Source organism: Agrobacterium sp. SUL3 (genome assembly GCF_001263295.1).
Lineage (GTDB): Bacteria > Pseudomonadota > Alphaproteobacteria > Rhizobiales > Rhizobiaceae > Agrobacterium > Agrobacterium tomkonis.
Genome location: NZ_KQ414510.1, coordinates 1 through 57,671 on the forward strand (window position 1 = coordinate 1; position 57,671 = coordinate 57,671).

Genomic DNA, 57,671 nt, shown 5'->3' on the forward strand with positions numbered 1-57,671 from the left:
GAAGGCAGGGTGCGTCTGGCGCAGGGTTCGTCGGATCGCAACCACATTAGCGACTGGGCGCGGCGTTTTTCCTATGTGTCGGGCCAGCGCGCGGGTGCGGACTGGAATTTCGAGACACCGGGCATGGTGCCGGGCACCATGACGCCCTCACTGGTGCAGATGCCGGATGCGACGAAACGCGAGCTTTATGAATATCCGGCCCGGATCAGCACGGTTGAAGAGGCCGAGCGGGCGCAGAAACTGCGCACCCAGTCGATCGAGGCCGATCATGACCGGGTATTCGGGTCTTCGACCACGCGCATCCTGGAAGCCGGCCGCCGCTTTACGCCTTACGAGGTTGCGCATCCGGAACATGCCTATGAAGAACATGTGATCATCAGGGCAAGCCACAGTATTGTGGATCTCTCCTATGAGACAAACAGCAACGAGCCGGAATATCGCAATCACTTCGAGGCGATCCCGGCGCGGGTACCGCTGACGCCGCACCGTGCGACGAAGCGGCCGCGCATCGAGGGTACGCAGGTGGCGATCGTCGCCGGTCCTGAAGGCGAGGAAATCCACCCGGATCAATATGGCCGCATCAAGCTGTGGTTCCCGTGGGACCGCAAGGCGAAGAAGGATGGTACCGATACGTGCTGGGTGCGGGTCAGCCAGGCATGGGGCGGCGGGACGTGGGGCGCGCAGGTCATCCCGCGCATCGGCATGGAAGTGATGGTCGCCTTTGTCGATGGCGATCCGGACAAGCCGCTGGTCATCGGCGTGGTCAACAATCCTGCCAATTCCGTTCCTTACGACCTGCCCGCCAACAAGACGCGCATGGTACTGCGTTCCAACAGCCACAAGGGTGACGGCTTCAACGAAATCACCTTCGAGGATGAGGCCGGCAAGGAGAACCAGTTCTTCCACGCCCAGAAGGACCAGACGACGCGGGTTCTCAACGATCGCACCAAGCGTATTGACCGGCACGAGGTTGCCTCGGTCGGCGGCAACCGCGCGGTGGAGGTTTCCGGCAACCAGAAACACGAGATCGGCGGCTCGGTGAACACCGTCGTTGGCGGCACGGGGCCGATGGCGATGATGGCCATGGCGGGCGTGCAGGCGCTCTCCGGACAGACGGCGGGGTTGCTCAGTCAGGCAGCACAGATCGCCGGTGGAGGTGGCCCGGGTGTCGCTGCCTTTGCTACGACACTTGCCTCATCGGCGCTTGGCTTTCTCGGTGCTGGCGGCATGTCGTCGCGGGATGGCGTGGTCTCCGGCCCAAGTCCGCGGGCAGATGCAGGCACGGCGCTTGCCGGCTCCGGCTCGGGCGTCGGTTCCGATGCCTCGGGGCTCTTTCCGCTGCCCGGCATCATGAACACGATCATCGGGGCGTTTCAGTCCACATCCGTAGGTGTGGCAAAAGCCGAGCAGGTCGGGGTCAGCAAGGTTACCAATATTGGCCAGACGGAAGTCCGACAGGTCGGAAAACAGCAGAACCTGACCATCGGCAAAGAGCAATTCGTCGAGATCGGTACGGGCCAATACACGCGTGTCGGTGAGAAGATCACCGTCAATGTCGGCAAGCTCTACAATCTCGTCTCCGAAGAGAAATACCACGGCGAGGCGAAGGTCTGGGAGATATTCGGTGACGATGAAATTCGCCTTTCGACACCCGGCGGATACATTTCCCTGACAAAAAGCGGCATCAAGCTCTTTGCCCTGAAGATCGATATCGAAGGTAACCAGATTAACTTCAAAAAGGGCGGACCTGGCGAAGCTCCGTCTTGCTTGCGAAACATGACGGCAAATTCAACGCCGTTCGTTGGATAGTTACGATGGCTGATCTAGCTAAACTCCGAGAAATCCTCCTGCGGTCGCAAAGGCCGTTGTTTGCAGTCCTTGACGGCGCGCAATTTCCCGATCTTCCGACAACACTGTCTGACGGAGAGTTCTTTCATCGATCTCTCTACCGTGCGTCTCCGAAAGGGGGCCAGGATCAGGACCGGTGCGCGCCGCAACTGGTATGGCTTGACCGCGGGCGCCGTGCAAATTCTGGAGCAAACGCCAGGCCGGTGGATCAAGCTTCACTGGATAGGCTGATCGACTTGATCAATGGCAAACACGCCTGTGTGTTTTGGGAGTGTGAAGCCGGTGGAGAGAAACTTTATCATCACTTGCGCAAAATCAATATGGTGCTCTTTCCGAGGGATGCACAAGTAGATCAAGGCAAAAGCTATGAGGCCGATCCACGCCCCGACGAGGATCGACCCACTGCACAGCTTGCTCAAATGAAGCGGGTCATTCTGCGCCACAGCGACCCTAACGTCATGGCTCAGATCATACCCACACTCAGCCAAGGTCAGTATCTTCGACTGCTCGGACCAGCAAACGCCATCATCTTCCAACCGGAGGATGAGTGGGGCGACAATATAATGCGGGCCAGCCGCAAGGATGGGACAGCGCGTGCGCCAAGGGGCCCTCTGACTTTCACTACGAGAAATATCGATGAAATTGAGGATCGGCGTCGAGAAACAGTCGTCGGCAAGCGCGTGGCCTATCTGCAAAAGGTCGCACCGGACTTCACCGCCGCAAGGAGTGACATGGAATTGCGCGATCTTGTGCGACGGCAGGATGCTGAGGCGGAGGAACTTGGATTGAAGCTCGAATACTCTCGAAAATTATGGGCGTTCCTGATGTTAATTTCTGGTGAGAAAAGCGGCCAGGCGCCGGAGGTTCGCGCATATATCCGGTCTGGTCCGAGTGATCCTGACCGGAATTTTGCTGTCCTTTTCAGTAAGACGAAAAGTGTTGTTCGCGTCCACAGGAGGGCTGGCTGATGCCTCCTTTACTGGCAGTAGGAGGCGGACTTGCGCTCGCTGGCGGGGGAACGGCCGCGGCAGGCGGGGCCACCATTTCTGCAGGTACTGCGGCGTGGCTACTCGGAGGCGCTGTCGTTACCACGGGAGCAATCGTCTATGGCGACGACATCGTTAACGGCGTCAGCGGCGCGATGTCAAACGCCCAAACTGAAGCACAGACACAGGATCAGGCACTGCCTGCAACCCGAACCGTAACCTGCGCTCGCTGCGCTCAGAATCCCTGCGCATACCTCGCCTGTGGAGTGCCTGGCAGCACCTACCGAGGCGGCGCCCACGGCTGCATGACTGATACACCGGAGACGCTGGGGGACGGACTTGACAGCCACCATATGCCTGCGGATTCCAAATCACCCTTGCCCAGACCTGTTGGGCCAGCGATACAAATGGATCCGGTTGATCATCGCCTTACGGCTTCTTATGGTAGCCGCGTCCATGGACCAAGTTATGCCTTCCAGAGGGGACTTCTTGCACGCGGTCAGACGTACTCCGCCTTTATGGCTGATGTCCTAGATGCCCGCAGGGTGGCTACATTGCAGGGAGACCCAACAAAATACGATGCGGCCATAGCGCAGGCGACGGCCTATGCCGAGTGCCTAAGACGAAACGGATTGATGAAATAGGAATGGAAACATGATGACCGCAGGGGATGACTGGAAGATTTTTCCACGCAAAGGACTTGGTAGGCTCGAATTTGGCATGTCTCCAGCGGAGGTCGATGCCTGGTCCGAAACTTATGGCGCAATAATGGGTCGAGGGAGCGACCGGGCTTCTGACGGGCTTTTGCGCGACACGTTGGAGAAATTTGGTGGAGCAATGAGCGAAGAGGAGAAGCAGGCTTTCATAGCGGCATATGCGCAGAGCGGCCCCTCTCCAGATAGTGTCACAGAAACGCGGGGCAAGCCTGGCCTCGTTCTGAGGTATGAAGCTGAGCGACTTGTCGAGATCATGCCAGCAGTCGGACAGCGGCCTCTGTTTCTGGATGGGGTCGACTTATTATCATTGAGCGCGCTTGAGGCTTTGGCGCTGCTGGAACGTCTGAACAGTAGACCAGGTCGGTATGCCAGCACAGAAGCAGCATTTGACCAGCTCGCCATTTCGACTGACGGTTTCTGCGTCACAGACAAAGCCGCAGGTGTGCAAACACTTAGCAGCGCTGATGAGCGCTTTCAGGGCCGAACTGTAATTCTGCGCGAAAAGCCATATCTCCCAGAGGAAGAGATGGAGCGATTTATCGTCCACTCTGTTTTGGAGTAGTAAGACATGTCTGAGCAGTCGGCCCCGCAGCAAGCACCGGATAAAATCACGACCGCTAGACTCGTGCTCCGGCGACCGGTCCTGAGCGACGCTGGCAGATTATATGCTATGTTCACGGATCCGGATCTCTTCCGCTACAGCCCGGTGCCATTTACCGGCACACTAACTGAGGTCAAGCACATAATCGTCGAGTGGGACGAGGGCTGGGACAAGGGTCTGAACACTTACGTCGTTGTGCGGAAGGAACTAGTGGATGAGCCTATCGGGTTTGTGAATATCGGACCGGACGAAGAGCTTGGTGGCGCTTTGATGCATGAATTTTCAGGTCAAGGGCTCTCGGAAGAGATCATGCGCGTGCTGATTTCTGAGCTTAGGCTAACAAAAGCCTGGACGCTGATCGACGCGAAGGTTGCGCCACTGATACGTCTGCTTGAAAAGGTCGATTTTCACATCGAGAAAATACTGCCGCGTCACAGAGTACATCCGCAAGTTTCATCAGAAAAGCGGGATTGTGTTCTTATGCGACAGAACCTCCTTGAGAGAGCTTGATACTAAATCCGTGTAGGCAGCCAGCAATTTGGGCTTATGCAAGGATCAATATTTCCGCAAAAGTGAGGTTTCACAATGGTTGGTCGCGCCGTTACTCTTAAAGGCCATATGCACGTCTGCCCCATGATTGATCCAGGGCCCAAGCCGCATGTCGGCGGACCGGTTGCCTCGACACAGCAAAGTTTCGTTACAGTCGAGGGCGTGCCGATTGCCACAGTAGGAGACAGTTTACTTTGTACTGGCGTGCCGACGACATCGGATCGAATTACAGGCGGTTCTGCCATCGCGAAGATTGATGGCAAGGCGGTAGCGCGCCAGGGGGACCCTTGTGCGCATGGTGGCTCGTTGGTTCAAGGCGTTTCGTGGATTTCATTTGAGTAGTTTTCTCTTTTACAGGCTCGAGCGCTGTAAGCGTCCGGCTAACTGATTTTCCAGACGCGAATGGCGTTGCCCGTGTCTGCGATACTAGAGTAACAACTCCGGCATGAAGGGGTAGGGCTTTTGATGCGTGCAATAGTTTTGTTTCTGGTCCGAGCTTTTACCGTGATTTTTACCAACAAAATTACTGGATGTCACTGCATACCGTTGCACGACCTTACGCGCGTGTGAGGCAAAAACGCTGAAAATTCAGCGTTTCATGGACGTCATCGGTCTTGTTGGAAAGGTCGCTGGAGCGGGTGAAGGGAATCGAACCCTCGTATTCAGCTTGGGAAGCTGCTGCTCTACCATTGAGCTACACCCGCACCGTGAAACAAGACATCGGACAGTTCGCAGCGGGTGTCAAGCGCCCGACGGGTTCATTATTCCACGCGGAAATGCTTGGAGAGTTTCAGGCCCTGAGCCTGATAATTGGATCCAAGACCCGTGCCGTAGAGGCCTTCCGGTTTCTGCAGCATGTGTTCATATACCAAGCGGCCAACGATCTGGCCGTGTTCAAGGATGAAGGGCACCTCGTGGCTGCGCACTTCCAGCACCGCGCGGCTGCCGGTTCCGCCGGCCTGCGCATGGCCGAAGCCTGGGTCGAAGAAGCCGGCATAGTGGACCCGGAATTCGCCCACCAGCGGGTCGAAAGGCGTCATTTCGGCGGCGTAAAGCGGCGGTACGTGCACGGCTTCGCGTGAGACGAGAATATAGAACTCATCGGGATCAAGGATCAGCTCGGCGCGGCCGCGCGCATGAAGGGGCTCCCAGAAATCGAGAACGTCGTGCTGGGCCTTCTTGTCGACATCCACCACAGCCGTGTGGTGTTTGCCGCGATAACCGATCAGGCCATTATCGCCGAAACCTTTGAGGTCGATCGAAAGCGCGATGCCGCCGCCCGTCACGTTGGGGGTTTCGCTGGCAACCAGCGTTTCCGTTTCGTGCAGCTTCAAAAGCTCGCTTTCGTTGAGCAGCGAATGGCCGATGCGGAAGCGGATCTGCGACAGGCGCGAGCCGCGGCGAACCACCACCGGGAAGGTGCGCGGGCTGATTTCCAGATAAAGCGGGCCGGTATATCCCGCCGGGATCTTGTCGAATTCCTGCGCGTTGTCGGTCATCACGCGGGTGAAAATATCAAGGCGACCGGTCGAGCTTTTGGGATTGGCCGAAGCCGACATCTCCGCCGGCAGTTCCAAGCTTTCCATCAGCGGAACGATATAAACGCAACCGGTTTCCAGCACGGCGCCCTCAGAGAGGTCAACCTCGTGCAGGCTGAAGCGATTGAGCTTGTCGATGACGCGGGTTCCGGGGCCGGGCATGAAGCTGGCACGAACGCGATAGGCTTTTGAGCCCAGCCGCAAATCGAGGCTGGCGGGCTGCACCTGGTCAGCATCGAGCTCGGCCTCGCTCTTCAGCTTGCCGCCTGCAAATAGCGCCCGGATAGCGCCATCCGCCAAAATGCCCGTGGTTCTCGTCATGGTCATCATTCCTTTTTACGGCGACAAAACCAAAAGGAAAGCATTGACGCAAGCCGATAACGGCAGTATGGCAAGCTTATCCCGTGGTGATTTGGCCGGTCGGCTTGCAGCCACGTTAAACAAGTGGCTAAAAAGACCGGGTGCTTGGAACCGGTCTGCTTTTGCGACCGGTTTTTTTGTTTTGAAGGTGATCACATGAGCAATAAATGGCGCCCGGCAACCCAGCTCGTTCACGGCGGCACGCTACGCTCCCCCTATGGTGAGACGTCTGAAGCGATCTATCTGACCCAGGGTTTCGTCTACGAAAACTCCGAAGCCGCCGAAGCGCGCTTCAAGGGCGAAACGGATGGATTCATCTACGCCCGTTATGCAAGCCCGACCAATGACATGTTCGAAAAGCGCATGTGCCTGCTGGAAGGTGCCGAAGACGCCCGGGCGCTTGCCTCCGGCATGGCGGCCGTCACCGCCGCCATCATGTGCCAGCTGCGTGCAGGCGACCATATCGTTGCTGCCCGCGCCCTTTTCGGCTCCTGCCGCTGGGTGGTTGAGACGCTTGCTCCGAAATACGGCATCGAATGCACGCTGATCGACGGACGCGATCTCGGTAACTGGGAAAAGGCGATCCAGCCGAATACCAAGCTGTTCTTCCTTGAAAGCCCGACCAATCCGACACTCGAAGTGGTGGATATTGCCGGCGTGGCAAAGCTTGCCAACCAGATCGGCGCGAAGGTCGTGGTCGACAATGTATTTGCGACGCCACTCTTCCAGAAGCCGCTCGAACTCGGCGCCCATATCGTAGTTTATTCGGCGACCAAACATATTGATGGCCAGGGCCGTTGCCTCGGCGGCGTGATCCTTTCCGACAAGAAATGGATCGAGGAAGAGCTGCAGGATTATTTCCGCCACACCGGTCCGGCCATGTCGCCGTTCAATGCGTGGACGCTGCTGAAGGGCATCGAGACCCTGCCGCTGCGCGTCAAGCAGCAGACGGAAAATGCCGGCAAGATCGCCGATTTCCTCGCCGATAGCGGCAAGGTCGCCAAGGTCATCTATCCCGGTCGCGCCGATCACCCGCAGGCCGATATTATCGCGCGGCAGATGTCAGGCGGTTCGACGCTGGTGGCTTTCGAACTGAAGGGCGGCAAGGACGCAGCTTTCGCGTTGCAGAACGCGCTGGAGATCGTGAAGATTTCCAACAATCTGGGCGATGCCAAGAGCCTTATCACCCACCCCGGAACCACGACGCATAAGAACCTTTCCGATGAGGCGCGCGCCGAACTCGGCATTTCCGGCGGAACTCTGCGTCTTTCCTGCGGTATCGAGGATACGGACGACCTGCTGGAAGATCTGGCGAAGGGGCTGGCAGCCGTTTCCGCCTGAGAATTCAATCCATAAGCGCCATGGCCCTACCCTGCGTTGGGCCGTGGCGCCGCAGCCGGCTCCGCAAGGGGCAAAATCCTGTGGCGGGCAACCAATATTTACCTTTATCGTTATCCCTAACGGTGGAAAACGGCGCGACAACAGGTGGCGCCCGCCCGTCAAGCCGTTCATTTTCTTGACGATAGCCAGAGCCTATAGTGTAGGATGATGGCAACAGGCATAATATCGAGGTGTGGCGCGTATGTATCGTGCTCTGACAAGGGATATCGAGGTAACGGTCGATCCGTATTATCTCGAAGAACAATCCGACCCGGATGACGACCGTTACGTCTGGGGTTATAAAGTCGTGATCTCGAACAACTCTGATATGACGGTGACACTCGTCAACCGGTATTGGCATATCACCGATCAGAACGGCCAGGTGGATGAGGTTTACGGGCCAGGCGTCGTTGGTGAGCAACCGCACCTGAACCCCGGAGACAGCTATGAGTACTCTTCCGGCTGCCCGCTGGACACACCTTCAGGCCTGATGTTCGGCCATTATGAAATGGAAACCGAAAAGGGCGAGGTGTTCAATGTCACCATACCCGCCTTCTCGCTGGATTCACCCGGGCTTTTGCGGGTGCTGAACTGAGGTTCACAAGGCAGTTGAGAAGCCGCGCCTTTTAAAAGCGCGGCTTTCTACTCAGACGTTTTCAAACTCGCTGATGTCGTAGCGATAGGTGGTGGAGCAGAATTCGCACGTCACCGCAATCGCGCCGTCTTCCTCACTCGCCTTGATCTCTTCAGCGGTGAAACCGGACAGAACGCCCTTGATCTTGTCACGCGAACAGCTGCAACGATCGAAAATGGCCTGCGGATCATAAATGCGCACACCACTCTCGTGGAAAAGCCGATACAGAAGACGTTCGACCGGCACCTGCGGGTCGGTCAATTCATCGGTATCGACCGTATTCAGCAGCGTTACAGCCTCGGTCCAGGCATCGTCTTCCACCGTTTCGTAACCGCCTTCATCGCCATCACCACCGTGGAGATCGCGCATGCGCAGACGCTCCGGCGCCTGCGGCAGGAACTGGGCGATCACGCCGCCGGCACGCCAGCCATGGCGTGGCTTGCCTTCGCCGTCACGGTCGAAGAACTCGGCAACGCCGAGGCGCACGCGGGTGGGAAGCTGTTCCGACTGGCGGAAATAAACCCCGGCGATTTCTTCCAGCGACGAGCCATCCAGCGGAACGATGCCCTGATAGGGCTGCATACCCATACCCTGATCGATCGTAAAAGCGAGAATACCGGTGCCCAGCAACTGTTCTGGCGAGGTGGCGCCGGCTGCGATTGCCTCGGCCAGTCGTTCTTCGTCAAAACGGGCATAGGCGCGCATGCTCTCGGGTGCGGTGAAATCCGCGACCAGAAGGTCCACCGGGCCGTCACCCTTGGTCTGCACCGTAAGCTTGCCGGAGAACTTCAGGGATGTGCCGATCAGCGCCGTCAGAACCGTCGCTTCCGCCAGCAGGCGGGCAACAACCGTGGGATAGTCGTGCCGTTCGAGGATGGCGTTCAGCAGCGGCCCAACCTGTACGGCGCGACCGCGCACATCCAGACCTTCGACCTGAAAGGGCACGACCTTGTCGTCGCCAGCAAGAACGAGATCGTCCAGTTCAACCGTTACATCTGCCATATCATAACTCCCTGGCGCAGCCGTTGCGCCGCTACCGTCCAAAAGTCCGGCTTTTTGAATGTGCTTTTTCCGCTTGTCGCACAGAGATCCGGGAAGCGAAACCGCCTCCGGGGAAAATCGTGCAAATCTTGATGATGGCCCGCCAGCAAAAAACCGACGAGCCTCTTCGAAGTCCCACAGATGGTAATGTATGCGGCCAAGTTCAAGCACCTGGCAGGCATCAGTCGGAACCGACGATGTTCGTCAGATGACGCCCATGCACCAGGCAATGACGGACTTCTGTGCGTGGAGCCGGTTTTCCGCCTCATCGAAGACCACCGATTGCGGCCCGTCGATAACGCCGTCCGTTACTTCCTCGCCGCGATGCGCCGGCAGGCAGTGCATGAACAGTGCGTCCTTATCGGCCTTGGCCATCAGTGCTTCATTCACCTGATAGGGCTGGAAGATGTTGTGGCCGCGCGCCTTGTGTTCCTGGTTCATCGATACCCAGGTGTCGGTAACGATACAATCTGCCCCGGCAACCGCCTTGTCGGCATCATGATATAGCGCGATCTCGCCGCCATTATTGCGCGCCCAGTTCAGGAACTTGTCATGCGGTTCAGAGCCCATGGGCACCGCCATATTCATGCGATAACCAAAGCGGGCCGAGCCCTCAACGAAAGAGTGCAACACGTTATTACCGTCACCCGTCCAGGCAATGGTCTTGCCTTTCACCGGACCGCGGTGTTCCTCGAACGTCAATATATCCGCCATGATCTGGCAGGGATGGGTGTCGTCCGTCAGGCCGTTGATAACAGGCACGGTTGCATGTTCGGCAAGCTCAAGCAGGCGCGAATGATCCGTGGTGCGGATCATGATGGCGTCAACATAACGCGACAGAACCTTGGCCGTATCACCGATCGTTTCCGCACGACCGAGCTGCATTTCCGTACCCGACAGGAACAGGGTCTCACCGCCGAGTTGACGCATGCCGACATCGAAGGAAACGCGGGTTCGGGTGGACGGCTTTTCAAAGATCATCGCCAGCATCTTGCCGGCAAGCGGCTTTTCCGCGGTGCCGGCCTTGGTGGCAATCTTGCGCGCCCGCGCATCATCAAGAATCGTCCGCAAATCCTCCGACCCAACGGCCGAAAGGTCTAGAAAATGTTTTGGTGAAGCCATTTCAAACTGTCCCATGCTCGCGAGCCTCCGGGAAGAGGCCCGCCCTTGATTGGTTTCAGGCGATTTTCGCCTGTTTCGCTGTCAGGGAGGCGGCAGCCGCTTCCACTCGCGCCAGCCCTTCACGGGCTTCTTCCGCCGTGGTGACGAGCGGCGGCAGGAGACGGATGACGTTGTCACCTGCCGGAACGCCGAGCAGGTGCTCCGCGCGCATGGCCTGCAGCAGATCGCCCGAAGGAACCTTCGCCTTGATGCCCATCAACAGGCCTTCGCCACGAATTTCCTCGATTACATCAGGATAGCGGTCCTTCAGCGATGCCAGCCCCTGGCGGAACACCAGCGCGACATCACGAACCTTTTCCAGAAAACCGTCGGCCAGAACGACATCCAGCACCGCATTGCCGACCGCCATTGCCAGGGGGTTGCCGCCATAGGTGGTGCCATGCACACCGGCCGTCATGCCGGAGGCGGCATCCGCTGTTGCAAGGCATGCGCCAAGCGGGAAACCGCCGCCGATACCCTTGGCAACCGCCATGATATCAGGCGCAACGCCGGTCTGCTCATAGGCAAACAGCTTACCCGTGCGGCCGACACCCGTCTGGACTTCATCAAAAATCAGGAGAAGGCCGTGCTCGTCGCACAATCCACGCAGGATTTGCAGGAATTCCTTGCTCGGCGCGCGAATACCGCCCTCGCCCTGGATCGGCTCGATCAAAAGCGCGGCCGTCTCAGACGTGATGGCAGCCTTCAAGGCATCGACATCAGCGAAAGGAACCTGATCGAAACCTTCGACCTTGGGACCGAAACCCTCGAGATATTTCTGCTGGCCGCCGGCAGCGATCGTTGCCAGCGTGCGGCCATGGAACGCGCCCTCGAAGGTGACGATGCGGAATTTTTCCGGGTGGCCCTTTGAATAGTGATAACGGCGCGCGGTCTTGATGGCGCATTCCAGCGCTTCAGCACCGGAATTGGTGAAGAACACCTTGTCCGCGAAAGTTGCTTCCGTCAGCCGCTTGGCGAGCTTTTCCTGTCCGGGCACTTCATAAAGGTTCGAGACGTGCCAGACCTTCTCGGCCTGCGCCTTGATTGCTTCCACGAGGTGCGGATGGGCGTGACCCAGCGAGTTAACCGCCACACCGGCTGCAAAATCCAGATATCGTTCGCCGCTCTCCGTGAACAGCCAGACGCCTTCACCGCGCTCGAAGCGCAGCGGGGCTCTTGCAAACGTATCGAACAATGGCGCGGCGGCTTCGGCCATGGCTGTATCACTCCTTGCGCGGATGCGCTGTCATAAGGTTGTCAATAGGCTCGCGAGGTTATCCCTCGCCTGAAAATCAAAAATGCCGCCTCGCGGCGGCAGGGGCACTATTGTCACTTCGTTTGCCGATGTCAACAAAAGTCCGCGTTTCCCGGGCTTCTCAAGCACTAGTAGGAGCCACCGAAAGAGGCCCAAGGTGTTGCCTTTCAGACTCAACGCACCAGCAAGTTGGGGAAAACCGGAAAATCGATTCCAGATGATTCCCGCGACTCTTGCCACGGAGTCGGGCTGGCACTAGGTTAATCGCTAATTACTAGACTGCATTGCGGCGGAACTAGTCACCTAAAATCCGGCAGAAACCACGCTCGCGGCGCGCCCGCGAGACGGAGAGGGATTCTGCCGAAAGATACGCGACAAGCGGAGAAGCGGCATGAACTGGACAGACGAGCGGGTCGAGAAACTCAAGAAATTGTGGGCCGAAGGACTGAGCGCCAGCCAGATAGCAGCGCAGCTGGGCGGTGTAAGCCGTAATGCCGTGATCGGCAAGGTCCACCGCCTCAATCTGCCGGGACGCGTCAAGGCCGGCGGACCGGTGACTTCTGCACGCTCCGCGCCCAAGCGCACCGCGGCCCCTGCCCCGCGCGCGACAAATTTCACGGCACGCGTCAGCGCGGCACCGGCCCGAACCATGAGCCGTTCGAACGCAGCAACGGCTCTTCATGAAGAGATCGATATCGAAACCGCGCAGGTTCTCGATTACGTTCCTTCCAGAAATGTAGTGACGCCGATTTCCCGTCGCTTGACGCTGACGGAACTGACCGAGCGCACCTGCAAGTGGCCGGTCGGTGATCCCTTGAAAGACGATTTCCACTTCTGCGGTTGCGAAGCGCTGGAATCCTCACCCTATTGCAAGTTCCATGCGAAGCTCGCCTACCAGCCGGTCAGTGAGCGCCGCAAGGCTTGAGTGTTGCGGCACGCATTCAGCACTCAAAAACTACGGGCCTTCGGGCCCGTTTTTTTATGACAAATTCAGGCCGGTTCCGGAAAACAATCGCCGGTGGAATGTTCGGCCTTTCCTCCACGCCGCCCGGTCCAGGCACGTCCGGTTTAAACGGCAACTTTGGACGTGCCCTATCTCTTTGTTTTACGCATTTTCCGGACGTAGAACCGCTTTACTGGAAATACTCTAGCCCACAATCCGCATGCGAACAGGCCGCCGATTGTCCATTCAAAAGGTCAAGGTGCCGTGTTTGGGAAAGGTTCAAAACCGAAAGGCCCGAAACCGGAATGGTGTCGGGCCTTTTGATTTTGGTCGGATGTTGTGCTGATTGAAGCTGCTGTTCGGCTTAGCTCAGGCTTCCATCGAATATCCAGCACCGCGAACGGTGCGGATGACATCCTGCATGTGCGAAAAATTGAGCGCCTTGCGCAGGCGTCCTACGTGAACGTCAACGGTGCGCTCATCCACGTAGATATCGTGACCCCAGACGCCGTCCAGCAATTGCGAGCGGGAGAACACCCGGCCCGGAGATGTCATCAGGAATTCCAGAAGGCGAAATTCCGTCGGTCCGAGGCGCACTTCGCGGCTCTTGCGGTGAACGCGGTGGGTTTCGCGATCGAGTTCGATATCGCCACATTTCAGCACCGATGAAAGAACCTCCGGGCGGGCCCGGCGTAGCATGGCCTTGACGCGGGCCATGAGTTCCGGCGTCGAGAACGGCTTGACGACATAATCGTCGGCGCCGGTGGCAAGACCGCGCACCCGCTCGCTTTCTTCACCGCGCGCTGTCAGCATGATGATGGGCAGGCGTTCGGTTTCGGGCCGCATTCTCAAGCGCCGGCACAGTTCGATGCCGGAAACACCGGGCAACATCCAGTCCAGGATAAGAAGATCCGGAATACGTTCCTGCAGCCTGATTTCCGCCTCGTCGCCACGGGGTATCGTGTCGACGTCGTATCCCTCAGCCTCGAGATTGTAACGAAGCAGGACGCTCAACGCTTCCTCGTCTTCCACAACTGCAATCTTGGGCACCATATACTAACTCCGCAAGCTTCTGCCTGTCTGTTATTCGGTCACCGAACCGAGTGTGTTGGAACTATCGTCCTTCGGACGCTCACCCTCCGGCTGGCTGCCGGTGGCCATGTAATAGATTGTCTCAGCGATATTCGTCGCATGATCGCCGATACGCTCGATGTTCTTGGCGCAGAACAGAAGATGTGTGCAGGTGGTGATGTTGCGCGGATCTTCCATCATGTAGGTCAGAAGCTCACGGAAGAGCGACGTGTACATGGCGTCGATTTCTTCGTCCCGTTCACGAATGGCGTTGGCTTTCTCGGCAGAACGCGTGGAATAGACGTCGAGTACTTCCTTGAGCTGCACCAGCGCCAGTTCCGACAGATGTTCGAGACCGCGGGCGAGCTTGCGCGGCACGCCGGTGCCGGCAACCGCGATAACGCGCTTGGCAGTGTTCTTGCCGAGATCGCCAACGCGCTCGAGATCGCCGGCAATACGCAGCGTGCCGATGATTTCGCGAAGATCGGCCGCGACAGGCTGCCGTCTGGCGATGGTGACGATGGCCTTGTCGCCGATCTCGCGCTCGGAATGGTCGAGGATCGCGTCGTCGGAAATGACCTTCTGCGCAAGCGCAGCGTCGGAATTGACCAATGCGCGCACGGCGTCGGCGCACATCTGCTCGGCCAGACCGCCCATTTCGGCGATGCGGCGCGTCAGGAACTTCAATTCCTCGTCATAAGCGGACAGAATATGCGAATGGGTCGTTGTCTGTGTCATGGTCTAATCCTCCGGCTTGGCCTTCATGCACGTGCACGCCAACGGGGCACGGCAAAGGCACCAGTCTTGTTCGGTTTCGATAAAGCGCCGGCCGGAAATCAGCCGAAGCGGCCCATGATGTAATCCTGCGTACGCTGGTCGTCCGGATTGGTGAACATCTTGTCCGTTTCGTTTTCTTCGACAAGATGACCAAGATGGAACATGGCCGTACGCTGGGAAACACGCGCTGCCTGCTGCATGGAGTGCGTGACGATGACGATCGTAAAGTTGGCGCGCAGTTCGTGGATCAGTTCCTCGACCTTGGCGGTTGCGATCGGATCGAGCGCCGAGCAGGGTTCATCCATCAGGATCACTTCCGGGCTGACGGCAACCGCGCGAGCAATGCACAGACGCTGTTGCTGACCACCGGAAAGGCCGGTGCCGGATTCCTGCAGGCGATCCTTGACCTCGTTCCACAGGCCGGCCTTCTGCAGGCTCTGTTCAACGATCTGGTCCATATCCGCCTTGTTACGGGCAAGACCGTGGATGCGCGGACCGTAGGAGATGTTCTCGTAAATCGTCTTCGGGAAGGGGTTCGGCTTCTGGAACACCATGCCGACGCGGGCGCGCAATTCCACGACGTCGATCGCCTGATCGTAGATATCGTCGCTGTCGAGGGTGATCTTGCCGGTAACCCGGCAGCCATCGATCGTATCGTTCATGCGATTCAAGGTACGCAGGAATGTGGATTTACCGCAACCGGACGGACCGATGAGCGCAGTGACCGTGTTTTCGCGGACATTGAGGTTCACGTCGTAAAGCGCACGCTTTTCGCCGTAAAAAACCGAAACGTCCTTGCCGATCATCTTGTACGAAACTTCATTCATTTTCTTGTCCAGCGCCTTTTCAACTGCTGCTTCCGACAACATGTTCATTGCTCAATCTCCCTCTACCAGCGCCGTTCGAAGCGGCGACGCAACAGGATTGCGCCAACATTCATGACGATGAGGAACAAAAGCAGGATGATGATAGCGCCGGATGTCCTTTCGACAAAGGCACGTTCCGCTTCGTTCGCCCACATGTAAATCTGCACCGGCAGAGCCGTGGACGGATCCATCGGCGTTGTCGGATAATTTGCAACGAATGCCACCATGCCGATCAAGAGCAGCGGCGCCGTTTCACCCAGCGCATGGGCAAGGCCGATGATGGTGCCGGTGAGAATGCCGGGCATGGCGAGCGGCAGAACGTGATGGAAGATCGTCTGCATCTTCGAGGCGCCGAGACCAAGTGCTGCGGCACGGATCGACGGCGGCACGGCCTTCAATGCGGCGCGTGTGGCAATGATGATCGTCGGCAGTGTCATCAGTGTCAGGACGAGGCCGCCGACCAGAGAGGCCGAGCGCGGAAAGCCCATGAAGTTGATGAAGACGGAAAGGCCAAGCAGACCGTAAACGATGGAGGGAACAGCCGCGAGATTGTTGATGTTCACCTCGATAAGATCCGTCAAACGGTTCTTCGGAGCAAATTCCTCGAGATAGATGGAGGCTGCGACACCGATCGGCAGCGACAGAACCAGCACGATCATCATCATATAGAAGGAACCGATCAGCGCCACACCGACACCTGCCGCTTCCGGACGGCTCGAATTGCCGTTGACGAAGATGCCGGTGTTGAAATGTTTGCCAAGCTGGCCGCCTTCGGCGAGCTGATTCATCCAGCCGAGCTGCTGGTTCGAGATACGGCGGTTGGCTTCATCCACCGTCAGATCGACCTGGCCCTTGAAGGCGCTATCCACATCGCCCGATGCGAGAAGCGTGACGTTGCGTGTGGTGCCGATGACGGCAGGATCGGCGACGACGATGTCGCGCAGCTGGGTGCGGACGCTGTCGGAGATCATGACGTTGACAGCGCGCAGACCGGCGCGGTCCGTCGGCGCGACGCCCAGAACCTTGGCAACCGCATCTCGGGCGAGAACGGGATAATTGGCCGTCATCAGCTTTGCGGGGTTTGCGGCCCGCTCATTCTTCGGATCGATGATCAGTTCGGAAAACTCGACCGGAACCGTGATCATCGTCTGCTGGAAGGCGGTGTACCCCTTGGATACGACCGACCAGAGCAGCAGGAAGAGGAAGATGAGGCCGAAGGAAATCGCTGCCATTCCATAGGCGCGGAAGCGGCGTTCGGCGGCATAGCGGCGCTTGATGCCGATATCACGGCGCGTGGCGCTATTTCCGGCGGCAGCACCGGCTGTGGGAGAAACGATGTCGGTCATTCATATTGCTCCCGGTATTTGCGCACGATGTAAAGCGCGTAGATATTCAGGCAAAGCGTGATGGCGAAAAGCGTGATGCCCAGCGCGAAGGCGACAAGCGTCTGCGGCGAGGTGAATTCAAGGTCGCCGGTCAGCTGGCTGACGATCTTGACCGTCACCGTGGTCATCGGTTCGAACGGGTTGATCTGCAGGCGGGCCGCAACACCGGCGGCGAGAACCACAATCATCGTTTCGCCGATCGCACGCGACGCCGTCATCAGCACGGCGCCGACGATGCCGGGAAGAGCGGCAGGAACGATGACCTTCTTGATGGTTTCAGAGCGCGTGGCACCAAGACCGAGAGAACCGTCGCGCAACGAACGCGGCACAGCGGTGATGATATCGTCCGAAAGTGACGAGACATAGGGAATGAGCATGATGCCCATCACAAAGCCGGCGGTAATGACGCTCTGCGCCTGGATGAAATTGGCATAGTTGCCGGTTGTGAGACCGCTGATCTGCGTGGAAATGTCTCGCAGGAAAGGACCCACCGTCGTCAGCGCGAAGAAGCCGTAGACGATCGTGGGAATACCGGCGAGCACCTCGAGCAGCGGCTTTGCCACTGAACGCAGGCGCGGCGAAGCGTATTCCGACATGTAAATCGCCGAAAACAGACCGACCGGGACCGCGACCAGCATGGCGACGAAGCCGATATAGAGCGTGCCGGCAAGCAGCGGGATGAGGCCGAACTGGCCGGAGGAGTCCGTTGCCCCAGCGGCGGCAAAACGCGGATCCCACACGGTTCCGAAAAAGAACTGGTGTGCCGGAACCATGGTGAAGAACTGGATGGCTTCCGTCAGCATCGACAGGACGATGCCGATGGTCGTCAAGATCGCGATGGACGAGGCAACAAGCAAGGATGCGAGAATGACCCTTTCAACCTTGTTGCGGGCCCGAAAGCGCGGAGCGATCGAACGCAGCGCATAAGCGGCGCCGGCGAACGCGGCCGCCAGCACGATGACGATCATCGCGATGCGGCTTGTAGTGGTCATCGTGTTCAGCGTCTGGGCAGCATCGACCATATAACGCTCAGGATCGCCGGCGATCGCGACGCCTTTCGATGCCAGAAGCGGCCTTACCGCGGCTGTATCCGCGTCTGCCTGCGCAGTTTCTTCCGCCGTCAGGCGCTGAAGACCACGGGCGATGGAGCTCACCATGCCATATGTCAGGCTTTGCTGCGCCTCGGACTGGGCGCGCACATCTTCGGGAAAATTGCCGCGCACGGCAGAAGTGACGACCAGCGGGCTGATAACGAGCCAGACACAGAGAATGAACGCCGCGGGCAACACCGCCCAGACGACCGCGTAGGAGCCGTGATAACCGGCACGGGAATGCATGCTGGCGGGGCGCCCGCCAGACAGAGCAATGGCGCGGCGGCTGCCGAGCAGATAACTGCCGATGCCGATCAGCGCCAGTATCAGCAAAAGGATCGATGTGTTCATTAGAATTCCCTCGGCGTGCCTCAAGAGCACGGTGCGATATCGGGCAAATCAAAAAGTCATCAAAACGAGACTGCTGGACCAGCCAGAGATGCCTGCCTTTTGACTGTATCAAAGTCTGGCAAGCGTCAAGGTTGATACAACCTATCCATCTGTAATCCATAAACAATTATGTGGATGGCGATGGATCGGAACTGTCAACCGGAGACAATCCCCGAAGCGGAGAGGCACCGGGCGGAACAAGGGGCGCGGCAAGAGCCGCGCCCCTCGCCTTTATTACATGGAAGCGCCGGCTGCGAACTTGGCGCGGATTTCTTCGCGCTCCTTGTCCGGAGCGGCAACCAGGCCGTAGTTGGCGAGCGGGGAATCAGGGCCGATCATGTCGTCAGAAACGAAGAACTCGACATATTCCTTGAGGCCCGGGATAACGCCCAGGTGAGCCTTCTTCACGTAGAAGAACAGCGGACGGGAAACCGGGTACTTGCCGCTGGCAACGGTTTCGGTGGACGGAACAACGCCAGAAACAGTGGCAACCTTCAGACGGTCAGCATTGTTTTCATAGAAAGCGAGGCCGAAGACGCCGAGGCCGGTCTTGTTGGCGTCGATGCGGGCCAGCGTTTCGGTGTAGTCGCCGTCGATGTCGACCGCGGCGCCATCCTTACGGACAGCGATGCACTTTGCAGCTGCCTGCTTGGCATCGGTGACGATCTTCTTGATGGCGTCGGTAGCGCCGGCTTCCTTGCAGCCGTCAGCCATGATCTTCTCTTCGAAGACTTCGCGGGTGCCGTGCTTGGAACCCGGGATGTAAGCGGCAATCGCTACATCAGGCAGTTCCTTGTTGACTTCCGACCACTTCTTGTTGGGGTTGGCAACGAGCTTGCCGTCCTTGACGATTTCAGCGGCGAGAGCGAGGTAAAGATCCTTCGGCTCGAGCTTGATGTCCTTGTTGGAAGCGTCCATTGCGAAGACGATACCGTCGTAACCGATCTTCACTTCCTGAACGTCGGCAACGCCGGCAGCCTTACAGGCGGCCAGTTCGTCGCTCTTGATTGCGCGCGAAGCGTTGGCGATGTCGATGGTGCCTTCACCAACGCCGGAGCAGAACGCCTTCAGACCACCGCCCGTGCCGCCGGACTCAACAACCGGAGCCTTGAAGTTCGGGAAGGTTTCGGCGAAGGTTTCAGCAACGATCTTGGCATAGGGCAGAACCGTGGAAGAACCGGCAACCTGGATCTGGTCGCGAGCAGCGGCGGCGCCAGCGAAGGCGACAGAAGCCACCAGAGCTGCTGCGGAAAATTTAAGGATGTTCATTTGTCTCTCCCGTCGTGGGCTTGTTTGTGGACGCGGCCGATAGCGGCACTCGCTCAAAGCATGCGCTCGGCGACCTTTTCTTAACCACCGTAGCCACATCCTTTTATGTCACTTCAGTGAAAGATTTGTGACAACCTAAATTATTGATTTAATTTATAAAATTTTACGACAGTAAAAGCAGATAGATATTTTATGTCAGAATCTGACCGTGAAGTCCGTACCGTTGCCCAATTCCGATTTGATGATGAGGCGGGCACGGTGGCGGGTGAGGATGTGCTTGACAATGGCAAGCCCCAGACCCGTTCCTTTTTTGGAACGGCTGTCGGCGACACTGACGCGATAAAACCGCTCCGTCAGACGCGGCACATGTTCAGCGGGAATGCCCGGCCCCTTGTCGATGACGCTCACTTCCACCGGCTTGCCGGGTTCGGCGCGCAGCCAGACATCCACGACCTTGCCTTCCTGTCCATATTTGCAAGCATTTTCAACGAGATTTTGAAACACCTGCACCAGTTCGTCGCGGTCGCCCTGCACTTCTGCCGGCCGGTCGGGCAGATGCAGGGTGATCTCGACATCCAGCTCATTGGCGAGCGGCAACAGCGCGTCCCGCACATGTCCGATGACGGGGACGAGGTCGACCTTCTGGTCAGGCGCAATATTCGCCCGCAGCTCCAGCCGTGAAAGCGACATCAGATCATCCACCAGCCTGCTCATGCGGGTTGCCTGATCCAGCATGATGGCGAGGAAACGTTCCTGTGCCTTCGGATCGTTGCGAGCCGGACCCTGCATGGTTTCGATGAAGCCGCGCAGCGAGGCAAGCGGCGTGCGCAATTCATGGCTGGCATTGGCGACGAAGTCGCTGCGCATCCGGTCGATGCGGCGAAGCTCCGACACATCACGGAACGACAATATGTAAAATGGCGGGCCGGCCACCTCCCCCGCATCCGCACGGGCGATGCGAACGATGAAGACCCGTTCGGATGGAAAACGCTCCGAATGCTCGACCTGATTGGGCTGGCCGGTGGTGATGGTTTCGCGGATGACATCCAGCAGACCGGGAGATCGCAGGCGGGCGGAAATATGCGCGCCGGGTGGAAGCTGGCCGAAAGCACGTTCGGCCGCACCGTTCTGAAACAGCACGCTGGCATTCTTGTCGAGGATGAAGACCGGCGTATCCAGCACTGCAAGGCCGGCCCTGACACCGGAAATGACACTTTCGGCGGGCACCTCGGGTTCATCCGTTTCCGCAACCGCAGTTTCATCGGTTTTGGGCGCCACTGGCCGTTCCCGAACCGCAAGAATGGCGATGATGGCACAGAACCAAAGAACGGCCGGCATATAGGGCGTGTGCAGTTCCGAAACGGCCACGATGGCCAGCATGCTGACGACGAGAACGGGCAACCAGTTTCGGCCAAGCTTTCGTCCCAAAAGCCTTAATCCACGATCGCCTTCCATGACTGCCATTTCAGCCTGCTTTCCACTTTCACCTGACGGCGCATCGAATTCTCATAGGCCAGCTTCATGACAGAGATTCATCACCGCGCATTTTTCGCAACGTATATGCGCAAAATCTGTGCCGCAATCGTCCCCGGCGCCGCACCATGCGCAGCCACTCCTCTTTCACTTGAATTCTGCCGGTGGATATGAACTCATTGGCGGTGAGTTGCCTTTACACAACAATAGCCGGAGAACAAATATGGCCGAAGACACGAAGAAGCGAGCGGTGGAGCTTACCATTGGCGGCAAGCCGCGCAGCTTCGACATCGACGATCCGGTTCTTCCCGACTGGGTGGAGGACAAAAAACTCTCCGCAGGCGACTTTCCCTACGACAAGAAGATGAAACGGGAAGATTACGACGCCGCGCTGGAGGCGCTGCAGGTGGAGCTGGTGAAGGTGCAGTTCTGGCTGCAGGCCACCGGCAAACGGGTGATGGCGGTCTTCGAAGGCCGCGATGCGGCGGGCAAGGGCGGCGCGATCTTTGCGGCCCGGGCCTATCTCAACCCCCGTTATGCCCGCGTGGTGGCGCTGACCAAACCGACGGAAACAGAACGCGGCCAATGGTATTTCCAGCGCTATATCTCACATTTTCCGACTGCCGGCGAATTCGTTCTCTTCGACCGTTCCTGGTATAACCGCGCCGGTGTCGAGCCGGTCATGGGATTCTGCACCACGGAAGAACACAAGCGCTTTCTCAAGGAAACGCCGCGGCTGGAAAAGATGCTGGTGCATGAGGACATTCATCTTTTCAAGTTCTGGCTCGACATCGGCCGCGAGACGCAGATCGAACGCTTCCATGATCGCCGCCACAGCCCACTGAAATGCTGGAAGCTTTCGGATATGGACATAGCGGCGCTGACGAAATGGGACGATTACACGCAAAAGCGCGACGAGATGCTGGAAAAGACCCACACCGACGATGCCCCCTGGACGGTGGTGCGCGCCAACGACAAGCGCCGCGCCCGTGTGAACCTGATCCGCCATATTCTCAATGCACTCGACTATGACGGCAAGGACAAGAAGGTGATCGGGGAGATCGACGACAAGATACTGGGGTCGGGTCCGGAGTTTCTTAAATAGGACGGGGAGACGAAGGCAAGCGCCTCCTCACGGCGGCGCTTGCCATTCTTCCTGTCAGTCTTACTGGCCGGGCAGAATGCGCACGGAGTAAAGATTGACCGGGCGGCTGTTGCCGTCAATGTCGCTGTTGATGAAGATTTTGCCGGGCGCGTTAGGAGCGAGCGAGCGCTCGAATGTCGCGTTCAGCAGCATATCCGCCCTTTCAGCCGTGGCCGTAAAGCGGTGACGTGAGCAATCTCCAAGCGTGGCGAAATCGCAGACGACAGAAACCTGTGTCTGCCGGTCGCTGGATGATTGCAGCGTGATCGATATGGTCGAGGACTTGCCCGCCATGTCACGCATGACTTCCACCGGAACCTCGACGCTAACAGCACCATCCTGCGAAACACTTCTCGACGTCACCTTTATCGCCTTGCCGGCAGGTGTGGCGATGTTTTCGACCGTGGCGCGCGGGCCTGCCGAAACTCCGGCGCTGCCGCGCTCGGCATTAAAGAGTTCCACCCAGTCATCGGAGAAACCACGGCCGGCGGAGAGGCTCGGCGCCGGTTCTGCGCCGTTGAAATCCTCAGCCTGGACCTGGGCTGGCGGATTGGGCACGCTGGTATCGCGCTGCGCGGGCGACAGCAGCAGGCCGGACGAATAGACCCACCAGGCGCCGAAACCGATGAAGGCGAGAAGCGTCACATATATGAAAAGCCTTGCAAAAAGTCCGCGGCGCCTGCGGCGGCCAACAGCGCCTTCCGGGCGGAAAGCAAGCGAGGCATCGCCCGCGCTGGAGCCTCTCCTGGATGGCTTTGCATTGCGCCGACCGGCACTTAGCGGCTCTTCAGCAGCAGCGACGCCCGGCCGCGCGTCACGCGTTTCGCCACGCAGTTCCGGCTCGACGGCCATATCGCCGTGGTGCTGTGGCTGCGAAACGGGATCGACCGAGGGTTCATCATGGGCGACACTCTCCGGCAGTGGTGGCCGCAATTGCTGTTCCACCCTGTCCAGAAGCCGGTTACGCTCTTCATTTTCAATGACATGAATGAGGCTTTCAAGCCGCTGGCGTTGCTGGGCGACGACCTGTGGTTCGTCTATGCCCTGCTTGCGCAGGCCAGCTTCCAGCGCCTGGCGGGATGATTGGTAAATCCGTGCACGAACTTCGGCGTTCGATCTGTCCGATTTTTCCAGAGCATTTCTGATTGCCGTTTCCAGTCCGCTCACGACCGATCCTTGTTCTGTTGCGCTGTGCAAAAATATGCGGCGCTGCGCCATTGGTTTACGATTCGGTAACGGCTATGCCGCGCCTCCGCAAGCATCGTTTGTTATAAAGACCGGATTGGCTTGGGGAAAATCGATTCATTGTGGCGCTGCGAACGCAGATTTGTGACGCCGATACGGCGCGGTTTTTGCTTTCAATCCGTCGCCGAACACGATATTAACTTACGTGCGCGTAAACGTAATTCATGGGAGGAAACATGCTGCCGTCCGTGCTGAAAGACAATCTGCGTCTTCCGGTCATAGCATCACCGCTATTCATTATTTCGCATCCGCAATTGACGCTGGCACAATGCAAGGCGGGTGTCATCGGCGCTTTCCCGGCGCTGAACGCGCGGCCCGAAAGCCAGCTGGACGAATGGCTGGCGATGATTACCGAAGAGCTTGCCGCTCATAACAGCGCGAACCCGGATCGTCCGGCTGCCCCCTTTGCGGTCAACCAGATCGTGCACATGTCCAATCGCCGACTGGAACATGATCTCGGCCTCTGCGTCAAATATAAGGTGCCGGTGGTGATTTCCTCGCTCGGCGCCGTACCGGAGGTCAACGCGGCGGTGCACTCCTATGGCGGCATCGTGCTGCACGATGTGATCAATGATCGTCACGCCCGCTCCGCCATCCGCAAGGGCGCGGACGGGCTGATTGCGGTGGCAACCGGCGCCGGCGGACATGCCGGCACGTTGTCACCCTTCGCGCTTGTTCAGGAAATCCGCGAATGGTTTGATGGCCCGCTATTGCTGGCCGGCGCCATCGCCAATGGCGGCTCCATCCTCGCGGCACAGGCCATGGGCGCGGACATGGCCTATATCGGCTCGCCCTTCATTGCCACGCAGGAGGCGCGCGCTTCCGACGGCTACAAACAGGCGATCGTGGACGCCCAGGCGAAAGACATCGTCTATTCGAATTATTTCACCGGCGTTCATGGCAACTACCTGAAAAGCTCCGTCGTCGCCTCCGGCATGGATCCCGACGACCTGCCCGAAGCGGACCCCTCCAAGATGGACTTCGAAACGGCAACCGGCGGGGCAAAGGCCTGGAAGGACATCTGGGGCGCCGGCCAGGGTATTGGCGCGGTCAAGGCCGTGGAGCCGGTGGCAGACCTCGTCGATCGGCTGGCGCGGGAATATAAGGCTGCGAAAAACCGCATCTGCACAACGGCCTGACGCCGCCCGCAAACAATAAGCAGGCAAAGCTTTTTGCGGAAATTTCAAAAGCCGCGTATTCAAGGCTTGAAATCCGTCAGCATTGCCTGTATCAGCCCGCCATGAAGCTGATCCGCAACAGACGGGTCATGTTCGGGCCGCTTTAGCTCAGTTGGTAGAGCACGTCATTCGTAATGACGGGGTCACGTGTTCGAGTCACGTAAGCGGCACCATTTCCAAGCAAAATGAAAACTCACTCAATACCGCGGAATCGACAGCTTCGATTTTACACGCCTCTACGTGGTGACAGAAACTCGATAACACGTCGGGGTTCCTTGACCGTCAGACTTCGTCAATCAAACATAATCCCCAATTATTGAATTTCGAGATGATTGTGTGTATCAATACACACATCAAAAGCGGCGACATCATTTCGGCCTTGAAAGCGGATGGCTGGTACGAGGTGAGCACGATAGGTAGTCACGTTCAATTCAAACATCCAACCAAACCAGGCCGCGTCACTGTTCCTCACCCGAAGAGAGATTTGCCGATCGGCACGCTTAAAAGCATTGAAAAACAATCCGGACTGAAACTGAGGTGAACCATGCGTAACTATATCGGACTGATCCATAAGGACGCTGATAGCGATTACGGCGTTTCTTTCCCTGATTTTCCCGGTGTCGTGACCGCGGGCACTGATCTTGATGACGCGCGCCGAATGGCGGAAGAAGCTTTGGCGCTCCATGTTGAAGGTATGATCGCGGATGGCGAAGCCATTCCCGAAGCGTCTTCTCTCGATACCATCATGACGGATGCGGAAAACAGGGATGGCGTTGCCATCCTCGTTGCCCTCAAGGCAGAGAGCAGGAAGTCCGTTCGTCTCAACATCACGCTCCCGGAAGACGTCCTGAAGGCAATTGATGCCTTCGCAGAGACCAGAGGGCTGACGCGGTCTGGATTCCTGGCGCGCGCGGCGAAACATGAGATGTCGAACGCAACCCGCGACGATCATAGGTAAGGCCGCTCGACCGACGCGTGATCGTCACGGCAAAAGTGTTTGAAACCAAACAGCCCGCAATACGTTGACCGGCAAGTCACTCTCAACCAGAAAGCCAGTCATCGTGGACGTCATTCGTATTCTTATCGCCATCCTTCTTCCGCCCGTCGGTGTGTTCCTTCAGGTCGGGCTTGGCCTGCATTTTTGGCTCAATATTCTTTTGACGCTGTGCGGTTATGTACCCGGCATTATTCACGCCATCTGGGTGATCCTGCGGAAGTGAAATCCCGGCCATTTGCAATGGAACGTCCGCAACATTTTAGTACGTGATTAAATTCTTATGATCTCTGGAACCTCGTCTTCTCCCTCACGTTAAGGTGATGACAAGCAGCCAAGGAGAAAATCATGAACCAGATCATCTACATCGTCGGCCTCGTCGTTATCGTACTGGCAATTCTGTCGTTTTTCGGCTTCCGCTGATCCCCGTTGTCAATTCACTCGCTTGCGCATATTCTAAGCGGCAGTGACACACGGCTGCGTTCATGGGTTGCTCCGCTGTCGGGTGTATTTCGGGATCGCGTTGCTCTGGGAGGTGCACGATGAAGAACGAGAGATGGACAGAACCGGTCGAGGTCAATCTTGAGGCGAACGGCAAGAGTGTCGTCGCCGGCCCCTCTGAAGCGCTGACGTTGCTAACGGAAGGCTGGCCGAAGATTGGCGGATTAAGCTTTGTGAGAGCCAGAAGCGCCTGCCGCGCCGCCCTTGACGGGCGCAAATCGCCGGAGGAAGCGCGCAAATGTTTCACCGATGCGGTTTCCGAGATGCAGAAAAACCCGCATTGACAGGCCCAAAACAAAACGGCTCCTGAAAAGGAGCCGTTCTTTTACGTATTGCGCTCCCGGTAACAAAATTGCCGGAAGCGCTTTTTTCTGGACCTTACATCCAGTAAGGCGCGACGCCGTAATAGTCGTAAACCTTGCGGTCCTTGGCGTTCAGCAGATCATTGTCATCGAGATTGGCGAAGTGCGGCGCGTTTTCGATCTCTTCCTTGGTAAGATCGATGCGGTAGCCGTCCAGTTCTTCATCGTAATGCAGCTTTTCCCAGGGCAGCGGGTAATAGTCGTCACCGATCCCGAGAAAGCCACCGAAACTCAACACCGCATAAGCGACGCGGCCGCCACGCTTTTCCAGGATAATGCGCTGGATCGAGCCGATATGTTTGCCATCGGCGCCATAAACGCGGGTGCCTTCTACCTTGTCGCTGGCGATCAGGCTCGGCGTATCCTTGACATAGGGATCCTGCCCGGCGCGGGGTTCCTGATGCAACATGACGTCTTCCTCCTTGATTTTCTTCGTTGGTGTCACGTCTTGTAAACCCTGCGACGGAGAAATCGTTCCGAGGTGTTTCAAGCGCTGCGGCAGGTATTTTTTTGAAGAAGGACGGAACAAAAAGGCGCGCTTATTGGCGAATTTTTTGCCAGACGGAGGGGGAAACCCCGACCATCTTGCGAAAGACGCGGGAAAAATGCGCCTGGTCTGAAAATCCGCTAGAAATGGCAATGTCGGTCAACGCCATGTCGGTGCGCATCATCAAATCCTTGACGCGATCGATACGCGCCTGCATCTGCCATTGGTGCGGCGGTACGCCGGTGGAAGCCTTGAAGGCATGACTGAAATGGGATTGCGACAGGTTGGTGAGTTCCGCCAGTTCCTCCAGCCGGATCGACCGCAGGCAATGTTCACGGATATAGTCGGTCGCCGCTCTTAACTGCCAGACGGCGAGCTTGCTGCGTTTCTTGACCGGTTCCCGCTTTACCTTGAGAAAGTCCGTCAGCAGCGCCAGCACGAGGCTTTCGCCGTAAAGGTCATGCAAGGGGTCTGGATTATCGCATTCGGCAGCGATCAGCCGCGCCAACGCCAGCAGGCGCTCATCCTCGAACATCAGATGCGGATCGAGCAGGCCGTGCGGGTCAAACCCCTGCACCAGCCGCGCGCCCAGCAAACCCGCATCAAAATGCAGATCGAGATGGCGCACGAAGGACACATTGCTGAGTTCCGCATGCACATCCAGATCGGCGGGCACGAAGGAAATCCGGTTCGCCTTGGAAGACCCGTGATTGTCACGACGGGAGCGGTTCATCATGAACCGGCCATCATCGCTCCCGTCCATATCCAGCAGAAAAACGAAACGCGGGTCCTTGCCAACATAACGGCCACCCGCTTTCGGCGCGCAACGCACATCCCAGAGATCGGCGACGATGCCGTTCCAGACCCTCGAGCGCGGGCCGCCGATGACGGCAAAGCCCTCGATCTCATTTTCCATCCGCACGCGGAAAGCCATGGCCTCTTGATCCCGCAAGGCGCAAAGGCGCCTCTATAAACATGATAAATCTATTCATGTTTATAGAGGCAAACTATATTTCCCGCAACTGCTGGCCTGCTGCCAAACCTTACCACTTCTTTGCAAGCTTGAAGGTGATGGTGCGGCTATTACCCCAGCCACAAACCGAGACGCCGGCGCAGCTCTTGACATATTCCTTGTCGAAGACATTCGCGACGTTGACGGATGCCGTCCAGTCGTTCTTCTCGTAACGTATCGCGGCATCGAAGACCGCCGCATCTGGAACGCGCAGCGTATTTGCCGCATCAGCCCAGGATTTACCCTGATAGCGCACACCGCCGCCGATGCTGAGGCCTTCAAACGTATCATCGGTGAAGGCATAATCCACCCAAAGGGACGCGGTGTTGGTGGGCACGATCCAGGGCGATTTGCCGATCAGGTTGGGGTTGGCGTCGCGGGTAATCTCAAGATCGGTATAGGAATAGGAGGCAAGCGCCTTCCAGTTGTCGGAAAGATTGGCCTTGGCTTCCAGCTCGAAGCCGGTGGATTCCACCTGTCCGAACTGCCCGCTCGTGGTCACACCGCCGGCCGTATAGGACACGATTGCATTGTCCTTGACCAACTTGAAGACGGAGGCAGTGATGCTGCCATCAAAGAAGGTCGGTTCGTATTTGACGCCGGCCTCGAACTGGTGCCCTTCCTCCGGCGAAGCGGGGGTGCCATCCGCAAGCGTATCGATCAGCGGATTGAAGAAGGTGGCCGCCGAGACGTAGGGCGTCAGGCCATTGTCGAATTCATAGGCGAGGCCGGCGCGGCCGCTCAGCGCACCGTCATGCGAGCGGAAGGAAGCGCCTGCCGGCAGCCTGTTGTTCAGCTCCGTATCGACATAATCGTATCGGCCGTTGAGCGTCACCAGCCAGCCATCGCCGAAACGCAGCTGGTCCTGAGCGTAGATGCCGATCTGCTGCTGGGTAACGACATTGTCGGCATAAACGAAATTCGTACCCTGCGTCGAACCATAGATCGGCTTGAGCGCGCCGATCGCATTCGATCCGCAGCAAGCCTGCACCTGATCCAGCCTGTAATATTTATAATCGAGACCAACGAGCAGCGAATGGCTGACCGCGCCGGTTTCGAACTGTCCTTCAATGCGGTTGTCAACGCCGAAACTATCCGCTTTCGACAGGCCGTCGTAACCGAAGCGGGTCAACATATAGTCGTTGGTGGTGGCATCGAGGATCGGCTGGCCGTTAGCGTCGGCATTGGCCCAACCGCCCGGATAGGGTCCGGTCTCGTGCTTATAGAGATGGCCATAACGGGCGTTCTGGCTGATCTTCCAGCCATTGTCGAATTCATGGCTGACTTCATAACCCACCATCGACTGGTAGACACGGCCATTGTCGATATCCGGTTCGCCATAAAAGGCCTTGCGGTCGAGCTTGCCGAATGGCGCATCGACAACGGTACCGACATAGGGCAGGAAGCCATTGCCGACATGCACCTGATCCAGCGCCGAGAAATATCCGTAGAGCGTGGCACTTGTCTGCGCATCCGGCTCGAAGGTGATCTGCGGCATGATGAAGCCGCGCAGATCCTCCGAGTAATCGGTGTAATTATCGCCGCCGGAAACCTTGCCGGTGACGCGGTATTTCCATACGCCCTCACCATCCACCTTGTCGCCGACATCGAAACCGAAAAAGGCATTGCCGAAATTGTTGATGCCGATTTCCGTTTCACGAACCGGCGTATCCTGAGTTTGCTTGCGGACCAGTTGCACGATACCGCCGGGATTGGCGCCGCCATACAGCACCGAAGCGGGCCCTTTAAGGACTTCCACCCGTTCCAGACCATAGGCATCCATCTGGAAACCGCCGAAACCATAACTGAACAGGTTCAGCCCATCGAGGAACACGCCGGTCTGGGTGGCCTGAAAACCGCGAATGTAAAACCAGTCGGTATCCGGGTCGGTGCCGAAGGGCTCCGCCGTCACACCGGGCGTGTAGCGCAGCACCTCGTCGATTTTGGTCACGGCGCCACGGTCATTCATTTCCTTGCGACCGACGACGGATACGGATTGCGGAATGTCTTTCGTTTCCGTGTCGGTTTTCGAGCCGGTCGCGCTTTTCTTCGCGACATAGCCACGGACCGGGCCCGTGGCATTTTCCGCGCCCTGCCCTTCGACGGTGATTTCCCGCAGAACGGTCGTTTCCTGTGCGTGGCCCATCACCGGCGCCATCAAAACAACGGCAGCCGTTCCCAAAGCCAGACGGCTCAAAAACATCCCATGCAAATTTTTCAAGATATGCCCCGAAACAGATCGCGGCCGACGATCATAGCCGGCAGACCGCAGCACTTCAATTAAGCTGAGTATTTACATCAGGATTAAGGCGGGATGCTTGTCGTTTTCCGGGAGGATTTGAAGCTTATTGGCCTCTCGCACTGTTTTATGCCCGTCATTTTATGGGACGAGACCCAGCCATCAACCTTTGCGCCGGCCGATCCTCGCAAGCTGCATGACGGGAAGGATGCCGATGACGACAATCGCCAGTGCGGCGATTGCCGCCTCCTCATAGGTGCCGCGCGCTGCTTCGCCGTAGAGATGGGTCGCGAAGGTCTCGAAATTGAGCGGCCGCAACAAAAGCGTGGCGGGGAGTTCCTTGACGCAGTCCACGAAGATCAGCAACGCCGCTGCCGCAAGCGATGCCTTCGAGAGCGGTAAGTGGATCTGGCGGAATGTCTGGGTTGCGGATCGCCCGAGTGTTCGTGAAGCGTGATCAAAAGATTGCGGGATACGGCTCAGGCCGGCATCGACGCCGCCGGCTGCAATGGTGAGGAAACGCGCCGAATAGGCATAGATCAGGGCTGCACCGCTGCCGATAAAAATGAGGCCGGTGGATATGCCAAACCAGTCACGCATGGTCTGGTCAACAAACCGGTCGAAACCACCGAGCGCGATCAGCACGCCAATAGCAATGACCGTGCCGGGAGCTGCATATCCCACCGTGGAAAGACGATAGGACCAAAGCGAGAGACGCCCCGGAGCAAGGCGCATCGCGTAAGCAACCGCAAGGCCGAGAATAAGGGTGATCAACGTCGCCAATCCGGCAAAGACGATGGTGTTCAACGCCTCCTCGGTGAAGCGGGCAGACAGGCCGCTGAAGCGGAACCGTTTCCATGCCTCGATGACGAGATAGCTCGCTGGCGCGACGAAACCGATCAGGACCGGCAGGCTGCCGAGTGTAAAAGCACCGCAGGCCTTGAGGCCGGTAAGGCGCACCGGCTCCAGTTCCCGGCTTTTCTGCGCGGAAACCGAATAACGCTGCTTGCGCCGCGCCCAGCGTTCAAACGCCACGAGGGCAACGACGATGAACAGCATGGAGAGCGCGATCTGCGCCGCACCGGGCAGATCGGATTTCGTGACCCAGGTCGTATAGACCGAAACTGTGAGGGTGCGGACGCCCAGAAATTCCGAGGCGCCGATATCGTTCAGCGCTTCCATAAGGGCAAGGCTGACGCCGACCGCGATCGCCGGCCGCGCCAGCGGCACTGCGACCTTTAAAAAAGCCCTCTGTCTGGAAACGCCAAGCGTGCGGGCGGCCTCCAGCAGATTGCCAGCCTGCGTCAGGAACATGGCGCGGACGGGAATATAAACATAGGGAAACAGCACAAAGCCGAGCAAAATGATGCAGCCCGTCATCGATCTTATGTCCGGCAGACGGAATTCACGCGGGCTGGAATAACCGAGCAGAAAGCGGATTATGCCCTGCACTGGCCCGATCGGATGCAGAATATCCAGATAGGCATAGGCAACAATATAGGTTGGCATCGCCAGCGGCAGCAGCAGCGCCCACTCCAATATCCTGCGACCGGGAAAATCATAAGCAGTGACCAGCCAGGCCGAACAGGTTCCAATGATACCAGCCAGCAAGCCGACACCGGCGAGAAGGATGACCGTATCCGGCAAGGCCGTCAAAAGAACGGTGGAGCCGAGATGCTCCCACAGGCCTGCCGAACCCTGCAAAGCCTGGGAGACGAGCGCAACAACCGGCACCATCGCGCCGCAGACCGCCATCATGGACAGGAACAGCCACCAGAAGGCGGATGAAACCCTTGGTCTTGCGCGGGACGTCAATGGCTGAGCGGCGTCTGGATTCATGAGCTTCTTGAAAATACAGGGAAAGGCGCCCGCGGGTGCGAGCGCCTTCCACCTTGTTGTTACCAATTGGCCTTTACTTGTCGAAACCGACCTTGTCGACCAGCTCGCTCGCCTGCTTGCGATGCGACACGATCTCCGTCAGCGGCTTGCTGTCGATCTTCAGGTCACCGAAGGAAGCGACGATCTCGTTGAGACCCGCGCCCTGCTTGACCGGATATTCGTAGTTGGCTTCGGCATAGATCTTCTGGGCTTCGTCGGAAACGAGATATTCCAGAAGCTTGACGGCTTCAGCCTTGTTGGGCGCATTCTTGGCCACGGCCGCACCGGTAATGTTGACCTGCGTGCCACCATTCTTGAAGGTCGGCAGAACCACCTTGATGGCGTCGCCCCACTTGACCTGCTCTTCGCCGCCCTTGCCCGAGCGCATCAGGCCGACGTAGTAGGAGTTGGCGATACCGATATCGCAAATGCCGCCGAGGATGTCCTTGGCAACGTCACGGTCACCGCCGCCTGCCTTGCGGGCCAGGTTTTCCTTGACGCCAGCAAGCCACTTTTCAGTGTCGGCAGCGCCATAATGAGCGATGTAATCGGCAAACAGTGCCGTGTTGTAGGGGTGCTGGCCAGCGCGAATGCAGACCTTGCCCTTCCACTTGGCATCCGCCAGATCTTCATAGTTGAAGGAAGCAAGGTCGAGATCCTTCGCCGCATAAAGAACGCGGGCGCGCATGGAAAGCGCAAACCAGTGACCCTTGGCATCACGAAGTTCGGCCGGGACTGCCTTGGTCAGGGTTTCGGACTCAACCGCCTGGGTAACGCCCTTTTCTGCGAGATCAACGAGGTTGCCGGCATCCACGGTCATCAGAACGTCGGCAGGCGAGCTTGCGCCCTCGCTCAGAACGCGCTCAGCCAGACCATCTTTCAGGAACACGGTGTTGACCTTGACGCCGCTCGACGCGGTGAAGGATTCCAGCAGGGGCTGGATCAGGCCCGGCTCTCTGGTGGTGTAGATGTTGAGTTCCGCGGCGCTGGCTGACCCGGCTGCAAAAGCAACAGTGCTGGCAAGCAGGGCAAATCTGGTAAATTTCGTCATGGTCGTCTCCCTCTTCGATGGCGGCAATATAGAGGCAGCAGACATCATACATGATGGATCAAATCAAGTTTTATTTCGCTGTTTTCTGACGAGTTTGATCACCAAGAGTTGAAAAGGATGCTGAAATTTACATGCAAATCCACTCATTCAACCTCAAGTAAATATCAGGACACCCTTGGGGTCGATACCGAAACGTACTGCCTTGGTCTTGGCGGGTGTGCGCTGCATCGTGCGGACACGCAAGTCTCCCGGCAGCCCGGGTACGGCGATGCCGAGCTGTTCGATCTCACCGAGGAAAACGCGGCTCAATATTTCGCCGGCGATCCCGTCTTTCGCTGTGTTGTCCTCGATAATCGAAATCGCGTTGGGTCGAACATAGGCAACCGCTGCAAGGCCATCGGGCAGATCGGAGGCATCACCCAGCAGCCCGAGCGGTGTTTCAACGCGCCCCTGCCTTACCCGGCCTTCGATCTTGTTGAAGGCGCAGAAAAAATCGGCGGCATAGCGGGTTTTGGGATTGTCGTGGATTTCATAACCCGTGCCGCTCTGCACGATGCGCCCGCGCTGCATCAGAACCACGCGGTCGCCTGCGGACAACGCCTCTTCCGGATCATGGGTGACCATGATCGCCGTCGTCCCCAATTGCCGCAGAAGACCAAGCGTCTCTTCGCGGACATTGTCGCGCAAACCTCTGTCCAGATTGGAGAAAGGCTCATCCATCAGCAACAGACCGGGCTGCGGGGCGAGCGCACGGGCAAGCGCCACGCGCTGCTGTTCACCGCCCGAAAGCGTATGCGGATAACGCTTGGCCAGCTCTTGCAGATGCACGTGCTCGATCATCTCCATCGCACGGCGGCGGGCCTCGGCCTTAGCCAGGGTTCTGAGACCGAACATGACATTCTGCTCGACGGTGAGATGCGGGAACAGCGCATAATCCTGAAAGACAAAACCGATATTGCGCTTTTCCGGCTCAACGAAAACAGCCGAGTCGGCAACGGCCGAACCATTAAGGGAAACGCTACCGCGGTCTGGCGTCTCCACACCCGCAACGATGCGCAGCAAGGTCGATTTTCCACAGCCCGACCGTCCAACCAGACAAATAATTTCGCCGCGTTCGACGGACAGGTCGATATCGGACAAGACATCCGTATCACCGAATCTTTTCCCAACCGATTTCAGTTCAAGCGCTGCGCTGCCTGCCATTTCCAATCCTGCCCTGCTTTGCGAATTATGTTGATCGCTCAAATCAGGATTAAAGTCAAAAAATCGCACATGACTCCGTTTCCATTCACGAGGACGCGAGATGTGCGACAGCAATATTGACGTTTACGTTAGAGTTAAATAGGCTTCACCGATACGATGGACGTCAGGGGATTCCGCGTCTATCATTCGTCACCGGGGAGCGGGAGGAGCGGTCGATCCGGTGGCGCACATGTGGTTCCTTCTATCTCGCCGATATGCCGGCTGGTTGCGGGAGCTTCATGATCATCACGAAGCCTAAAGCGCCCTTCATGCATTCCACCGAATGCACGGCGCGAAAAAGACTCTGGGAGGAGAAGCATGAGTGAATTGTGCCTGGGACAGCCGGGAAATGTCAGCGTAGAGAAGCGTTGGCTGTCGTCCTATCCGCCGGGCGTCCCTTCCGAGATCCCCGTATCGGCCAACGCCTCGCTTGTAGACCTTCTTGAAAAGAGCTGCGTGCAATTTGCCGACCGCAAAGCCTTTTCCAGCATGGGGAAATCGCTGACCTATCGGGAGCTGGATGCTCAAACCCGCGCCGTGGCCGCTTGGCTGCAATCCAGAGGACTGGAAAAAGGTGACCGGGTTGCGGTGATGATGCCGAACATCCTGCAGAACCCTGTTGCGGTTTATGGAATCCTGCGGGCGGGCATGATCGTGGTCAACGTCAATCCGCTCTACACACCGCGCGAACTGGAACACCAGCTGAAGGACTCCGGCGCAAAGGCGCTGTTCGTGCTCGAAAACTTCGCCCATGTGGCGCAGCAGGCGGTGCCGAAAACCGCCGTACGGCATGTGGTCGTCGCCGCCATGGGTGATCTTCTCGGCTTCAAGGGACATATCGTCAATCTTGTCGTTCGCAAGGTGAAAAAGCTTGTGCCCGCCTATGCGATCCCCGGCTCGATCAGCTTCAAGGCGGTGCTGAAGGAAGGTCAGGGATTTTCCCTGAAGTCCGTCGGCCTCACGGCTCAGGATATCGCCTTCCTGCAATATACCGGCGGTACGACGGGCATCTCCAAAGGCGCGATCCTTACCCATGCCAATCTTCTGGCCAACAAGGCGCAGATCAGCCTGTGGCTGGACGCCGCCTTCAGCAGCCGCAAGGATCGTCCCGAAGTTCTCAACTTCATCTGCGCGCTGCCGCTCTGCCACATTTTCGCGCTGACGGTGAATTCGCTGATGGGCATTGCGCTCGGCGGCCACAATCTGCTGATCGCCAATCCGCGTGACATTCCCGGCTTCGTCAAGGAACTGTCGCATTACCAGCCGCATATCTTCCCCGGCATCAACACGCTTTTCAACGCGCTGATGAACAATGAGGATTTCCGCAAGCTCGACCTCTCATCGCTCATCCTCGTTCTCGGCGGCGGCATGGCGGTGCAGAGGCCGGTCGCGGAACGCTGGCTTTCGATTGTCGGCTGCCCGATTGCGGAGGGCTACGGTCTTTCCGAGACGTCGCCCGTCGCAACCGTCAATCGCCTCGATTCTACCGAGTTCAGCGGCACCATCGGTCTGCCGCTGTCATCGACGGAGATCGACATTCGCGATGACGATGGCAACCGTTTGCCTGTGGGTGAAGTTGGCGAGATTTGCATTCGCGGCCCGCAGGTCATGGCCGGTTATTGGCAACGGCCCGATGAAACGGCAAAAGCCATGACCGCCGACGGTTTCTTCCGCTCCGGCGACATGGGTTTCATGGACGAGCGCGGTTACACCAAGATCGTCGACCGCAAGAAGGACATGATCCTCGTCTCCGGTTTCAATGTCTATCCGAACGAGGTGGAAGAAGTGGCCGCCAGCCATCCCGGCGTCCTGGAATGCGCCGCAATCGGCGTTCCGGACGAACATTCCGGCGAAACCGTCAAACTTTTCGTCGTCAAGAAGGATCAGTCGTTGACGGAAGCCGAACTCAAGGCCTTCTGCGCCAAGAACCTGACAAACTACAAGCGGCCAAAGATCATCGAGTTCCGCACCGAGCTGCCGAAATCCAATGTCGGCAAGATTTTGCGGCGCGAATTGCGCAATCTGAATTGAGCGCTTGAAGCGAATGACGAGAGCCGGGCGACCGGCTCTTTTCTTTTATCCCGGCGCTTTTCTTTTATCAAAGTCGCCTTGATTTGGCCGCCTGAAAAAGAATAGTTTCCTCATCCTTCCACGGAAGCCGAGGAGCACATGATGCAGGCCACCATCGAAAAACTCAAAGCAACGGCAAGCAGCACAGCCGCAACCGATCTTCGCGCCGCGTTTGCGGCCGACGACAAGAGATTCAGCCGTTTCAGCGTAAAATTCGATGACCTGCTGATGGATTACTCCAAATGCGCCGTCAACGAAGAGATCGTGACGCTTCTCGAACAGCTGGCGCGCGAAGGCGGCGTCGAAGCCAAGCGCGAGGAGATGTTCTCCGGCAAGGCCATCAACTTCACCGAAGACCGTGCCGTGCTGCATACCGCGCTGCGCAACCGCTCCAACACTGCCGTTCTCGTTGACGGCAAGGACGTGATGCCTGATGTGAACGGCGTTCTGGCGGCCATGGGCAAGTTTGCCGATGCGATCCGTTCCGGTTCCCTGAAAGGTGCGACCGGAAAGAAGATCACCGACGTCGTCAATATCGGCATTGGCGGCTCCGATCTCGGCCCTGTCATGGCAACGCTCGCGCTTGCGCCTTTCCATGACGGGCCGCGGGCGCATTTCGTTTCCAATATTGACGGCGCACATATTGCCGATACGCTGAAGCTGCTCGATCCGGAAACCTCGCTCTTCATCATCGCGTCGAAGACCTTCACCACCATCGAAACGATGACGAATGCCGCCACCGCGCGCCGCTTCATCGCCGAGAAGCTGGGCGAGGAGGCCGTAAAGCACCACTTCGCCGCCGTTTCCACCGCACTGGACAAGGTTGCCGCCTTCGGCATCGAAAGCGACCGCATCTTCGGTTTCTGGGACTGGGTGGGTGGCCGTTATTCGATCTGGTCCGCCATCGGCCTGCCGCTGATGCTCGCCATCGGGCCGGATAATTTCGGCAAGTTCCTGGATGGTGCACATGCGATGGACAAGCACTTCCGCGAGGCGCCGATCCGCGAAAACCTGCCGATGCTGCTCGGCCTCATCGGCTTCTATAACCGTAACGTGCTGAACTATCCGACGCGGGCGATCCTGCCCTATGACCAGCGGCTGTCGCGCTTCCCCGCCTATCTCCAGCAGCTCGACATGGAATCGAACGGCAAGGGCGTTACCATCGACGGCACACCCGTCGAAGGCCAGTCCGGCCCCGTTGTCTGGGGCGAACCCGGCACCAACGGCCAGCACGCCTTCTACCAGCTGATCCATCAGGGCACGAGCGTCATTCCGGCGGAATTCATGATCGCCGCCAACGGTTTTGAGCCCGAACTGCGCCATCAGCACCAGCTCCTCATCGCCAATTGCCTGGCGCAATCGGAAGCGCTGATGAAGGGACGGACGCTGGCTGAGGCGAAAGCCCAGCTCACCTCCAAGGGCATGGAAGACAAACTTGCCGACTTCATCGCCCCGCACCGCGTCTTCACCGGCAACCGCCCTTCGATCACCTTCGTCTATGACAAGTTGACGCCTTTCGCGCTTGGCCGCCTGATCGCGCTTTATGAGCACCGCGTCTTTGTGGAAGGCGTGCTGTTCCGCATCAACTCCTTCGACCAGTGGGGCGTGGAGCTTGGCAAGGAACTGGCAACCGGCCTGCTGCCCGTCGTGGAAGGCAAGGAAAGCGCCGCCGGCCATGACAGCTCTACACAGGGGCTGGTAAAGGCGCTGGCGGGCCTGGCTGGGTAAAAACCGCGTACCCTCGATCTCAGGAAAGCCGGAAGGACACTTCCGGCTTTTTTAATGCAGCGGCCTTAAATATAAAGCGCCGCCATCTTGCGCCATGCACCCGCTCGATGGGCGCGGCCCTCCCAGACATGCATCTGATGGCCCACCTGCTTGTCTGATAGAACCCGGCTCAGATGATGATTGTTGTCCAAAAACGGGTCCGCATCACCGATGGTGAAAACCATGTCGATGCGGCGCAGGTGTTCGAGCCGCTGCGGGCAGGCAAGACCCGGCAGGAAATGGCTTGGCATGTGGAAATAGACGTCATCATCGTAGTAGCCATCGAACAGATCGCCGAAGGATTCCACCTTCATTGTCAGGTCATAACGGCCGGAAAAGGCGACGAGTTTGCGAAACAGATGCGGGTGGCGAAAAACCAGGCTGGCGGCCTGAAACGCACCGAGGCTGCAGCCATGCACGATGGTATCGGTATGGGAATTTTTCTCGGCCATCAGCGGCAGTACTTCGCTGAGAATATAGTTCTCGAAGGCTGAATGGCGGCGGATGCGGTCGGCCGGATGGTGATGGGCCGCATAAAAGGTCTCTGTGGCCAACCCCTCAATGCAATATAGCTGGAGATGTCCTGCCTCCAGCTTGTCGGCCAGGCTACCGACAAGCCCCAGTTCTTCATATTCGAAGAAGCGCCCGTCCCGGGTGGGAAACATCAGCACCTTGGCGCCGGCATGACCGAATATCAGGAGCTCCATGTCGCGATGGAGCCTGTGACTATACCAACGGAGATATTCGCGTTTCATGGCACCTTGAAAAACCGTCTGACCTTGTCCTTGTGGACCGCATCTTGCGATGCGCTGTCAGGGTAATCGAAATGCCCGGCGTCGAGGATGAAGATTTCATTAAATTTTGAGTGCGGCAGCGCATTGGCCACTGCGAACTGGCAGGGCGGCGCCACCGATGGATCGAAAAGTGCCGGCGCAACCAGCATCGGCACTTTTATGCGGGCGGCGGCACAGGCGGCATCGAAGAAGCGCAAGGTCTCAAGCACATTCGGATGGCCCTTCTGGTATGACTGAACCGAATTCGCACTGCCAACGGTGGGCAATGTCAGCCAGAACGGCCTATGTCCGAATGTCGGCACCACCAGATGGCCACGGTCGATGCGCTCATCAAACGGTATTGCCAGCGCTCCGATGCCACCGCCGAAACTGATGCCGCTATACCCGACCTGCCCTTCCAGCCAGGGGTAAAGGGTCATGAGCGTCGAAACCGCGACCCACAGATCATCGACGCAGCCGCCGATGATGTAATCGTCTTTCCTGTCGATATTGTAGAGAACATGAAGCGCCGATTCCGAAGAAATCGGCGGACAGGCGCTTAGCGCGAGCCCGCGAAAACAGGGAAACAGCACAGCCGTTTCTTCCACCGGCACTTCGAAATCAGGCTCGGAGCGCCCACCATAACCATGGCCGACCACGAGGCCCCGGCGCACCAGGCCTTCGCGCGGAAGAAGCATCCAACCACCGATGCGGAAGCCGCCGGTGGAGGTGTAGATGACATCGAGGACATGCCAGCGCGGATGGCTGAGCCTGCTCTTGCGCAGCACTGGCCGCGGATCCGTAGCGAGCGCGCGGCGATAGCGCTTCTGCCAGAAGTCATCGAAGCCCGGCGGCGCTTCGGGCGGGGTGATGGCCAGCAGCTGTTCGCGCTTCATGCCGTAGCTGGGATCGAAATCGAAAGGATGGATATTGGGAACACTCATGCGACGCTTGTTTCGCGAAAAACCGGCGGACACAAGGTTTTTGATCTTCGAATACCGGCTTTTTAGGGCATTGACCGCGCGCACAGCGGCTGTGCCGAAAATGCCCCGCCTCAAACAGCAACATCCTGACCTTCGGGCAAGGTCCAAAGCTGCGGGTCCGCATTGATTGCGGCTACAACCGCCAATGCTCTTTCGCGGCATCCGGGCGTTTCACCAAGGGCCATATCTTCGGCCTCGATTCCCACCAGATAATCGGTGACTTCAGCGACAGCGATACCTCTGCGCAATTGGCCTGCGGCCGCAATCAGGTAATTGTCGTATTCATCCGCAAAACACAGGTTATCGGGATCGTTCCAGTTTTCTCCCGCCGGCAACAGGCCGATGGGGTCCCACACAGACCAACCGATATCCCGCAACCGCGAAAGCCTGATCCTGGGTGGTGGGGTCAACGGAGCCATAGTCTCATCCGTGGCGATGCAAATTGGGACGAGAATACGCCCCTGTCCTCAGAACCACAATATTCCAGACACAGATCAAGCGTTAGACAGCGATGCTCAAAGCCCGATTTCATGCGCAAAAGGCGGATTTGCGCCAGCCCGCGAGACAGTGACCGCAGCGGCTTTTGCACCTAACGCCAAAGCTTTCCTGATCTGCTCTTCATTGAGCGCGGCAACCTGCGCCTTCGTCAGAAGGCCCTGCATTTTAAGCGAAGCGAGGATGCCCGCGTCAAAAGTGTCGCCCGCGCCGACGGTGTCGACGACTTCGACCCGCTCGGAGGCCACTTCCACCTTGAGATTGGCGGTATAACCCACAGCGCCCTTGGCACCGCGGGTGATGACAACCAGTTTCGCGCCATGATGCAGCCAGTGGCGGGCAAGCGTATCCTCGTCACCTTCCAGACCGAACCAGGCGAGGTCCTCATCCGAGAATTTGACGATATCCGACATGGCGGCCATGCGGCGGATGCGGGCCATATGCGACTGCTTGTCCTTGATGAAACCGGGGCGGATATTCGGATCAAGCGAGATGACGCGGCTTTTATGCTCGCGCGTCATCAGGGCTTCATAGGTGCTGCCGCAAGGCTCCGGGATGAGGCTGATCGCGCCGAAATGCAGCGCCTCGCAATCGGCGCCCAATGCCGGAAGCTCGGCTTCGGTGATCATCCGGCCAGCGGTATTCTCGTCGTAAAAAGCGTAAGTCGCATGGCCATCCACCAGCTTGACGAAGGCGATGGTCGTCGGGCGCGAAAGGGTGGCGCAATAGCTGAAATCCACCTTGCTGGCGCGCAGGGTTTCCCGCAGGATATCGCCCATCATGTCATCGGAAAGACCGGTGAAAAAGGCGGAGGGGACGCCGAGACGCCCCAGCGCAATCGCCGTGTTGAAGACCGCTCCGCCGGCATAGGGGGCAAAACCCGCCTCACCCAGCGTCGTCTGCCGGGGCAGCATGTCGATCAGGGCTTCACCACAACACAGGATCATTACGGTCCTCCTCAAAACAGCAAATCAAATGAACTTAAATCGATTTAGACGAAGATCGATCGGAAGGCCAGCCACAAGCCGGCTGGCCGCATCCGAAATCACGATTGCGGCAATTCGCTGACGCCGCCGTGCTTCGCAGACCAGGGCAGCGGATTGTCGAGGAAGGCTTCAACCCCCGACAGCGTCTTTTCATCGAACAGTTTTTCAGCCCGTGCGACAGCCAGAACATCGCGCCAGGTCGTCAGATAATGCAGCTTGACATTGCCATTGGCGAAGCGCGCTTCCGCCTCTTCGAAGATGCCGTAATAGAAGAGCGCGATACCGTGATCAACGATGCCGCCCGCCGCTCGGATCGCGTCGATGAAGGTAAACATCGAGCCACCGGCCGTCGTCAGATCCTCGATGACGAGAACGCGGGCACCTTCCGGCATATGGCCTTCGATCTGGGCGTTGCGGCCATGGCCTTTCGGCTTCTTGCGGCAATAGATCATCGGCAGGCCAAGGCGCTCGGCAAGGAAAGCGGCGAAAGGAATGCCGGCCGTTTCACCACCGGCGACACAGTCGAACTTCTCGAAACCGGCCTCGCGCATGACAGCCGCCGCCGCGAAATCCATGGCTGCGGAGCGAATGCGCGGGAAGGAGATGAGCTTGCGCATGTCGATATAGACAGGGCTCTTCATGCCGGAAGCGAAGGTATAGGGGCTTTCGGAATTGAAATGGACCGCCTTGATTTCCCACAACATCTTCGCAACCAGTTCCGCAACGACGGTGCGGTCGGTGAATGTGAAATGGTTCATAGGCGTTCTCCTTTTTCGGCCTTGGTTTATCGCTCCGAAAACCCGGATCGGTTTTCGGAAAGCACAACGTCTTGGTTCAGTGTTGCAGGCATCCTCAGGCGGCGCCGGAATTTAAGGCGAATACCTGAAGACCATAACAAAACCGCCGGCAGTGCCGGCGGTCATTAAAAAATCAGCTTACATCCCAGTGGAGCGGGAACATCGGGTCAAACACCGTCACCGGCCCGGCGCCCGTCTCGATCTTTTCGGGGAAGGAAACCGCTTCATCACGCTTGACCAGCGTGATCGTCTCTTCATTCGGTGCGAGACCATACCAGGCGGGACCATTCAGCGAGGCGAAGGCTTCCAACCTGTCGAGGGCATTTTCGTCCTCGAAGACATGGGCGAGACAGCTCATGGTGTTGATGGAGGTATAGATGCCGGCGCAGCCGCAGGCGCATTCCTTCAGCGGGTCCACATGCGGAGCGGAATCCGTGCCGAGGAAGAAGCGCGCATCGCCGGATGTCGCGGCAGCCCGCAGCGCCAGCCGGTGTTCTTCGCGCTTGGCGACGGGCAGGCAATAATAATGCGGCTTGATACCGCCAACCAGAATGGCGTTGCGGTTGATGATGAGATGGTGAGTAGTGATGGAGCCAGCCAGATTGGCCTTGGACGACTTGATATAGTCCACACCGTCGCGGGTGGTGATGTGCTCCATCGTCACCTTCAGTTCCGGCAGGCGCTGGCGCAGCGGCTCCAGAACCGTATCGATGAACACCTTCTCGCGGTCGAAAATATCGACTTCCGGCGTCGTTACCTCACCATGCACGCAGAGCGGCAGGCCAATCTTCGCCATGCGCTCCAGAACCGGCATCGCCCTGTTGAAATCGCGCACACCGCCATGAGAATTGGTGGTCGCACCCGCCGGGTAGAGCTTTACGGCGGTGATGAGGCCGCTTTTTTTGCCCTCTTCCACATCGTCGGCCTGCGTGTCCTCAGTCAGATAGAGGGTCATCAGCGGTTCGAAACGGTCACCCGCCGGGATCGCCTTGACGATGCGTTCGCGATAGGCGCGTGCATCGGCCGTGGTAACGACCGGCGGCACCAGGTTCGGCATGATGATGGCACGGGCAAAATGGCGGCTCGTATCCCCGATCACCCCTTCCAGCATTGCCCCATCACGCAGGTGCAGGTGCCAGTCATCAGGGCGGCGCAGGGTGAGCGACTTCATCGGGATACCTCGGAGCATGATGGAATTGCGCCCGCTTAGCATCTTTTGTCGCGGGAAAACAGCCGCCAGAGGTCATCGGGCGGCTGTAAATGTCATTTTTTTAAAGCCTGTCTCAGATGTTGCCGGCTTCCGGCCCCCAGACATCGGTCATGGCGAAGCCATCAGCGAAGGGGTCGAAGGGATCGAGGCCCACCTGGTGCAGGCCGAAGGTGAAGCCGCGCCCGGCAATGGTGGGAATGACGGCCGGGCGGCCCGCCACCTCGGTGACGGCAGAAAGGCCGACATCGAATTCCGAACCGATGATCGAGCGGGATTTATACTCGTCTCCCACCTTCACCTTGCCGCGCGCATAAAGCGTCGCAAGATTGGCGGAATTGCCGGTGCCGCAGGGGGAACGATCCGCCCGGCCTGGCCACATGGTGGTGCAGGTGCGGATGGAACCATCCGCATCCACATCGCGGAACATCACATAGGCAACGCCTGATATGGCGGGGATTTCCGGATGAACGACCGTCATTTCACGGTTGACGAGGTCTTTCAGAGTCATGCCGGCGGCAACGAGTTTCGCGGCATTGGCCTTCTCGATGGTGAGACCGATCTGGCGAACATCGACGAGCGCGTAAAAAATGCCACCATAGGAAATGTCCATCGTCACCTTGCCCCATTCGGGCGTTTCGATGCTGACATCCAGCTCATGCACGAAGGACGGAACCATGGTCAACTTGACCTTTTCACAGCGTCCGTCCCGGCAGGTGGCGGTGGCCTTGACCAGACCGGCGGCCGTTTCGAGAATGATGACAGTTTCCGGCTCCTGCATTTCTACCATGCCACTTTCCAGAAGCGCGGTCGTTGCGCAGATGGAATTGGAACCCGAACTGGCATGCGCCTGATCCGGCTGGAGAATGACGAAGGCGGCATGCGCATCCGGATGCTTCGGCGGCAGGAGAAGATTGACCGATCCCATCGGCGTGCCGCGAGGCTCCAGTGTCAGAAAGCGGCGAAGCGCCTCGCCCTGCGGATCGGTATTCATCCAGTGAAGCTGTTCCGCCACGGTATTACCGGGAATTTTAGGCGCGCCGCCGGTGACGACACGGCCGATTTCGCCTTCGCAATGAACATCGAGAAGCTGGAGGGTGCGTTTCCAACGCATGGGTCTTACTCCGGAAGTTGGGTTGTTGACCCGACCATACAGATAAAAATACAAGCTGTATACAAATCTGCGGGGGGCGCGATAACAAAAACGCCTAACGTTTTCGCCACCCCCGCTCACATCTCAGCTTAACGGTTACGGCATTCCGCCCGCTTGCGATTGGCGGCGGCCTCGCAGTTGACCCTTGACGATTGAAGCGCCTGATCATCCACCACGGAACCGGCCGTATCGCCCACCGATCCGACAGTGTTCTCCATGGAGCGACCGAGCCGTTCCACCTGCCTGCCATAATTTTCCCGCGTGCGCGGATCGAACACCGCAATCGGTGCGCTGACCACCACGCTGGCTGCCGTTCCAACGGTTTGCGCAGCGCCGATGCTGACAGCACCCAGCGCCTCACCCAGACCGACATCGGAATCCGTCACCGTCTGGCCAGCAATCAGGCGGTCGCCGATCAGGCGGACGACCTCGGGGCTTTCGGCAAATTTACCATGGTTCAGGCGGTCGCCGGATTGCAGCTTGGTGAGATCGAGAACGGTGATGCCGGCCTTTTCCAGCTGGCTGCTATAAGGCTCGACGGATGGATCGATCTGGCCGAGACGGTCGACATTGCCTGAGATACGGCGCGACAGGCTGAGTGCGCGGTCATCCTGCGAGACGAAAAGGGTGAATTTCGGCGGCGTCTTGCCAAGACTTGCGAATTGCCGGCTAAAGACGTCCACATCGAGATCCGGCGCGGCAAGAATGACATTGTTGATCTTCGGATCGACGCGGCCATTACGGATTGCCATCTGGCGCAGCGCTTCCACCGCAAGCCAGGTGCCCATGGAATGCGCCATGACAGTGACCTCACCGATGGACTTGTCCTTGGCGAGACGCGTCAGCATCTCTTCAAGCGCATCGCGGGAGTAGTTGGTGCTTTCCTTGTCGTAATTATAGTCGAAAATGCTTGCTCGCGACGGCCAGGTGAAGACGACGGGCACAACATCCGTGCCTGAATCATGGACGATCTGGGCGAAGCGATAAACGGATTCCTCGTAGCGATTGTTGAAGCCATGCACGAAGACCAGCACGCGGCGGTCCTTCGCGATATGTTTACCGATCCAGCTTCTGGTTTCGGCTTCGGAACGAATAGGCTCCACCGCCACCGTGGTGAAATCCTTCAGCGGGTTCGGCGGCAGCTTTTTCGGCCATTGCACCTGCCCAACCTTGCGGTTGGCATTGGGCGGAATCGAAATGGTGACGGCATCGACCTTCAGGCCCGTTCCACGCTCACCGCCGAAAAGCACGGCGGTGTTTTCTGATGGCGCACGCGTGGTGGCAACCAGAAGGTTGACCGGCGTCGTGCCCGCCACGGTCTGCCCCGTCGGCGTCATGACCCCGATGGGTCGCCCACCGCAGCCTGCGAGCAGGGCGACAATCGCAATTACGGCCACGAAGCGAAGGGGCATCACATCACTCTCCTACAACCCAGAGGCAGCCGGATAGCAGCCAGGGGGAGAGGATTTTCTACCGGAGGCGGAACTGCCGCGCCAGCAACCAAAGCAGAGCAGCGGACACTTTCCGCCCCGGTGTGTCCAAACAGACCCAATTACCGGGCGACAGGCAGGAAACTCCGTGGCCGGCAAAAGCGCAGGCCCTATTGCTGCGGCAGCATCGTTCCTCTTTCACGAAGTGTATTATGCCAGGACAGCGCCTCTTCGATGAGATGCGGCGTGTGCCCGCCCCGTGCCGCCGCCCGCTGGTAATAATCCGTCAGCGCATCGCGATAGCTGGGATGCACGCAGTTCGCGATGACGACCGCCGCGCGCTCGCGCGGAGCGAGACCGCGCAGGTCGGCAAGACCTGTTTCGGTGACGAGAATATCCACATCATGCTCAGTGTGGTCGACATGGCTGACCATCGGAACGACGCTTGAGATGGCCCCGCCCTTGGCGATCGACTTGGTGACGAAGATCGACATATAGGCGTTACGGGCGAAATCCCCCGAGCCGCCAATGCCGTTCATCATGTGCGTTCCGCCGACATGGGTGGAATTGACGTTGCCATAAATATCGAATTCCAGCGCCGTGTTGATGCCGATGATGCCGAGGCGGCGGATGACCTCAGGGTGATTGCTCACCTCCTGCGGACGTAGGATCAGCCTGCTCTTGTAGTCGGCCAGCCGCGGCATGACCCGTTCGTTCATGGCGGAGGATAGCGTGATCGATGAACCGGAGGCGAAGGTGAGCTTGCCCGCATCGAAAAGCTCGAAGGTCGAATCCTGCAGGACTTCCGAATACATTTTGAGATCGTGAAACGGCGTATCGATGAAACCATGCATTACCGCATTGGCGATGGTGCCGATGCCGGCTTGAAGCGGCTGGAGTTCGTGGGTCATGCGGCCATGACGCACCTCGTTCAGCAGGAACTCGGTGAGATGGCCGGCAATCGCCTTGGTTTCGTCATCCGGCGGCAGCACCGTTGAAAAACTGTCGCTCTTGTCGCTCAGCACGATGGCGGCGATTTTTTCCGGCGGCACCGGAATGAATGGCAGGCCGACACGGCTGTCCGTCGCCACGACGGGAATGGGCATGCGGGTCGGGCGTTTGGCGGGAATGAAGATGTCGTGCAGCCCCTCCAGCACTTCGGGCTGCGACAGGTTGATCTCAACGATGACCTTATCGGCCAGAATGGCGAAGCTTGCGGAATTACCAACCGAGGTGGTGGGGACGATGCCGCCTTCCGCCGTGATTGCCACGGCCTCGACAATGGCAACATCGACGCCATGGATCTGACCGCCACGCAATTGCTCAACCGTTTCGGAAAGATGCTGATCGATGAACATCACCCTCCCGTCATTGATCGCCTTGCGCAAAGCCGGATCGGACTGGAACGGCATGCGGCGCGCCAGCATGCCGGCCTCAACCATGGTCTTGTCGAGATCGTTGCCGAGGGACGCGCCGGTCATCAGGGTGATTTTCATGGGATGCGTCTTGGCGCGCTCGGCCAGCGCCAGCGGCACGGCCTTTGCTTCACCAGCGCGTGTGAAGCCGCTCATACCGACAGTCATCCCATCCTGAATGAGACTGGCGGCCTCTTCGGCGCTGACGATCCTCTTCAGCAGGGACGCATTGCGGATACGCTTTTCAAGCATGCACTTCTCCATGATCTGCACTCACGATGGCACGACATCAAGCTGGCCATTTCTCTGGCGACTATGGCGTGCAGTTTCACCGATGAAACTGACATAGATCAAGGGCGCGATCGGGACCATGGCCTTAGTCCATCAAATCTCGCTCAGGAAACCGCAAGTGGTGCATCGGCGCTACAGGCCGCGGGGTCTTCGCGACATCGCCGCCTCGCCAATCGGAGAGCTTCCGTAGCATCGTATCGGCGGCGAAATATGATGAGGCGGGCAACCGCCCCGTCATATCGCCAAAAATCGCCCGTGATCAGGGGCCTTTACAGATGGGTGCCTGACCGAGGACAACCTGCCCCACTTCTGCATCATAGGCGCGCAGACCAAATGCACCTATCGTGATGACCCGGTAACAGGGGTTGCCACCCGTCCAAAGTGGATCGAGAACATCGATATCGGTAATGAAACGATGCGCGCAGGCCTGACCGGAACTGTAGGCTATGCCTTCGGCAGTGGTGCCCGCCATTGGCACATGGATGTGGCCAAAGATGATATGACGTATACCGCCCGGATGAGCCGCGAGGCGGCGCATGATGGCGCCATCATCATGCATGCCGATATGTTCGAAATGGCGGATGCCGCAATCCATCGGCGGGTGGTGGATGAAAACCGTCACCGGCAGTTCGCCTGCGCTTTCCAGCGCACTCTCCAACCATGCCAGACGATCCGCGCCATACCTGCCGCCGATGACATCGGCTTCGTGGCTGTCGAGAAACAGCAGGCGGCCGAATTCGGTATCGATGAATGACTGGATATAGCCATTGTCGTCGCGCGGCTGTTCCGGGAAAGCTGCAACGAATTCCGGACGTCGGTCGTGGTTGCCAAGCATCAGCCGCACGGGGACGGAGACGGGCGCGAGAATATCGCGCAGCAGTTCATAGGCTTCCGGCTCGCCGTAGTTGCAAAGATCGCCCGTCATGACAAGAAGATCGGCGTCGGCATGTTTTTCGACAATATCGGCCACCGCCGCGCGCAGCTGCTTTTCCGGATCGACGCCGTTTACAGCGATGCCGGGCGGTACGAGATGGGTGTCGGTGATCTGGATGATCTTCATAACAGGTCTTTCTGCGCAAAATGGCTGCGGGAACGGATTTCCCCGCAGCCTCTTTCTGGTGGCTTATTTCAGCAGGGCGTTGGTCTGTTCGACAACCTGCTTGAGACCGGCTTCCGGCGTCACCTCACCGCGCATGACGGTGCCGATGATGTCGCGCTGGGTGCGCCAGATGCGGACGGAATCACCACCCGGATAACCGGCCCAGGGCAGCGAACGGTCGGCCTGAAGCGAAGCGGTCTTCACATTCGGGTTCTCGACATAATAGGGAGCGAGGAAGTCCGGACCGGTTGCCAGCTTGTTGGTCGGCAGGTAACCGGTGATGCGAACGATGGTGTTCTGCGCTTCCGGACCGGTGATCCACTTCAGATATTTCCAGGCAGCGTCCTGCTTGGCTTTTTCCTGCGTCAGGATAACGGCAGAGTTGCCGCCGGTCGGCACGCCGCCCTTTTCCTTGTTGTCGAGCGGGAAGGTCGCCGTCTTCAGCTTGAAGCGGTCGCCAACCAGACCCTGGATCGTCTGAACGTGAGCCGGGGTCGAGAAGATGAAGCCGGTGAGGCCTGCACCGAACTGCTGGCGCGACTGGTCCCAGTCGAGCAGGTTCTGGCCACCTTCGGTGACGAACTGGCGGGCCATCTTCAGGGCGTTGAGACCGATCTCATTGTCGAACGCAACGGTCTTGGTCTTTTCGTCAACGAGCTTACCACCCTGTTCGAAGACCAGCGCCTGCCACAACCAGTCATCCGGCCAGCCGTTGATGTCGTAGCTCATGCCGGCAAACTTGGCATCGAGAGCCTTGATCTTCTTGGCGAGAGCGATGAGTTCCGGGAAGGTCGTCGGCATCTTGTCCGGGTCGCCGCCAGCCTTGGTGACGAGGTCGGCGTTGATGTAGATGATCGGCGAAGACGCGTTGACCGGCAGGCCGTATTGCTTGCCGTCGATCTGGCCGAGAGCGGCCATCTTCGGGCTGTAGTTCTTGTCGAGGAAGGCCTGACCGCCTTCAGCCTGGATGAACGGGCCGAGATCGGTGATCTGGTTGCGCGGTGCGAGCGTGTGCACCAGTTCCGCCGTCAGGTTGTAACCCGAGAAATAAACATCGGGCAGATTGCCAGTGACGGCAGAGCGCAGAACCTGCTGCTGGCCTTCGTTGTAACCGGCGGCCGGGGCGAGGAAGTTGATCTTCACGTCCGGGTTCTTCTTCATGAATTCATCGGCCAGCGGCTGATGGAACTTGGTGAAGCCCGGCAGGTTGTAGAGAACGTTCAGCGTGATTTCATTGGCCAGAGCCGGCTGCGCAAGGCCTGCAAAAGCCATGCCGAGGGCCAGACCGCTCACCACAGCGCGTCGGTTGAGTTTCATATCAGTCTCCAGAGAGGTTGGGAGGAGGAGTGTGAACGGCGTCACTTGACGCCGGTCATGGTAATACCGGCGATGAAGTGCCGCCGTGCGAGGAGGAAGCACAGCACCATCGGCGCGGTAATCAGTGTGGCGCCCGCCATAAGCGCACCGTAATTGGCGCCGGATTCGACGTCGGCAAAAAACATCATGCCGAGCGGCGGCGGGGCGAGATTGGTGTCGGAAACCACGATCATCGGCCAATAAAGGTCGTTCCAGTGGGCGACGAGCGAGAAGACCGAGAAAGCGGCGAGCGAAGGCAGCGAGCCGCGCAGGACGAGCCCCCAGCAAATTTCCATTTCCGAAAAACCATCCATGCGTGCCGCCTCGATGATTTCATCCGGGTAGCTGCGGAAGGACTGGTTGAACAGGAAGATTGCGAAGACCGAGAGGAAGAACGGCATCATCATTGCGAAATAGGTGTTGAGGAGCTGCGTTTTCGCCAGCCCGACGAAAAGCGGCAGCGCCAGCGCCTGAATGGGCACGCAGAGCGCCGCGATGACGAGGCCCAGGAGCAGCTTGCGGCCCGGAAACCTGAGCTTCGCCAGTGCATAGGCCGCCGGAACCGAGGTCAGAACCTGAACAATGAGGATGCCGACGCAGACGATGACGCCGTTCAGCATGAAGCGCGCCATCGGCACCTGTCCCGCAGCCCGGGCATAGTTTTCCACCGCGTCGAATTTTTCCGGGATCGGCCAGAGCGAGACGTTGAATATTTCCGCCGGTGAGCGGATCGACGTCAGCATCATCCAGTAAAACGGCAGGAGCATCACGAATGCGCCGAGCGCCAGGACCAGATGCGGGAAATATTTGCGGAGAGCGCCCATCAGTAATGCACCTTCCGGTCCATATGCAGCGTCTGGCCTATCGACAGCACCAGCACGATTGCGAGGAAGATAATGGTCAGCGCCGCCGCATAACCGGTGTTGGAATATTCGAAACCCTCAAGATAAAGATCGAACAGCAGGGTTTCCGAACCGAAGCGGCCCTTGGTCAACACGGCGACCGTCTCGAATACCTTGAAGGCCGAGATGGAGGTGGTGACCACCACGAACATGGTCGTCGGCCCAAGCATCGGCCATGTCACCGTCAGGAACCGGTCTATGGGGTTCTTTGCACCGTCTAGCCGCGCCGCCTCATGCAGATCCTTCGAAATGGCGGTAAGGCCGGCAAGGAACAGCACCATGTTGAAGCCCAGAACCTGCCAGATGCCGATCAGCGCCATGGTGGGAATGAGGAGGACGGGATTGGAAAGGAAGGCGACGGGTTCGAAACCCAGCCATTTGATCGCGGCATTCACCGGGCCGAGCGAAGGGTGCAGCAGGAATTGCCACACGGTCGCCATGGCGACGAGGGTTGCGGTGACGGGAAGAAAATAGGCGACTTCCCAGAAGGCACGGCTGCGCTTGCGATTATAGACGAGCAGGGCCACGCCAAGCGCCAGAAACACGCCGAAGGGGATGACGATGACCGCGTAGATGGCGGTATTCGTCAACGCACGCAGGAAAACCGGGTCCTGAAATGCTTTTACGAAATTGCCGAGGCCGACGAAGCGCGTGGAGAGCGCGCCGAGCTGGTAATCCGTTACGGAAAACCCGGCGAGAACCAGCATCGGAACAATATAGATGGCCAGAAGCAGCAGGCTTGCGGGGGCGGCAAACATCAGGCCGCGCCAGATCATCCGCCGGTCCGCCTTGGACAGGCGTGGACGGGATTTGGCACGCGCGGTCATGGAAGCATCAACAACCGTCATGCCGGCACCCGTTCACGCACCGTCGTCTTGCGGCGCAGGCCATCGGCGGCAAAAAGATGAGCGCTTTCCGGGGTAAAACCGAGGTTCAGCACGCCATGCGCATCGGCCTCCAGTGCCTCGCCCGCACCCTGACGCAGGGTAATGGCAACCGTCTCGTCGCTGAGAAGACGGCAGCTGACGAAGCGATCCGCCCCGTGGGTTTCGCTGCGGACCACGCGCACAGCAAAACCTTCGGCACCCGGACGCAGATCTTCGGCGCGCAGGCCGAGGGTCGCGGGGCCAGCGTCGCGACCTGCCGTGTCGATGCCCAGATCACGACCGAAAGCGGTGATCTTGCCGAGCGTATCGATTTCGACCGGCAGCAGGTTGATGGAAGGCGTGCCGATAAAGCGAGCGACGGTCAGCGTTGCAGGCTTCCGGTAAAGCTCATCCGGCGTACCGAGCTGCTCGATCCGGCCTTCCGACATCAAGGCGATGCGGTCGGACATGGTCATGGCTTCGATCTGGTCGTGGGTGACGTAGATGAAGGTTGCACCCAGCCGCCGATGCAGCCCGGCCAGCTCCTCGCGCATATGGGCGCGAAGCTTGGCATCAAGGTTGGAAAGCGGCTCGTCCATCAGGAATGCGGCAGGCGAGCGCACCAGCGCCCGGGCGAGCGCAACACGCTGGCGCTGGCCACCGGAAAGCTGCGCCGGCTTGCGGTCCAGCAGATGCGCGATCTGCAGGGTCTCGGCCGCCTGTTCGACGGCGGCGTCGATATCGCGCAACGTTTCGGCCGGCGCCATCATGCGTCCGATCAGCGGCAGACGCGCGGCAAACGGCAGACGCCGCATACGCAGCGGCGTCGCGATGTTCTGGCGGACATTCATATGGGGGTAAAGCGCGTAGGACTGAAAAACCATCGCCAGATTGCGGTCGCTCGGATCAATCTCCGTCACGTCCTGCCCGCCGATCGATACCGAACCGCGATCCGGTGTCTCCAGCCCGGCAATGATGCGCAGCAGCGTGGACTTGCCGCAGCCAGACATGCCGACGAGGGACAAAAATTCCCCGGGACGGATGGAGAGATCGATCTCTTTCAGAACATCGTCAGCCCCGAAGCCTTTGCCGATTCCTGAAAGCTCAAGTGATTGTGGCGTCATTCTGCGCTCCTTTTCTGGAGCGCATATGCTTATATTGTATGACAATATGACGAAGGTTTGCGGAAAGTTCGGTGACATCAAAAAGCCAGGCAAACCCGGCTCACCGCCAAGCGTTGTAATACGGGCTTTCACCAAAACCACTAATATGTAGGGGTTTATTCCCAAATATGCGAAGCTGGCATTTCTCGGCTTAAAACCGCCTTGGAGCACACAGCTCCTAAAGCCATGGCGAGAATCACAAGCGACCTCATTTTGGCTAGAATCTCGCCGCTGCCATGCCGCACCTCAATTGCAGAGGCGGCGCAGTCGTGATGTCTCGAAATCGAACCCGCAAACGTGTCCGCGTCCAACATGACTTTTACTCTGAGCCATCTGGTGACCCAGAGACTTCGGCACATATTCGAGTGATTCGAAGTTTGTTGGGCGCGCGGAGCCTCGTCGCCGATTGGCAGCGCTCATGCGGGCCAAACTATTCGGATGAGGCCGCGCCACAACAACGATTGACTTGGGTCTTATCTAAAGTTTCATGGGAAGAGAAATGGCGCACCCGAAGAGATTCGAACTCCTGACCCCCAGATTCGTAGTCTGGTGCTCTATCCAGCTGAGCTACGGGTGCGTGCCGTTCCGGTCGTTTCCGGTGGCGTGGCGATCCTCTAAAACGTCCTCATTCCGATTGCAAGCGATTTCGTTTCGAAATTGTCATTTTTCCGCAGCAATTCATTTATCTCATTGATTACAAAAGAAATTCCATAGAGACCGTTTTCGAAGCGGTGCACACTGCCCTTTTTCCAGCGGGCGCGCCGATGACTGAGGGCCGTTGGCTCAGGGAATTTTCAGGCGGTTCTGGCCGCCTGCACAGTGGCGGCGCGGTCAGTGATCTCGATGCGGAACTGCGTGCCTGGGCCGGGCTTCTCGACAAGTGCTATGGTGCCGCCATGGGCAAGCACCAGTTCGCGGGCGATGACGAGGCCGAGGCCCGTGCCGCCGGAGCGGGCCGATCCGCGGAAAGCGGAAAACAGGTTCTCTTTTGCCTTGCGCGGCATTCCTGGCCCGTTGTCGTCGATGACGATGCTGACGACGTTGCCGGCCCTTTGAGCAGCAATGGACAGATGTCGCGGCACGGTATTTGTCGCATCCGATTGCAGTGCCTGAACGGCGTTGCGACAGAGATTGTGGATCACCCGGAACAGCTGCTCGGCATCCGCGTCAACAGTCAGATCGCCGGGCACGCTGTCATGAAACTCGATGCCGCTTTCCGGCTCAAGCGCCAGAATATCGCGCACATCCCGAACCAGAAGGCTTAAATGGACCGTCTTGCGTTTTGGGGCGCCCTCCGTTGCCTGCCCATAGGCCAGAACTTCACCCGTATAGGCCACGGCGCGGTCGATGGTGCGCAGCAGTTTCGGAGCGAAACTGCGGACCATCGGATCCTTGGCATCCACCAGCCGGTCCGACATGAGCTGCGCGGATGAAAGGATGTTGCGCATGTCGTGGTTGATCTTCGAAACGGCGAGGCCGAGATCAACGAGGTTCTTCTGTTGCCTGAGCGTTTTCTGCAGTTCCGTCTGCATGTCGGCGAGGTGACGTCCCGCAACCGCCAGTTCATCGGTGCCTTCTTCCGGCACGAAGATACGCTCCGGATTGCCGGGGTCTTCCGAGAAATGCTGCATGCCGAGCGTCAGCCGGCGTATGGGCCGGATCATGATGCGGTTGATGGAGATAAAGATGAGGCCGGCGGTGATGAGTGACAGGACGATAGAGATCAGGAACACATTGCGCGCATAAGCGAGCATGGCTGCCCGCAGCTTGTTTTCGCCGAGCACCAGCTCGATGATGGTGTCACTGTCGCCGACGACATCGAAAACGCGGATGATGCGGTTGCCGCCGAACAGCAATGTGGAAAACGCATCCCGAACCGCCGCCAGCTGTGAGACATCGGAAAGATCATATTGCTCGTCCACCCCGGGCGGCGTTTCCGCCACCGCGAGCAGGCGCGACGTGCCGTCCTTGCGCAGCGCGATAAGCTTTGCCCCGGTTGCCATCAGCGTGTCGTTCTGCACGCTTCGTGGCAATTCGGCCTGCAAGCCGTCAATCACCGCGCCGGCGGCAGCCGCCGTGTTCAGGCGGTCACGCAGCCATGACAGACGCATATTGGCGACGGAAGGCACAAAGATCAGTACTTCGGCGATCATCACGAAAATGACCGTGAGCAACAGCAGGCGCCCCGAAAGACCAGCGGTCAATCCCGGCATGCAGTGCACCGGATTGTCCTCCGTGCGGTCCAAGCTGTCTACGCCTTTAGATAACACCTGGCCCTGATCCTATGCGCGCCGCCGCTTCGGTTGAACGGCTCGGTTTATATGCACGCATGATAATAGGACCTAACTGACATTTTTCCAATGCACTGCAAAATAAACGTTTTCATCGGCGCAAAAAACAAACGCCGCCCGAAGGCGGCGTTTTACGGATAGCGGGTCTCACGAGAAACACAGATCGGCTTTCTCAGAACTCCTGCCAGTCGCCATGCGCCGGTGTGGCGGCCGGCTGGGCATTGAGGGCGCGGCTGACGCTGTTCATCAATTTGCGGGCCGGAGAAGCGACAGCCGCCGCTCTGCCGGATACCGCCACGGGTCGCATCGGCTGCTCGATCCGCGTGTGGTGCGGAGCATCCTCAGCGCCAACCTTGAAGCGCGACACCAGCGTCACGAGATGTCCCGCTTCATTGCTCAGCTTGTGGGTTGCGGCCGACGTTTCTTCCACCATGGCGGCATTGCGCTGCGTTACCTGATCCATCTGGTTGATCGCCGTATTGACCTCGTGCAAGCCGGTGGACTGTTCCCGCGCTGCAGTGGCAATCGAATGGATGTGGTCATTGATCGCGAGAACACGGGTCTCGATCTCGTTCAACGCGCTACCGGTTTTCTGCACCAGCGATACGCCGCGTCCCACTTCCTGCCCGGATTTGGTGATCAGCGCCTTGATGTCCTTTGCGGCGGTGGCGGAACGCTGCGCCAGTTCGCGCACTTCCTGGGCGACGACGGCGAAACCCTTGCCCGCCTCGCCGGCGCGGGCAGCTTCCACGCCCGCATTCAGCGCCAGAAGGTTGGTCTGGAAGGCGATCTCGTCAATGACGTTGATGATCTGGCTGATTTCACGGGAAGCGTGCTCGATGCGATCCATGGCGGAGACGGCATCGCGCACGACACTGGCGGATTCTTCCGTCTTCTGCTTGGTCTCGGCCACCATGGTGCTGGCTTCCTGCGCACGATCAGTGGAATTGCGAACGACGGCGGTGATCTCGTCCAGCGCGGCGGACGTCTCTTCCAGCGCGGCGGCCTGCTGTTCCGTCCGCTTCGACAGATCGTCGGCCGCCGAGCGCAATTCGTTTGCGTTGCCGCTGATGCCTTCCGTGCTGCTGCGCACCTCGCGCATCGTTTCCCGCAGCTTGGACAGCGTCTGGTTGACGTTGGCCTGGAGTTCGGCAAACACGCCGCGGAACTCACCGTCCATCTTTTCCGTCAGATCGCCGCGTGCCAGACTTTCGATGACGCGGCTGGTCTCGGAGACGCCATTATCTACCCCGGTGAGCAGCGCGTTGATCGTTGCAGCGAAACGGTTGAGGTTTTCGTCACCGTAATCCTTGTTGATGCGGCGGCTGAAATCGCCTCCCGCAGCCGCATCGACGACGATGGCCATGCCGGCCTGAAGATCGTCGCTCTTGGCGCGCATGGCGGTTTCCTGGGCGTTCATGCGGCGCACTTCGCGGCCGTTCTTCTTGAAGACTTCAACGGCCGCCGCCATTTCACCGATCTCGTCGTTCTGGCCGAGATAAGGCACATCCGCGTCCAGATTTCCGTCAGCCACGGCGTTCATCACTTCCGAAACCCTGCGGATGGGCGCGCTCAGCTGCCGGGCTCCAATATAAAGACCGAAGGCCGCGCCGGCCAATATGCCGCTGCCGGTGACGATGATGACCAGCCAGAATGTCGTCGTTACAAAACCGTCGATGCCGGCCTTGACGGCCTCAAGTTCGGCAATGTCATTCTTTACGACTGCATCGATTTCCGCCTGATAGGCTTTGCGGTTGGCCCGGTTCGCGTCGTTGTTGCCCTGCAGGTTGGCCGCCTGCGGGCTGGCCTCGCGGGCAAGCCGCGCGGTTTCCAGGCGGAACGCCTTGAATTCCTTGAAGCGGTTGGAGAGGTTATCAAAGGCCGACTTCTGTTCCGCCGGAACGAGAGGGGTCCATGTGCCGATCAGCTTTTCCATGGCGTCAAGGTTCTTGACGATGCC

At 58.5% G+C, this 57,671-nt stretch carries 50 protein-coding genes, 3 tRNA genes and 1 riboswitch (1 of these 54 running past the window's edge); of the genes, 17 read left to right on the forward strand and 36 right to left on the reverse strand.

The annotated features are described in order from the left end of the window. The 5 genes from tssI to AKG12_RS20505 all read left to right on the forward strand — a co-directional run. Positions 1-1,809, forward strand: a 1,809-nt coding sequence (tssI, locus tag AKG12_RS20480; protein ID WP_052820243.1) for a type VI secretion system tip protein TssI/VgrG, incomplete at its 5' end; no start/stop codon positions are given. Between the two features lie 5 nt (positions 1,810-1,814). Beyond that, entirely contained in the window at positions 1,815-2,816 is a 1,002-nt protein-coding gene (locus AKG12_RS20485) for a DUF4123 domain-containing protein (RefSeq protein ID WP_052820244.1), read from the forward strand. Positions 2,817-3,488: 672 nt separating this feature from the next. After that, positions 3,489-4,112 (forward strand): hypothetical protein, encoded by a 624-nt coding sequence (locus tag AKG12_RS20495; RefSeq protein WP_225245129.1) that lies wholly within the window; start codon positions 3,489-3,491, stop codon positions 4,110-4,112. Positions 4,113-4,118: 6 nt separating this feature from the next. Then, positions 4,119-4,661 (forward strand): GNAT family N-acetyltransferase, encoded by a 543-nt coding sequence (locus AKG12_RS20500; RefSeq protein WP_052820247.1) that lies wholly within the window; start codon positions 4,119-4,121, stop codon positions 4,659-4,661. A 75-nt stretch (positions 4,662-4,736) separates the two neighbouring features. Then, on the forward strand, positions 4,737-5,042 hold the full coding sequence (locus tag AKG12_RS20505) for a PAAR domain-containing protein (protein WP_052820248.1): 306 nt from the start codon (positions 4,737-4,739) through the stop codon (positions 5,040-5,042). A 288-nt stretch (positions 5,043-5,330) separates the two neighbouring features. Here the strand turns inward: AKG12_RS20505 and AKG12_RS20510 are convergent. Then, positions 5,331-5,404: transfer RNA gene (locus AKG12_RS20510), tRNA-Gly, on the reverse strand. A gap of 57 nt (positions 5,405-5,461) precedes the next feature. After that, entirely contained in the window at positions 5,462-6,559 is a 1,098-nt protein-coding gene (locus AKG12_RS20515) for a 2'-deoxycytidine 5'-triphosphate deaminase (RefSeq protein ID WP_052820304.1), read from the reverse strand. Between the two features lie 73 nt (positions 6,560-6,632). Next, a riboswitch (SAM riboswitch) is annotated at positions 6,633-6,711 on the forward strand. Between the two features lie 43 nt (positions 6,712-6,754). Here AKG12_RS20515 and AKG12_RS20520 point away from each other — a divergent pair. Both AKG12_RS20520 and apaG read left to right on the forward strand, forming a co-directional pair. Then, entirely contained in the window at positions 6,755-7,939 is a 1,185-nt protein-coding gene (locus AKG12_RS20520) for an O-succinylhomoserine sulfhydrylase (RefSeq protein ID WP_052820249.1), read from the forward strand. A 241-nt stretch (positions 7,940-8,180) separates the two neighbouring features. Next, on the forward strand, positions 8,181-8,573 hold the full coding sequence (apaG, locus tag AKG12_RS20525) for a Co2+/Mg2+ efflux facilitator ApaG/CorD (RefSeq protein WP_046799401.1): 393 nt from the start codon (positions 8,181-8,183) through the stop codon (positions 8,571-8,573). Between the two features lie 51 nt (positions 8,574-8,624). Here the strand turns inward: apaG and AKG12_RS20530 are convergent, their stop codons facing one another. The 3 genes from AKG12_RS20530 to AKG12_RS20540 form a co-directional block, all read right to left on the reverse strand. Continuing rightward, complete coding sequence (locus AKG12_RS20530; protein WP_046799400.1) at positions 8,625-9,614, reverse strand: Hsp33 family molecular chaperone; 990 nt, start codon at positions 9,612-9,614, stop codon at positions 8,625-8,627. Positions 9,615-9,857: 243 nt separating this feature from the next. Further along, complete coding sequence (gene argF, locus AKG12_RS20535; RefSeq protein WP_046799462.1) at positions 9,858-10,775, reverse strand: ornithine carbamoyltransferase; 918 nt, start codon at positions 10,773-10,775, stop codon at positions 9,858-9,860. Positions 10,776-10,830: 55 nt separating this feature from the next. Further along, positions 10,831-12,030 carry an aspartate aminotransferase family protein gene (locus AKG12_RS20540; protein WP_052820250.1) on the reverse strand — a complete coding sequence of 400 codons (1,200 nt, stop codon included), beginning with the start codon at positions 12,028-12,030 and terminating at the stop codon, positions 10,831-10,833. A gap of 430 nt (positions 12,031-12,460) precedes the next feature. On the opposite strand from AKG12_RS20540, the gene AKG12_RS20545 reads away from it, so the two are divergent. Next, positions 12,461-12,994 (forward strand): GcrA family cell cycle regulator, encoded by a 534-nt coding sequence (locus AKG12_RS20545; RefSeq protein ID WP_046799398.1) that lies wholly within the window; start codon positions 12,461-12,463, stop codon positions 12,992-12,994. Between the two features lie 387 nt (positions 12,995-13,381). On the opposite strand, the gene phoB is transcribed toward AKG12_RS20545, so the two are convergent. The 7 genes from phoB to phoR form a co-directional block, all read right to left on the reverse strand. After that, entirely contained in the window at positions 13,382-14,065 is a 684-nt protein-coding gene (gene phoB, locus AKG12_RS20550) for a phosphate regulon transcriptional regulator PhoB (protein ID WP_003493692.1), read from the reverse strand. 30 nt (positions 14,066-14,095) lie between these two features. Beyond that, positions 14,096-14,821: a phosphate signaling complex protein PhoU gene (gene phoU / locus AKG12_RS20555; RefSeq protein ID WP_046799397.1), complete on the reverse strand. Its 726-nt coding sequence runs from the start codon at positions 14,819-14,821 to the stop codon at positions 14,096-14,098. A gap of 98 nt (positions 14,822-14,919) precedes the next feature. Beyond that, the gene (pstB, locus tag AKG12_RS20560) at positions 14,920-15,735 is read right to left on the reverse strand and encodes a phosphate ABC transporter ATP-binding protein PstB (RefSeq protein WP_052820251.1); all 816 of its coding nucleotides are present in this window, start codon (positions 15,733-15,735) and stop codon (positions 14,920-14,922) included. Between the two features lie 14 nt (positions 15,736-15,749). Continuing rightward, on the reverse strand, positions 15,750-17,072 hold the full coding sequence (pstA, locus tag AKG12_RS20565; protein WP_046799395.1) for a phosphate ABC transporter permease PstA: 1,323 nt from the start codon (positions 17,070-17,072) through the stop codon (positions 15,750-15,752). Continuing rightward, positions 17,069-18,553: a phosphate ABC transporter permease subunit PstC gene (pstC, locus tag AKG12_RS20570; protein ID WP_052820252.1), complete on the reverse strand. Its 1,485-nt coding sequence runs from the start codon at positions 18,551-18,553 to the stop codon at positions 17,069-17,071. The genes pstA and pstC overlap by 4 nt, the downstream gene beginning before the upstream one ends. Positions 18,554-18,826: 273 nt before the next feature. Continuing rightward, positions 18,827-19,861 (reverse strand): substrate-binding domain-containing protein, encoded by a 1,035-nt coding sequence (locus AKG12_RS20575; protein WP_046799393.1) that lies wholly within the window; start codon positions 19,859-19,861, stop codon positions 18,827-18,829. 195 nt (positions 19,862-20,056) lie between these two features. Continuing rightward, complete coding sequence (phoR, locus tag AKG12_RS20580) at positions 20,057-21,325, reverse strand: phosphate regulon sensor histidine kinase PhoR (protein ID WP_046799392.1); 1,269 nt, start codon at positions 21,323-21,325, stop codon at positions 20,057-20,059. A 232-nt stretch (positions 21,326-21,557) separates the two neighbouring features. Between phoR and ppk2 the strand changes: the two genes are divergently transcribed. Further along, positions 21,558-22,439, forward strand: a complete 882-nt coding sequence (gene ppk2, locus AKG12_RS20585) for a polyphosphate kinase 2 (RefSeq protein ID WP_052820253.1) — start codon at positions 21,558-21,560, stop codon at positions 22,437-22,439. Positions 22,440-22,499: 60 nt separating this feature from the next. On the opposite strand, the gene AKG12_RS20590 is transcribed toward ppk2, so the two are convergent. After that, the gene (locus AKG12_RS20590) at positions 22,500-23,645 is read right to left on the reverse strand and encodes a hypothetical protein (RefSeq protein ID WP_052820305.1); all 1,146 of its coding nucleotides are present in this window, start codon (positions 23,643-23,645) and stop codon (positions 22,500-22,502) included. Between the two features lie 254 nt (positions 23,646-23,899). Here AKG12_RS20590 and AKG12_RS20595 point away from each other — a divergent pair, with 254 nt between their 5' ends. The 6 genes from AKG12_RS20595 to AKG12_RS20615 all read left to right on the forward strand — a co-directional run bounded on the left by AKG12_RS20595 (position 23,900) and on the right by AKG12_RS20615 (position 26,680). Further along, on the forward strand, positions 23,900-24,862 hold the full coding sequence (locus AKG12_RS20595) for an NAD(P)H-dependent flavin oxidoreductase (protein ID WP_052820254.1): 963 nt from the start codon (positions 23,900-23,902) through the stop codon (positions 24,860-24,862). Positions 24,863-24,998: 136 nt separating this feature from the next. Continuing rightward, a tRNA-Thr gene (locus AKG12_RS20600) sits at positions 24,999-25,074 on the forward strand. A gap of 179 nt (positions 25,075-25,253) precedes the next feature. Further along, on the forward strand, positions 25,254-25,442 hold the full coding sequence (locus AKG12_RS29550) for a type II toxin-antitoxin system HicA family toxin (RefSeq protein ID WP_082178986.1): 189 nt from the start codon (positions 25,254-25,256) through the stop codon (positions 25,440-25,442). Between the two features lie 3 nt (positions 25,443-25,445). After that, positions 25,446-25,859, forward strand: coding sequence for a type II toxin-antitoxin system HicB family antitoxin (locus tag AKG12_RS20605; protein WP_052820255.1), 414 nt, complete (start codon positions 25,446-25,448; stop codon positions 25,857-25,859). Between the two features lie 103 nt (positions 25,860-25,962). Further along, positions 25,963-26,121 (forward strand): YqaE/Pmp3 family membrane protein, encoded by a 159-nt coding sequence (locus tag AKG12_RS20610; RefSeq protein WP_046799460.1) that lies wholly within the window; start codon positions 25,963-25,965, stop codon positions 26,119-26,121. A 316-nt stretch (positions 26,122-26,437) separates the two neighbouring features. Continuing rightward, positions 26,438-26,680 carry a DUF982 domain-containing protein gene (locus AKG12_RS20615; protein WP_046799388.1) on the forward strand — a complete coding sequence of 81 codons (243 nt, stop codon included), beginning with the start codon at positions 26,438-26,440 and terminating at the stop codon, positions 26,678-26,680. Between the two features lie 94 nt (positions 26,681-26,774). Here the strand turns inward: AKG12_RS20615 and AKG12_RS20620 are convergent, their stop codons facing one another. From AKG12_RS20620 to AKG12_RS20645, 6 genes are all read right to left on the reverse strand, one after another. Continuing rightward, a complete protein-coding gene (locus AKG12_RS20620; protein ID WP_046799387.1) occupies positions 26,775-27,167 on the reverse strand; it encodes a PRC-barrel domain-containing protein in 393 nt (130 codons plus the stop codon). A gap of 130 nt (positions 27,168-27,297) precedes the next feature. Further along, complete coding sequence (locus tag AKG12_RS20625) at positions 27,298-28,179, reverse strand: helix-turn-helix domain-containing protein (RefSeq protein ID WP_052820256.1); 882 nt, start codon at positions 28,177-28,179, stop codon at positions 27,298-27,300. Positions 28,180-28,288: 109 nt separating this feature from the next. Further along, the gene (locus AKG12_RS20630; protein WP_082178979.1) at positions 28,289-30,478 is read right to left on the reverse strand and encodes a TonB-dependent siderophore receptor; all 2,190 of its coding nucleotides are present in this window, start codon (positions 30,476-30,478) and stop codon (positions 28,289-28,291) included. Positions 30,479-30,658: 180 nt separating this feature from the next. Continuing rightward, positions 30,659-32,335, reverse strand: coding sequence for an ABC transporter permease (locus tag AKG12_RS20635; RefSeq protein WP_052820258.1), 1,677 nt, complete (start codon positions 32,333-32,335; stop codon positions 30,659-30,661). Positions 32,336-32,408: 73 nt separating this feature from the next. Next, on the reverse strand, positions 32,409-33,425 hold the full coding sequence (locus tag AKG12_RS20640) for an extracellular solute-binding protein (protein WP_046799383.1): 1,017 nt from the start codon (positions 33,423-33,425) through the stop codon (positions 32,409-32,411). Positions 33,426-33,578: 153 nt separating this feature from the next. Then, positions 33,579-34,628 (reverse strand): ABC transporter ATP-binding protein, encoded by a 1,050-nt coding sequence (locus AKG12_RS20645; RefSeq protein WP_046799382.1) that lies wholly within the window; start codon positions 34,626-34,628, stop codon positions 33,579-33,581. 357 nt (positions 34,629-34,985) lie between these two features. On the opposite strand from AKG12_RS20645, the gene AKG12_RS20650 reads away from it, so the two are divergent. Then, positions 34,986-36,698 (forward strand): long-chain fatty acid--CoA ligase, encoded by a 1,713-nt coding sequence (locus AKG12_RS20650; RefSeq protein ID WP_052820259.1) that lies wholly within the window; start codon positions 34,986-34,988, stop codon positions 36,696-36,698. A gap of 141 nt (positions 36,699-36,839) precedes the next feature. Then, entirely contained in the window at positions 36,840-38,465 is a 1,626-nt protein-coding gene (gene pgi / locus AKG12_RS20655) for a glucose-6-phosphate isomerase (RefSeq protein ID WP_052820306.1), read from the forward strand. Positions 38,466-38,530: 65 nt separating this feature from the next. Here the strand turns inward: pgi and AKG12_RS20660 are convergent, their stop codons facing one another. From AKG12_RS20660 to AKG12_RS20745, 17 genes are all read right to left on the reverse strand, one after another. Then, positions 38,531-39,259, reverse strand: a complete 729-nt coding sequence (locus tag AKG12_RS20660; RefSeq protein WP_052820260.1) for an esterase family protein — start codon at positions 39,257-39,259, stop codon at positions 38,531-38,533. After that, on the reverse strand, positions 39,256-40,221 hold the full coding sequence (locus AKG12_RS20665; protein ID WP_052820307.1) for an acetylxylan esterase: 966 nt from the start codon (positions 40,219-40,221) through the stop codon (positions 39,256-39,258). The genes AKG12_RS20660 and AKG12_RS20665 overlap by 4 nt, the downstream gene beginning before the upstream one ends. 110 nt (positions 40,222-40,331) lie before the next feature. Continuing rightward, positions 40,332-40,679: a hypothetical protein gene (locus tag AKG12_RS20670; protein ID WP_052820261.1), complete on the reverse strand. Its 348-nt coding sequence runs from the start codon at positions 40,677-40,679 to the stop codon at positions 40,332-40,334. Between the two features lie 96 nt (positions 40,680-40,775). Next, positions 40,776-41,702, reverse strand: coding sequence for a carbohydrate kinase family protein (locus AKG12_RS20675; RefSeq protein WP_052820262.1), 927 nt, complete (start codon positions 41,700-41,702; stop codon positions 40,776-40,778). A gap of 98 nt (positions 41,703-41,800) precedes the next feature. Next, positions 41,801-42,499 carry an orotate phosphoribosyltransferase gene (locus tag AKG12_RS20680; protein ID WP_006310650.1) on the reverse strand — a complete coding sequence of 233 codons (699 nt, stop codon included), beginning with the start codon at positions 42,497-42,499 and terminating at the stop codon, positions 41,801-41,803. 172 nt (positions 42,500-42,671) lie between these two features. Then, entirely contained in the window at positions 42,672-43,709 is a 1,038-nt protein-coding gene (gene pyrC / locus AKG12_RS20685; RefSeq protein WP_046799377.1) for a dihydroorotase, read from the reverse strand. Between the two features lie 112 nt (positions 43,710-43,821). Next, positions 43,822-44,859 carry a 4-hydroxyproline epimerase gene (locus AKG12_RS20690; protein WP_052820263.1) on the reverse strand — a complete coding sequence of 346 codons (1,038 nt, stop codon included), beginning with the start codon at positions 44,857-44,859 and terminating at the stop codon, positions 43,822-43,824. Positions 44,860-44,987: 128 nt separating this feature from the next. Further along, complete coding sequence (locus AKG12_RS20695; RefSeq protein WP_046799375.1) at positions 44,988-46,310, reverse strand: alpha/beta hydrolase; 1,323 nt, start codon at positions 46,308-46,310, stop codon at positions 44,988-44,990. A gap of 188 nt (positions 46,311-46,498) precedes the next feature. Next, complete coding sequence (scpC, locus tag AKG12_RS20700; RefSeq protein WP_052820264.1) at positions 46,499-47,995, reverse strand: succinyl-CoA:acetate CoA-transferase ScpC; 1,497 nt, start codon at positions 47,993-47,995, stop codon at positions 46,499-46,501. 298 nt (positions 47,996-48,293) lie between these two features. Further along, on the reverse strand, positions 48,294-49,094 hold the full coding sequence (locus AKG12_RS20705; RefSeq protein WP_052820265.1) for a phosphodiesterase: 801 nt from the start codon (positions 49,092-49,094) through the stop codon (positions 48,294-48,296). 63 nt (positions 49,095-49,157) lie between these two features. Beyond that, positions 49,158-50,450 (reverse strand): ABC transporter substrate-binding protein, encoded by a 1,293-nt coding sequence (locus AKG12_RS20710; RefSeq protein WP_046799372.1) that lies wholly within the window; start codon positions 50,448-50,450, stop codon positions 49,158-49,160. A 41-nt stretch (positions 50,451-50,491) separates the two neighbouring features. Then, entirely contained in the window at positions 50,492-51,313 is an 822-nt protein-coding gene (locus tag AKG12_RS20715) for a carbohydrate ABC transporter permease (RefSeq protein ID WP_046799371.1), read from the reverse strand. Next, positions 51,313-52,239 (reverse strand): carbohydrate ABC transporter permease, encoded by a 927-nt coding sequence (locus AKG12_RS20720; protein ID WP_052820266.1) that lies wholly within the window; start codon positions 52,237-52,239, stop codon positions 51,313-51,315. The genes AKG12_RS20715 and AKG12_RS20720 overlap by 1 nt, the downstream gene beginning before the upstream one ends. Further along, the gene (locus tag AKG12_RS20725; RefSeq protein WP_052820267.1) at positions 52,236-53,381 is read right to left on the reverse strand and encodes an ABC transporter ATP-binding protein; all 1,146 of its coding nucleotides are present in this window, start codon (positions 53,379-53,381) and stop codon (positions 52,236-52,238) included. The genes AKG12_RS20720 and AKG12_RS20725 overlap by 4 nt, the downstream gene beginning before the upstream one ends. Positions 53,382-53,920: 539 nt before the next feature. Next, positions 53,921-53,997: transfer RNA gene (locus AKG12_RS20730), tRNA-Arg, on the reverse strand. 217 nt (positions 53,998-54,214) lie between these two features. Next, positions 54,215-55,633: a sensor histidine kinase gene (locus AKG12_RS20740; protein WP_052820269.1), complete on the reverse strand. Its 1,419-nt coding sequence runs from the start codon at positions 55,631-55,633 to the stop codon at positions 54,215-54,217. Positions 55,634-55,883: 250 nt separating this feature from the next. Then, positions 55,884-57,671: the 3' portion of a methyl-accepting chemotaxis protein gene (locus tag AKG12_RS20745; RefSeq protein ID WP_052820270.1), read on the reverse strand. It continues 240 nt past the right edge of the window; only the last 1,788 of its 2,028 coding nucleotides appear in the window; its start codon lies off the right edge, out of view — the gene reads right to left on this strand; its stop codon occupies positions 55,884-55,886.

Coding starts and splice junctions, on each gene's coding strand:
- AKG12_RS20695 (WP_046799375.1), bottom strand. CDS start 46,310: ATGCCCCTTCGCTTCGTGGCCGTAATTGCGATTGTCGCCCTGCTCGCA.
- AKG12_RS20725 (WP_052820267.1), bottom strand. CDS start 53,381: ATGACGCCACAATCACTTGAGCTTTCAGGAATCGGCAAAGGCTTCGGG.
- AKG12_RS20705 (WP_052820265.1), bottom strand. CDS start 49,094: ATGAAGATCATCCAGATCACCGACACCCATCTCGTACCGCCCGGCATC.
- pstB (WP_052820251.1), bottom strand. CDS start 15,735: ATGAACATGTTGTCGGAAGCAGCAGTTGAAAAGGCGCTGGACAAGAAA.
- AKG12_RS20650 (WP_052820259.1), top strand. CDS start 34,986: ATGAGTGAATTGTGCCTGGGACAGCCGGGAAATGTCAGCGTAGAGAAG.
- AKG12_RS20675 (WP_052820262.1), bottom strand. CDS start 41,702: ATGATCCTGTGTTGTGGTGAAGCCCTGATCGACATGCTGCCCCGGCAG.
- argF (WP_046799462.1), bottom strand. CDS start 10,775: ATGGCTTCACCAAAACATTTTCTAGACCTTTCGGCCGTTGGGTCGGAG.
- pstC (WP_052820252.1), bottom strand. CDS start 18,553: ATGAACACATCGATCCTTTTGCTGATACTGGCGCTGATCGGCATCGGC.
- AKG12_RS20665 (WP_052820307.1), bottom strand. CDS start 40,221: ATGAGTGTTCCCAATATCCATCCTTTCGATTTCGATCCCAGCTACGGC.
- phoU (WP_046799397.1), bottom strand. CDS start 14,821: ATGACACAGACAACGACCCATTCGCATATTCTGTCCGCTTATGACGAG.
- AKG12_RS20605 (WP_052820255.1), top strand. CDS start 25,446: ATGCGTAACTATATCGGACTGATCCATAAGGACGCTGATAGCGATTAC.
- pgi (WP_052820306.1), top strand. CDS start 36,840: ATGCAGGCCACCATCGAAAAACTCAAAGCAACGGCAAGCAGCACAGCC.
- pyrC (WP_046799377.1), bottom strand. CDS start 43,709: ATGAAGTCGCTCACCCTGCGCCGCCCTGATGACTGGCACCTGCACCTG.
- AKG12_RS20635 (WP_052820258.1), bottom strand. CDS start 32,335: ATGAATCCAGACGCCGCTCAGCCATTGACGTCCCGCGCAAGACCAAGG.
- phoR (WP_046799392.1), bottom strand. CDS start 21,325: ATGGCAGTCATGGAAGGCGATCGTGGATTAAGGCTTTTGGGACGAAAG.
- AKG12_RS20505 (WP_052820248.1), top strand. CDS start 4,737: ATGGTTGGTCGCGCCGTTACTCTTAAAGGCCATATGCACGTCTGCCCC.
- AKG12_RS20500 (WP_052820247.1), top strand. CDS start 4,119: ATGTCTGAGCAGTCGGCCCCGCAGCAAGCACCGGATAAAATCACGACC.
- AKG12_RS20645 (WP_046799382.1), bottom strand. CDS start 34,628: ATGGCAGGCAGCGCAGCGCTTGAACTGAAATCGGTTGGGAAAAGATTC.
- AKG12_RS20670 (WP_052820261.1), bottom strand. CDS start 40,679: ATGGCTCCGTTGACCCCACCACCCAGGATCAGGCTTTCGCGGTTGCGG.
- AKG12_RS20485 (WP_052820244.1), top strand. CDS start 1,815: ATGGCTGATCTAGCTAAACTCCGAGAAATCCTCCTGCGGTCGCAAAGG.
- AKG12_RS20740 (WP_052820269.1), bottom strand. CDS start 55,633: ATGCCGGGATTGACCGCTGGTCTTTCGGGGCGCCTGCTGTTGCTCACG.
- AKG12_RS20540 (WP_052820250.1), bottom strand. CDS start 12,030: ATGGCCGAAGCCGCCGCGCCATTGTTCGATACGTTTGCAAGAGCCCCG.
- AKG12_RS20680 (WP_006310650.1), bottom strand. CDS start 42,499: ATGAACCATTTCACATTCACCGACCGCACCGTCGTTGCGGAACTGGTT.
- AKG12_RS20660 (WP_052820260.1), bottom strand. CDS start 39,259: ATGAAACGCGAATATCTCCGTTGGTATAGTCACAGGCTCCATCGCGAC.
- AKG12_RS20690 (WP_052820263.1), bottom strand. CDS start 44,859: ATGCGTTGGAAACGCACCCTCCAGCTTCTCGATGTTCATTGCGAAGGC.
- AKG12_RS20520 (WP_052820249.1), top strand. CDS start 6,755: ATGAGCAATAAATGGCGCCCGGCAACCCAGCTCGTTCACGGCGGCACG.
- AKG12_RS20495 (WP_225245129.1), top strand. CDS start 3,489: ATGATGACCGCAGGGGATGACTGGAAGATTTTTCCACGCAAAGGACTT.
- AKG12_RS20575 (WP_046799393.1), bottom strand. CDS start 19,861: ATGAACATCCTTAAATTTTCCGCAGCAGCTCTGGTGGCTTCTGTCGCC.
- phoB (WP_003493692.1), bottom strand. CDS start 14,065: ATGGTGCCCAAGATTGCAGTTGTGGAAGACGAGGAAGCGTTGAGCGTC.
- AKG12_RS20595 (WP_052820254.1), top strand. CDS start 23,900: ATGCTGCCGTCCGTGCTGAAAGACAATCTGCGTCTTCCGGTCATAGCA.
- scpC (WP_052820264.1), bottom strand. CDS start 47,995: ATGCTTGAAAAGCGTATCCGCAATGCGTCCCTGCTGAAGAGGATCGTC.
- AKG12_RS20515 (WP_052820304.1), bottom strand. CDS start 6,559: ATGACGAGAACCACGGGCATTTTGGCGGATGGCGCTATCCGGGCGCTA.
- AKG12_RS20710 (WP_046799372.1), bottom strand. CDS start 50,450: ATGAAACTCAACCGACGCGCTGTGGTGAGCGGTCTGGCCCTCGGCATG.
- AKG12_RS20620 (WP_046799387.1), bottom strand. CDS start 27,167: ATGTTGCATCAGGAACCCCGCGCCGGGCAGGATCCCTATGTCAAGGAT.
- apaG (WP_046799401.1), top strand. CDS start 8,181: ATGTATCGTGCTCTGACAAGGGATATCGAGGTAACGGTCGATCCGTAT.
- AKG12_RS20545 (WP_046799398.1), top strand. CDS start 12,461: ATGAACTGGACAGACGAGCGGGTCGAGAAACTCAAGAAATTGTGGGCC.
- AKG12_RS20720 (WP_052820266.1), bottom strand. CDS start 52,239: ATGACGGTTGTTGATGCTTCCATGACCGCGCGTGCCAAATCCCGTCCA.
- AKG12_RS20715 (WP_046799371.1), bottom strand. CDS start 51,313: ATGGGCGCTCTCCGCAAATATTTCCCGCATCTGGTCCTGGCGCTCGGC.
- AKG12_RS20640 (WP_046799383.1), bottom strand. CDS start 33,425: ATGACGAAATTTACCAGATTTGCCCTGCTTGCCAGCACTGTTGCTTTT.
- pstA (WP_046799395.1), bottom strand. CDS start 17,072: ATGACCGACATCGTTTCTCCCACAGCCGGTGCTGCCGCCGGAAATAGC.
- AKG12_RS20625 (WP_052820256.1), bottom strand. CDS start 28,179: ATGGCTTTCCGCGTGCGGATGGAAAATGAGATCGAGGGCTTTGCCGTC.
- AKG12_RS20615 (WP_046799388.1), top strand. CDS start 26,438: ATGAAGAACGAGAGATGGACAGAACCGGTCGAGGTCAATCTTGAGGCG.
- AKG12_RS20530 (WP_046799400.1), bottom strand. CDS start 9,614: ATGGCAGATGTAACGGTTGAACTGGACGATCTCGTTCTTGCTGGCGAC.
- ppk2 (WP_052820253.1), top strand. CDS start 21,558: ATGGCCGAAGACACGAAGAAGCGAGCGGTGGAGCTTACCATTGGCGGC.